This is a genomic window from Olivibacter sitiensis DSM 17696 (assembly GCF_000427965.1).
Lineage (GTDB): Bacteria > Bacteroidota > Bacteroidia > Sphingobacteriales > Sphingobacteriaceae > Olivibacter > Olivibacter sitiensis.
This window is the reverse complement of sequence record NZ_ATZA01000005.1, coordinates 1-57,671: the sequence shown is the minus strand read 5'-3', so window position 1 is coordinate 57,671 and position 57,671 is coordinate 1. Positions and strand designations below refer to the sequence as shown.

Genomic DNA, 57,671 nt, shown 5'->3' with positions numbered 1-57,671 from the left:
AAGAACAGTAACTACTTGGCCGAGGCAACCATAAATTATAACAAAACATTTCAAAACAGCGCCTTAAATGCCGTAATTGGGATGACCGGTCAGCGTTTTATTGACGATGACTTTTCTGCAGAGGCGCGTGGATTTCCTTCGGATGCGACAGGCACCAATAACCTGAACCTTGGCGATCCCACTACGCACATCACTGGCAGTGGCAAAAGCTCCAATAGCTTGTTGTCCTATCTGGGAAGAGTGAATTATACCTTGCATGACAAGTATTTGTTTACCACGGCTTTGCGTATAGATGGCTCGTCGCGTTTTGGAGCCAATAACAAGTTTGGATATTTTCCCTCTGTGGCATTGGGCTGGAAGATAAATGAGGAAGATTTCCTCAGTGGGGTGGAAACACTCAATTCCTTAAAGCTAAGAACCAGTTGGGGTAAAACCGGAAATCAGGAGATAGGCAACAATCAATCAATGTCTACTTTTGGGACGGGTCTGAAAACGGTTTTTGATGGCATACAGGTTTCTTCCACAGCACCGTCCCGCCTGGCCAATCCCGATCTGAAATGGGAAACGTCTGAACAAATTAATGCTGGCTTAGATTTCGGTATTTTGCACAATAGAATCTCGGGAACAATCGATTGGTACACCAAGAATACCCGCGATATGCTGCTGAGTCTACCCATTCCCCGCTCCACGGGTTTTTCGTCCATGATGACGAACATTGGTAGTATGCAGAACAGCGGATTCGAGTTGATGCTGGCTACCAATAACCTGACAGGAGCATTTAAATGGGATTCCAATATCAGCTTCAATACGTTGAAGAACAAGGTAACCAATCTGGGTGGCATTCCTAATATCATCACTGGTTCGGCAGGGTCAACAGGTCAGATCGCCATTATTGAAGAAGGTAGGCCCTTGCATTCCTTTTATGGGTACGAGATTATTGGCATATGGCAGCAAGGCGACGATTTTTCGGTGACAAACGATAACGTAAATCCAGGAGATATAAAATACTTGGATGTGAATGGAGACGGAGTGGTTAACGCCGAGGACCGGGTGATCCTGGGCGACTCATTCCCAGATTTTATCTGGTCATTTACCAATACTTTCAGCTATAAAAATATTGGCCTTTATATCTTTTTTGAAGGAGTGAACGGGGTAAGTATGTTGAACAATAATGCAGTAGACACCTACTTTCCGGCAAATTTGAAAAGAAACAGATTGGCCGAACCGCTATTAAACCGTTGGACGCCCGAAAACCCTTCTACCACATACCCTTCTTTTGTGACGCCAAATGTACAGGGGCAGAAAACCGTCAATTCCTATACTGTAGAAGATGCTTCCTATATCCGATTGAATACGGTGCGGCTTAGCTATCAGCTTCCTATGTCGGGACGAGCTATTAAATCGGCATCTGTTTATGTCTCTGGGCAAAATTTATTTACCATTACCGATTATACGGGCTACGACCCCGCCTTAAATCCAAATGGGAGCGCAAATTTTCGGATTGATTGGAATGCATACCCCTCTGCAAGAACATTTCTGTTAGGTATTAATATTGGTCTTTAATCAGTGATTATTATGAAATTATCAAAATATATCGGTTTTTTTAGTGTGGCAGGTCTGATGGCCTTGCAATCGTGTAGCGGTTTTCTGGACGAAGAAGTGTATTCGCAACTTGCTCCCGACAATTACCTGAACACAAGAGAGGGCATTGAATCCGTATTGGCAGATGCATATGCCAGAGCAGCAAATATGAATACCAATAATTCCATCTATGTGATTGCTCCACAAGAGTGGCCAACGGATATCCTCTATCAGTCAGGAGATAATGTTGAACGGGATGCGCGCAACTTTATTAATTTCACCTGGGATCCTACCATCGATTTCATAGGTAATAATTGGGACGCACCCTATCAAACCATTCGCAATACGAATATTTTGCTGGAAAATATCGACAATGTCAGCATTTCTGAAAGTGAAAAAGCAATCTATATCGCTGAGTTCAGGTTTTTAAGAGCTATTAGCTATCATAAGCTGTATTTTATGTTCGGCCCAGTTCCGCTACGTGTAAGCACTACTGGAGAATTGCAGTTGGCGAGGGCTTCGGACGAAGAGATGAGGACGTTTATTGAAACAGAGCTATTGGGTGCGGCGGCAGATCTGCCATCACCGGGAGAAGAGGCAGCTTATGGAAGAGCTCATAAAGCTGCTGCAATGGGTTATCTTTGTAAATTTTACCTGAATACCAGACAATGGCAAAAATGTGCCGACATAGCGGCAAATATAATGAGTCAGTTTAGCTACAGCCTATTCGCCAATTATGAAACGCTTTTTAGCGTAGCCAACGAGCGAAATGGAGAGTATATCTGGGTTCGGCCGGCTTTTGCAAGTAGCGACAGGGCCACCGCCAATAGCTGGATGAATACCGCATTTCCAGACAATTTTGCAGAAGCACCAAGCCTTGGCGTAAGGTACCTGCCTACTTATGTCAACTGGCCTAACGAGTTCAGGATATACGACAGCTTTTATAATTCGTTTGAAGAAGGAGATAAGCGAAGGAATTTATTGGTTACTTCTTATATCAATAGCTCGGGACAGACGGTGTCTCTCCTTGGCAATGACAATATCCGATCCTTTAAATACCTGCCAGACCCTGGGGCATTGGGAGCTTCCCATGGTAACGATATACCCGAAATACGGTATGCAGATATTCTCCTTTCTAGGGCAGAGGCGCTGAATGAGTTGAATGGGCCTACACAGGAAGCCCTCGACTTGATAAATCAAGTGAGAACTAGAGCAGCCTTAGATGGTATTGCGTTTGGAGCCTTTTCGGATAAAGCGGCTTTGCGAGATCACATCCTTGCAGAACGCGGGTGGGAGTTTTATTCGGAAGGACACCGAAGAATGGATTTGATCAGAATGGACAAGTTTATCTCAGGGGCAATAGCTAGAGGGAAAACGAGTGCCACGGCACATCATGTACTTTTCCCAATCCCACAAGCCGTGATGGACTCCGACCCACTTTTGGTACAAAACGAGGGCTATTGAGAAATGGCGTCAATGATAGTAAAAGACAACATACGACAAGCATTTTAGCATATGTTATACTTCAGGATATTTAAATTTATTGTAATGGGCGCATTCTTTTTCTCCTGCATGAACGGGCAGATAAAGGGACAAGATCTATCTACCGTGCCAGGTGTGATCATTGCGCATCAACCCGCATCTTCAAAACAATACATTGGCTCGCCCAGTATTGCGGTACTTCCCAACGGTGATTATGTCGTTTCGCACGATTTTTTCGGCCCGAATAGTTCGGAATTTGTCCAGGCCATTTCCAGGATATATCGCTCTTCAGACAAGGGAAAGAGCTGGCAGCAGATCAGTGAAATCCGAGGGGCATTTTGGTCTAGCTTATTTGTACATCGGGAAGTATTATACCTCTTGGGTCCCGATAGGCACCATGGGACCGTCCTCATCCGTAAATCGGAAGATGGTGGCGTGACTTGGTCCCAGCCTAGCAATAGGGAGAATGGACTGTTGCTAGCCGGTGAGTTCCATTGTGCTCCCATGCCGGTTATCGAACATAATGGACGTCTGTGGCGGGCCATGGAAACTGCCCATGGCCCCATACTGCAATGGGGCAAGCGCTATGGTGCCATGATGATGTCTGCTCCGGTCAATGCCGACCTCCTACAGGCCGATAGCTGGACAACGAGCAATTTCCTGCCATATGACTCCACCTATCTGGAAGGTCACTTTACCGGTTGGCTAGAGGGCAATGCCGTAGTAGCGCCTGACGGGAATATGGTAGATATATTGCGGGTAGATGATAGAACTACGATGGACGAAAAGGCAGCTATAGTGAAAATAAGTGCCGACGGCAAGATTGCCTCTTTCGATCCCACAACGGGCTTCGTGTCGTTTCCGGGAGGAAGCAAGAAATTTGCCATTCGCTTTGATGACAAAAGCAAGCGTTATTGGACCTTGAGCAACATTATCCCACAGGAATTTAGACAGCAATATCCAGGTAGAAACGCCGCCAGTTTCCGCAATACCTTGGCACTGATGAGTTCATCGGATTTGATGAATTGGCAGGTACACCATATTGTCTTGCAGCATCCCGATGTGCTGAATCACGGCTTTCAGTATGTAGACTGGCTGTTTGAAGACAATGATATGATAGTTGCCTGCAGAACGGCATATGATGACAAGGAAGGCGGAGCTCACAATAACCACGATGCCAATTTTTTGACTTTCCATCGTATCACGGACTTTCGGAAGCACCTGTTGTCCAATTTGAGCAAATAATTGGGAATTGGTGCAGGCAAAGAGTGAGGGAGTAGTATTGAGGCATTTAATCTCAGCTTAGGAGTGACGATGCTCAGAAATTAGTATATTGCTCCCTCATTATTAAACCTTTATTTTTGACAACCATGAGAATACGAATGTTTATTCGGCCTTTGATGGCATTAAGCCTTTTGCTTTCTTTTTTTTATTTCGGCCTTGCACAGTCGCGCCCGCCCCACCCCATTCAGGTGCTGGTTTCGCCAGATAAACCCGATTGGAACTACGCGATTGGCGAGGAAGCTAAGTTTACGGTGAGGGTTTTGCAACACCAGGTACCCATAAAGGACGTGGAAGTGACCTATAGTGTGGGACTGGAAAAGATGCCGCCAACGAACAAGGGTGAGCTAAAGCTGCAAAATGGTTTGGGAGAAATAAAAGGAACGTTGAAGCAAGCAGGATTTTTGCGCTGTGAGGTGAAGGTGAACGTGGATGGCTTGGAGTACCGTGGTTTGGCCACTGCCGCATACCTGCCCGAAACAATTAAACCCACCCAGACATTACCCGATGATTTTTGGGACTTTTGGAATAAAGCAAAGGCCGATGCTGCAAAAGTACCTTTAGATGCCAAGCTCATCCTTTTGCCCGAACGTTGCACCGAAAAGGTGGATGTATATCAGGTAAATCTGCAAAATTTTGAAGTCGGTGCGCGGCTATATGGTATTTTGGCCAAACCCAAGCAAGAGGGAAAATACCCTGCTGTACTGTCTGTGCCAGGGGCGGGCATACGACCATATGCGGGCATTGTCGACCTTGCCGAAAAGGGCATCATCACACTACAGATCGGTATTCACGGCATACCCGTGACCTATGAGACGACATTGTATGACGATCTTCGCGCGGGCGCATTGAAGGATTATCAATTTTTCAATATGGACGATCGCGATCAATACTACTACAAAAGAGTGTACTTGGGTTGTGTACGTGCCATCGACTATTTGTATTCCCTACCCGAATTTGATGGTAGCACCTTGGCGGTATGGGGAGGCAGTCAAGGGGGCGCACTGTCAATTGTTACGGCGGCACTCGATGAGCGGGTGAAATCCTTAGTCTCGCTATATCCCGCACTATGCGATTTGACCGGTTACCTCCACGGCCGGGCCGGCGGATGGCCCCACATGTTCAACGAATGGAATGCACCCTTTATGGCCAAGGAAGAAAAAATCAAGGTGTCGGCATATTACGATGTAGTCAATTTTGCACGCTTTGTCAAAGTACCGGGTTTTTATACTTGGGGATACAATGACGAAACCTGTCCGCCCACCTCGTACTACGCCGCCTATAATCAGATTAAGGCACCAAAGGAACTTTTTGTGGTGCAGGAAACGGGACACTGGACATTTCCCGAACAGCAGGCGAAAATAACGGAATGGTTGCTGGGACGGTTGGGTAAGTAAAGTATCATGAAAGGTCAAGTTAAGAGAGCTTTGTTGATAAAGATCAGCCATCTTTTCTCGTTGGGATTTATGACCTGTCTCACTGCTTGTAACCAACAGCATAAAATGAACATAAAATTGGAAGAAAGTCAGCTCACCACTGCCCGTCAAGGACATACCCTTCATCATGCTCAGGTCTTTTCAAAAGACGGTAAATGGATAGTCTACGATACGCGCAACGATGATACCCAGATAGGAAGCACTGGCAGGATCGAGATGATCAATATAGAGACAGGGGAATCGAAAGTACTGTATCAAACCAGCAACCAAAGCGAATATGGCCCCGGCGTAGGGGCCGCTACCTTCTCTCCCGTGGCAAACAGGGTGTTGTTTATCCAAGGCATTCGCAATTCCGATGAGCACAAGCCCTATGGCATGACTCGCCGAACAGGTGTAGCCATAGATATTGAGCGGCCAGAACAGCCTATATTTATGGATGCGCGCGATATTTTTCCCCCGTTTACGGCCGGAGCCCTTCGAGGGGGTACGCATGCCCACTCTTGGAGCGGAGATGGCGAGTGGATTTCCTTTACCTACAATGACTATATCATGGAACAATTAGCCAAAACGGATTCTTCTGTGCTGGATTTGAGGGTAGTGGGAGTGATGTGTCCTGGAAAAGTCGTGGTAAAAGATGACGGCTCATTGGAAAACAATCGCGGGGAAATGTTCAGTGCAGTGGTCACGGAAGTGACGGAGAGGCCCAGATGGGGAAGCGACGAGATTGAAAAGGCTTTTGATGAAGCATGGATAGGTAAGGATGGCTATATCAAGACAGGCGGGGCAAAGCAAAAGCGGGCTATTGCTTTTCAGGGCAATGTACGCGATAGCCTGGGTAATATAGTCACCGAAGTATTTGTGGTGAATATACCAAACGACATCACGCAGGCGGTAGTGGACAAACCGCTAGAAGGAACGGGAAAGAGCAGGCCAAACCCACCCCAAGGAACTGAACAAAGGCGGTTGACCTTTACCAGTTCTCGAAAGTATCCGGGTATACAGGGACCGAGGCATTGGCTCCGTACCTCTGCCGACGGCCAATCCGTTTTCTTTCTGATGAAAGACGATGAAGGCATCGTACAGGTATTCGCCGTACCCACTGTTGGAGGCCAAATAAGGCAGGTGACAAAGAACCCATTCGCCGTACAATCGGCATTCAGTATTAGTCCCGATGACCGTTTTGTTTCCTATGTGTCCGACAACAGTGTCTTTATAACAGAAATCGGATCGGGCGAGACCGAGCGGATAACCAGGAAATCAAGCGATGCAAATGCGCCTATTGGAGCAATAACATGGAGTTATGACGGTAGTTGCCTGGCTTACAATCGCTACGTTACCGATGGTGACGAGCGCTGGCTGCAGCTATTTGTATTGAAATAGGCAGCATTTGGAATGCAGACATTTCATATATTTACCGTATTAAACGTAACTGATTAAATAAACCTATATGAACAAGAAACTTGCGTTTTTTCTAGTCGCATTTTTTATAATGGGACAAACTTTTTGCGAGATACGGTTGCCCAAGATTTTCGGTACTGGCATGGTCTTGCAAAGGGACAAGGATATGAAGATCTGGGGTTGGGCCGCCAGAGGCGAAAGTGTAAGCATCCGTTTTCGTCAGCAGCAGCGACAGGTGACAGCAGATGAAAATGGTCTTTGGTATGTTGTTCTTAAACCAGAAAAGGCCGGAGGACCGGATATATTGACCGTAGAAGGCAAAAACAAAATCGTGCTGGAGGATGTGCTGGTGGGCGATGTATGGCTTTGTTCTGGGCAGTCCAACATGGAATGGACGGTGGGGCAGAGCGCAAATGCTACAGTGGAGATAGCTTCTGCCAATTTCCCAAATATCAGAAATTTTAAGGTTTCAAATGCTGTATCGGCAAATCCTTTGGACGATTTGATGGATGCAGGAGAATGGAAAGTCGCTAATAACCAGCATGTTGGTCAATTTACCGCAGTGGGATATTTCTTTGCGAGGGAATTATATAGGGAGCTACAGGTTCCAATTGGTATCGTCAATTCGTCTTGGGGTGGTACCGATATAGAAACATGGACTAGTCTGACAGCATTGCAACAGGCAGGTATTGTGGATGCCAAGTTCACTTCCAGCTTCTCTTTTGAAGAGAGGGTAAGCCAGATGAAAAAGATAAAGGAAAGCAATATAGAAACCATACAACAGCAACAAGGGGGTCTGCCCGATGCATCCGAACTAGCTCGGCTAAAGGGCGCAGATTATGATGACTCCACTTGGCCCGAAATGAAGGTACCCGGCCTGTGGCAAGGACCCCTAGGTACTTTGGATGGCATAGTGTGGATGCGCAAAACCCTACAGATTTCTTCTGAAGATGCGGGTCAGGAAGCACTTCTTCTTTTGGCCGCCATTGATGACATGGACGATACCTATGTAAACGGAGTGCGTGTAGGAGGAACGAAAAGCTATAATGAGCCTAGGGCATATAAAATCCCATCGGGAGTTTTGAAAGAGGGAACAAATGTGATTGCCGTGAGGATAGAGGATAGTTATGGTAATGGCGGAATATATGGACGGCCGGATGATGTAGGTCTGCATATCGGAGACAAGATCATTCCCCTAGCTTCCGAATGGAAGTATAAAGTGGAGCGTTTGTTTGATTCTAAGATCGATATAGGTCCCAATAGCTACCCGTCTTTATTGTATAATGCCATGATTTTCCCTCTCTTGCCAATGAGTATTAAAGGTTTTCTATGGTATCAGGGGGAGAACAATGCTCCCCGAGCCCATCAATATCAAACTGCTTTTCCATTGATGATTACCGACTGGCGAACGCATTTCGCCCAGGGCGCTTTGCCTTTCTATTTTGTTCAACTAGCCAGCTATCAGGCAGGAGGTGGGGTGAGCAACGAAGGGAGCCAATGGGCAGAACTTCGGGAAGCACAAACAAAAGCGTTGGATTTGTCCAATACAGGTATGGCCGTTACCATTGATATCGGTGAATCCAAGGATATACATCCCAAGAACAAGCAGGACGTTGGACTGCGATTGGCAAAATTGGCTTTGAAGAACACTTATGGAAAAAAAGTGGTAGACAAAGGCCCGATACTGGATAAGGTAAAGATTTCGGGAAATACCGTAACCTTAACCTTTAAAAATACCGACGGCGGGCTAAAAGTGAAAGGGCTTGAGTTGAATGGCTTTGAGCTGGCGGGCGCCAATCAAAAGTTTTATCCTGCAAAGGCTGTGATTTCCGGCAATAAGGTGGTGTTGACGGCTGCCGAGGTTAGTGTGCCGGTTTCAGTGCACTATGCTTGGGCAGACGATGCAGGAGCCGCCAATTTGTTCAACACTTCTGGCTTGCCAGCAGAACCTTTTCGTACGGACAACTGGCCAGAAATTACCAAAACAGAAAAATATACCATTAGATGAGCAAGAAAAAGCAATGCAGGGCCGAGAGGCGGATCATAAAGATAGAATGGTTTTTCTAGGGAAAGAGAAAAGTAAAATAAATTTGTTTTTCTCAAAGTAAAAGTCGAATTTTATCAGACCAATTGTATTTGTTAAACATTAAAACCTAATGTTATGGTCTCAAGAAATGCAGCCCAGGAAGACGCGCCTCGTCATCCGCTTTGGTTGGAAGCTATCAGGATAGTTTTGGCCATTGTTATTTTGTGGAAAGGGATAGAATTTGTTTCCAATATTAATGCTTTTAGTGTGGTCATGAGGGAAAGCTCGGTGGGTGTCGCTTTTATGTTAAGCCTGTTGGTTCACATGATCATCGTGGCCCATATTTTGGGAGCCATGGCACTTTTTACCGGAAAATATATTCGGGTTGCCTGTGCCGCTCAGATGCCTGTTATTCTTATGGCTTTATTGTTCAAGGATTTAACGGTTACGGTGCTCAATCCCTACGCTGCTTCGGGAGTTAGTCTAGCTATCCTCATCACACTGGTATTCGTGTTGGTGATGGATGTTTTCGGTAAATCGAAGAAGAAAAACGTACCAGCCTGATCGGTTTCGATATTTTAATCTTCTTAAATCTTTAAGAGGCTGTCTGCTACATTTGCTTACAACAAACATAGGAGACAGCCCCGTCTTTGTCTTTTTTGTTTCCGTCTATTTCTGGGCGATTTTAGTTATTTTGCTAAGGCAAGGGTAAGAATGCTGAGCCTTAATCCCTCTATTTTCAACAATGGTGCCGCACAAGCTTCTATGGTGGCACCTGTGGTCAGTACGTCATCTACGAGCAATACGTGCTTATGCTCCAATTGTAAGGGATAAGGTATTGTAAATGCCTCCTTCATATTCTCATAGCGCTCTATTCTGTTCTTACGGGTTTGAGAAGTAGTGTGTTTTGTCCGTATTAGGCAATCTTCCATAACAGGGACATTCCAAGCATGGGCAAGCCCCTGCGCAATACAAGAGCTTTGGTTATACCCTCGTTTCCGTTTTTTCTTACTATGTAGGGGTACTGGCAGTATGGCGTCGATACGAGCAAAATCGGTATTTTGTAGTATCTCGCCATATTTCTTTCCTAGTAAGATACCGATCTCTGGTTTGTTGTTGTATTTCAGTTCGTAGAGTATCCTTTCGACGGACGATTTTGGATTAAAATAGAGATAGGAAGCAGCCTGTACATCCTGCAATCGGCCCCAAAAGTGCTTGGCAGCTTCATTCTGCTCTGGGTGGAGATGGCAGTTGGTAACGGGCAATTTATACCAGCAAAAAGTACAAAGGTACTCTTCGTTAGCATATAAAGGCATCCCACAACCAATGCAGGTAGGCGGAAATAGCAAAGAAATAAAATCATGGAAAACCTGTCTCATTTCCATGTCTTTAATATGGATGGTTAATCTAAGTGTTTACTGTTTCTTGTGCTTCCTTTTCTTTCACGGCCAATTGGCCGCAGGCGGCGTCTATATCCTTTCCCCTACTTCTCCGCACATTGGTGATGACCCCTTGGCTACGCAAATATTCGGCAAACTGTTCTATTTTATCTCCTTCGGCATTTTGAAAATCGGCAAAAGCAATGGGGTTGTACTCAATGATGTTTACTTTGCAGGGAACATGCTTGCAAAATTTTGCCAGCTCCTTGGCATCGCTTAGCTCATCATTGAAATGGTGAAAGACAATGTATTCGTAGGTGACGGGATTTTTGGTCTTGGCAAAATAGTATTTTAAGGCTTCCGAGAGCGCCTTCAAACTGTTCTGTTCGTTGATAGGCATGATCTCATTGCGTTTCTCGTCATTTGCGGCATGTAAGGAAAGCGCTAGGTTAAACTTTACTTGGTCGTCGCCCAGTTTCTTGATCATTTTGGCAATACCCGCCGTAGAAACCGTAATGCGTTTGGAAGCCATATTGAGGCCGTCTGGTGAGGTGATGCGCTCTATGGAACGCAAGACATTGGCATAGTTAAGTAAAGGTTCTCCCATACCCATGTAAACAATATTGCTCAAGGCTTGCTGATAGCTTTCTTCGGCTTGTCGTGCTATCAATACCACTTGGTCATAGATCTCGTCCGCATGGAGGTTGCGTTTTCTTTCCATATAGCCCGTGGCGCAGAATTTGCAGGTGAGGCTGCAGCCAACCTGAGAACTCACGCAAGCAGTCATGCGCTCGGGAGTCGGAATCAACACGCCCTCAATGAGATGATTGTCTACCAAACGAAAAGTACTTTTTATGGTTTTGTCGGCACTGTGTTGCGACTTGTCTATTTTGACCGCATTGATAGTATACGTCTGGCTCAGCTTGTCACGCAAATTTTTGCTCAAATTACTCATCTGCTCAAAATCCGTGCAGGATTTCTGCCACAGCCATTCGTAAATCTGCTTGGCACGAAATCCCTGTTCGCCATTGGCCACAAGCTGCTCTTTTAGCTGTTCCAGAGACAGTGAACGTATGTCGATCTTATTTTTTTTCAACATTATCTTGCAAAGATACCTAAAAATGGTGAACTTTCGACCACCGAAAAATAAAAAATAAAGGCTTAATTGATTATATATCAAATAAATAGAAGCTAATCTTATTTAAAAGATATAGATTGCTGTCGTTTATAGGCCACTTTCAACTGAATATCTATCTCATTTTGGTGGAAAAAAAGAATTAAATGAGCATATACCATACCGCAGACTATATCTTTCCTGTACACAAGGACCCTGTCCGGAATGGAATAGTAGAAGTTGGCGAAGACGGGGAAATTTTAGGTTTGTATCACAGCTCGGATGAAATTCCCGCCGATGCCGTTGTCCAGAAGCATAAAGGGTTCATTACCCCGGGATTTGTGAATAGTCATTGCCATCTTGAACTTTCGCACCTGCTTGGGGCATTGCCTAGGCACACGGGACTTGTGAGGTTTTTGCAATCTGTCATGAAATTCCGCTACTATGAAGAAGATGATATAGTTGCGGCAATGGAACGAGCCGATGCGCAAATGTTGGAAAATGGCGTAGTGGCGGTGGGCGATATCTCCAATACGGCAATTTCTGCTCCCACAAAGAAAGACAGCGCTATCGCTTATCATACTTTTGTTGAACTGTTATGCTTTGAACCAGAGAAGGCCCGAGCTTATTTTGACAGGGCGCTGGAAACCTGCCAAGCCTTCGATCTTCCCTCAAGCATCACACCCCATGCACCCTATTCCGTCTGCAAGGAGATCTACCGATACCTCAAGCAGCTAGACCATCCCGAGCGCAATTTGCTGAGCATTCATAACCAGGAAACAGAGGAGGAGAACAAATTCTTTCGTTATAAAAATGGAGATTTCGTTGATTTCTATAGGGAGCTGGGGAGAGATATCAGCTTTTTTAAGGCACAAGGCAGGGATTCGCTGCAAAGCATGCTTCCGTTGATGCCTAGCAATCAACCCTGCATGTTGGTGCACAATACCTACACAACAATAAAGGATATCTATTTTGTGAATAGGCACGAGCAGCAGATTACCTGGTGCTTTTGCCCTAAGGCCAACTTGTACATAGAAAACCGCTTGCCCAAAATTCCTATGTTTTGGAAGATGGAACATGAGATCGTTTTGGGTACAGATAGCTTGGCCTCCAATGACAGGTTATGCATACTGTCCGAAATAAAAACAATACTGCAACACTTTGATGAAATTCCTTTTGAGAAGGTATTGCGTTGGGCCACGCTAAATGGCGCAAAGTACTTGCAGATGGACGAACAACTCGGCTCGCTAGAGATAGGTAAGACACCTGGGCTTAACCTAATAAGCCATGTGAAAGGGAAAACCCTGTCGGAAAAGTCAACGGTCAAAAAGTTGGCCTAGGTTGCTGCTGCTATATTTTTCCGTATTTGCATTATTTTTGAATACTTTTGTTCTTTATTAGCCAATTTGGCAGATGCATGCCCAACTGGATAGAACAACAATAAGATAGCAATGCCGCAAGCGTTAAAACATTTGGACATACTTGTTCACGGTAAAGTTCAAAAGGTATATTATAGGGCGTCTACAAAGGCAGTGGCCGATGTGATGAAGATAAGGGGCACCGTAAAGAACCTTCCCAATGGCTCGGTACAAATCGAGGCAGAGGGTAATCCGCTGGATTTGGAGAGCTTTTTGGAATGGTGCCATGAAGGTCCGGAAGATGCGCAGGTAACACAGGTAGAGGTCAAGGAAGGCGAGCTACGGCATCACAAAAATTTTGTCGTAGTTAAGCGATAAAGAATCTATGCAATTGCTTGTGTCGATTTCTTTCCACCCTTTTGCGGACGTTTTTTTTACTTTTTATTTTTAGTATAGCTTGTCTACATTAAGAAGATTTGCCGGACATACCCTGATATACGGGCTTAGTACCATAGTGGCCAGGATCATGAATTTCATCCTGACGCCGCTTCTGGCCAATAAGTATCCCCCCTCTACTTATGGCGTGTTTGGTTATCTCTATAGTTGGGCAGCCATGCTCAATGCTTTTTTGGCATTTGGCATGGAAACTACTTTCTTTCGCTATTTGCAAAAGAGAGCCGACGAGAAGGAGAAGGTGTATGCCAATACTTTTCTGATTACGCTGTTTACCTCAGCCCTTTTGCTGCTCACCTTGTTTGTTTCCTTCGATGCAGTGGCGGGCTATTTACAGCGACAGTTTGCAGATAAGGACCTAGCCTTTTATTTGAAGGTGTTCGTTTTCATCCTCATTGCAGATGCTTTGGCAGTCATTCCCTTTGCGCGTATCAGGGCAGAAGGGAGGCCCATACGGTTTGCTTGTATCAAACTCGCTAACATTGCCACTTTCGTGGGGCTTAATTTATTGTTCATCCTTGTTATTCCCTGGCTCATTGAACGAAATGGAATAGGAGCAGATTGGTTAGCGCGTTGGTATCGGCCTGGCTGGATTGGTTATGTATTTCTATCCAATCTAACCGCCAGTGTGATTACCCTACTGATGCTGATTCCGGAAATATTAAAACTACAGTTGAAGTGGGATGGAGCATTGGTGAAGGATATGTTGGGGTATAGCTTCCCTATCCTGATAGCTAATTTTTCCTTCATTGTCAACGAAAACCTGGATAAGTTGCTGCTCAAGGAGTTGCTGCCCCAAGAAACCAGCGCCCGCGACGTAGGTATATACACTATGTGCAGCAAGCTAGCGGTTTTTATGAGTATTGCCGTACAGGCATTTCGCTTAGGTGCAGAGCCGTTTTTTTTCAGTTATGCCAAGGAGAAGAACGCCGGATCGGTATATTCCGTTATCATGGACTACCTCATCATTGCCATGTCTGTCGCCATGGTGGGGCTGGTGGCTAACATAGAGATACTTAAATTTTTCACTAGAGGGGGCACGCTCGAAGCCAGAATGGAATACTGGTCGGGATTGCCCATAGTACCCATACTCATTATGGCTTATGTGTTTTTGGGGGTTTATATGAACCTATCCATTTGGTACAAACTTTCCGATCAGACCCGCTATGGAGTTTACATTTCCGGATTTGGGGCGATAGTGACCATCGTGCTGAACTTCGTGCTCATCCCACGATACGGATATATTGCCAGTGCCTGGATCACCTTGACGACTTATGGATCCATGATGGTGCTTTCGTATATATTGGGGCAGCGCCATTATCCCATACCCTATCACCTCAAAAAAAACATAACCTATTTGGCCATGGCGGCGGTCATCAGCTGGATGTCTTTTTCTGTATTTCATCGGGATCTTATTATAGGAAACGTTTTATTTATCTTATTTTTACTTTTCACATTCCTTATGGAACGAAAGCAGTTGGCCATATTGTTGGGCAAAAGAGATAGATAGCACGGCATATGCAATTAAACCTATTGCCAACAAAAGCGTTAAATAGGGGTTATAAAAATAATAAAGACAAATTACACATGAAAATAGCTCGTTGCCTGATTGTTCTCGTTTTTCTTGCGCTCGTAGCGCCTATCGCGTCGCTAGCGCAGGAGACCTTGCCAGACTCGGCGCTTTCTTCCAGTCTTTTGACCTCTGGTATCAGCGAGAGGAACGAGGGGAATGTGCAGCAAGCCGTAGCCGATTTGCAGAGGGCAGTAAAGGTAAACCCACAGAACGATCAAGCTTATTTCGAGCTTGCACGCCTTCAATTGGAAATGGGCTCTTCGGGCGAGGCTGCCATCAATGCAAAAAAGGCCGCCCAGCTAAATCCCGATAATGAGTGGTATTGGATACTACTTTCCGATGTCTATAAACAAATGGAAGATTTTGCTTCCCTGCCTCCCATATATGCCAAGTTGATAGCATTGAAACCTAAGCAGAGGGAATTTTATTTCGATAAGGCTTATTCAGAATTTTTGAGCAAGGACTATGAAGCGGCATTAAAGACCTACGCTTTGATTGAGAAAGAATTTGGCAGTAGTGACAATTTGATGTTGGCCCGCCACAATGTGTATATCGCGCAGGGTCAATCGCATATCGCCGTGGAGGAACTGAATAAGCTGATAAAGAACAAACCCAAGGACAATAAGGGATATATCTTACTCTCCAATCTTTACCTGAAGCTCGGGGATCCAAAGCAGGCCATGGCAGCTTTGGATAGGGCAGAAAAGAAAATTCCTAAGGATCCCTATATAGCCATTAGTCGCTCGGACGTTTACAATGCTCAGAACGAAGAGGGCAAAGCTTTGGACAATCTGAAAAAGGTTTTCATGACCAGCGACCTGAAAGTTGAAGACAAGGTGAATATTTTATCTCGGGTAATGGCTTCTCGGGATCTGAAAAGAGAGCAGTGGTCCAGCGTAGAGGAACTGGCCAATATACTCACAACAAAGTATCCGGAGGAAGCGGTCGTGCACGCCATATATGGGGACGTGCTTGTCCAAACCGGCAAGCAAGATCTCGCCCGTATGCAATATATACGCTCTACCCAGTTGGATGCCCATCAAAATAAGGTTTGGGAGCAGTTGCTACAGCTAGATTTGACAAACAATCACCTGAAAGATGCGGCAGTACATGCTGACACTGCGGTTAATTTATTTCCAGACAGTCCCATTACGCAGTTTTTTGCGGGACATGCTTTTTCCTTTAACAAGGAATTTGACAAAGCGAGAAGCAGTTTTGAGGCTGCCTTGAACCATGCAGACGAGCGTAACGAACCGTTTATGGCGCAGATATATGGCAGCCTGGGAGATACTTATAATGCTTTGCATATGTACAGGGAATCAGATCTCGCCTATAACGAATCCTTAGCCCTGGAGCCAGATAACGTCGGCGTACTGAACAACTATGCCTATTACCTTTCCTTGCGCAAGGAAAACTTGGATCAGGCGGCCCAGATGTCCAGTAGGGCCAATATGCTGGAGCCCAACAATGCAACCTTTGAAGATACCTATGCCTGGGTGCTGTTTCAGCAAGGCAAGTACCAGGAAGCACTGGTATGGATTGAAAAGGCTATTGGCAATAGCGACAGCAGTTCTGTCGCTTTATTAGAACACTATGGCGATATTTTGGCCAAGTTGGGCAAAGAAAAAGAGGCAATGAAACAGTGGGAATCTGCCTTGAAAATAGCTGGAGACGATACCGCTAGCGCACAGACATTAAAGAAGAAAATAGACCTCCAGGCTTATGTTGAATAAGAAAGCGTTATACATTTGTCTGGCACTGTTCGTGCTTTTTGGCGCATGTAAAACGAAAAAAAAGATTGCCACCAAAGAAATAGATAAGAGAGAGGCGGTAAACGTGTCCAATAAGGCCCGTGTTATTGGAGAGTTACGGAACAAGCAAGTAAGCTTTGACAGTTTCTCTGCAAGGGCAAAGACAAATCTCATCATCAATGACGATAAGCAGGATGTGACGCTAAACCTCCGTATCAAGGACAAACAGGCCATTTGGGTTTCAGTAACAGCTATTTTGGGTTTGGAGGTAGCCAGGGTACTCATTACGCCAGATAGCTTTAAGGTGGTCAATAGGATAAATAATGAATATATAGAAAAGCCATTTAGCGAGTTGTACAGGTTTTCCAGTGTTCCCCTGAGCTTTGTCGATTTGCAATCGCTACTAGTGGGGCGTGGCATCTCCGCTGTCTTGGGAGAAGATGTAGCCTTAAGGCAAACAGATAGCACCTATATCTTCAGTGGCAAAACGGCCAATATGGATTTTGCTCTGCAAACCGCTACAGATTTCAGCTCCCTGATCAATCAAATAAACAATACAACCGGTCGGCAGAGCCTGGTGATAAACTATGGCGACTACGCACTTTTTAAGCAGCGGAATCTGCCGCAAAACGTGAAACTTAGGTCGGAAGCGGACAATCTCAAATTATTCGTCCATATGCAATATGATAAAATAGAAATTGATAATCCAATACAAATACCATTCAGTATACCAAATAGATATAGGAAGATTGATTAATTTTGTTGAATATTTGGAATATGTCAGGCGCTCGGCAATAAAAGGTTGCGATTTTCGATGTATATAAAGTAATTGAATAATTAAAATAATGATACTAAATCAGGGTATGTGGAAAAGCTTAGTAATAAGTGTTCTTTTTTTGCTTATAGCAGCGATGAAACCTGTATCTGCACAGTCCAGTGCAGAGCTGCAAAAGAGAAGGGAAGCGCTCACGCGCGAAATAGAGCTACTGAACAAGAGCTTGAAAACCACCTCTTCTGACAAGTCCCTGTCCTTAAAGCAGGTCAATGCCCTTAATGCGCAGATTAGGTTGAGGCAGCAAAAGATCAATACCATCAACAGCCAGATTAATTTGATTAACAATCAGATTAACAAAAACAGCAAAACCATCAAAGAATTGCAGGACCAGCTCGTTCAGCTCAAGAAAGACTACGCCAGCATGGTACAATTTGCCTACCGCAATTCCAATGCCTATAACAAACTGATGTTTGTCTTTGCTTCGCAGGATTTCAATCAAGCCTACAAGCGGTTGAAATACCTACAGCAGTTCAGCGAGTCTCGTAAAAAGCAGGCGGAAGAAATCGAGAAAACGCAAAAGGACCTTCAGCAGAAGCTTGCGGAGCTTCACAACAACAAAAAAGAACAGGCCGCCTTACTGACCGACCAGGAAAAAGAAAAGCTGGACCTCGACAAACAAAAAGGGGTGAAATCTAAAGCGCTCAATGACCTGAGCCAGAAGGAAAAGCAATATAAACAGGAGCTGAGCAAAAAACAACAAGAAGACGCCAGGCTGGCAAGAGCAATTCAGGCAGCAATCAAGAGAGAGATAGATGCCGAAAGAAAACGAGAAGAAGCTAGGCGGCTGGCTGCGGCAAAAAGCAGCGGGGAAAAGCCGTCGGCGAGCGAAGCCGCGTCTGCAAGAAAGATGAGCGATAGCGAAGCCTTGCTTGCCAATCCAGAATCGGCAAAACTTGCAGCAGATTTTGTCTCCAACAAAGGGAAATTGCCCTGGCCTGTTGCTCAAAGCTCTATACTACAAGGCTTTGGGCAATATACCTATGGCGCTAATGTAAAGGTAAATAGCGACGGTATAAAACTGAGGACTCCTGCAGGGGCAAGTGTTCGCGCTGTTTTTGATGGCGTGGTCTTTACGGTGGTCCAGATACAGAATAGGTATGCGGTGGCCATCAAGCATGGTAATTATATCTCGGTATATAATAACCTTAAGAGTGTATCCGTTACAAAAAATCAAAAAGTTGCTACCAAAGAGGCCATAGGAACCGTAGCGATAGATGCGGTGGAAGGAACGTCAGATCTGGAGTTTCAAATATTGCAAAATGCCACTCCAATAAATCCTAGCCCTTGGCTTGCACGGAATTAATTAATTATTTCTATATTTGTAAAACGGGGTTGTTTCTATTGTTCTCAATCCTCAGGTAAAAAGAAATTAATTTAAAAAATATATCATGGTAAGTTCAGTATTGCTTGCGGCAATCGGTGGTCAGGAGATAATTCTTATTGTAGTTGCCCTTTTATTGCTATTTGGTGGCAAGAAGATTCCCGAATTGATGCGTGGACTCGGCAGAGGTGTTAGGGAGTTCAAGGAAGGTCAGGCCGGCGAGCCCAAGGAAGATGCGCGTAAGGATGAATTGAAAAAAGAAGAGCATTCATAAAGATAACCGATGCTGCGCAACGCAATAGAAATATAAAAAACTAGAAACGGAATGGGTTTATATTTAAAGCCATTCCGTTTTTTCGTTTATTGTTCTCTCCATACTAATTGGCCCTTTTTGCGCGTTACTATTAACGAGTAGAGCAAATGCCGCTGAAAAATGGAAATGTTATTTACATGAAAGAACATCGAATGAGTCATCAACTAATAACCTTTCATTTGTCATTATGAAATTGAAAAAATATGTAGCGCTTGCTATGGGGATAGCATTGTGCGGCTCTTTTTGCCGGGTGCAAGGAGAAATACTAGGTTTTGACAAGGTGGAGACCAAAGAAGATACATTGGCTGAGAGAAATCTCTTAAAGACACATTCTCCTCATGTCATAAACTATAAATCAAGGCTGGACTCGCTTCAAAAGCAGGTGCAGCTGACGCACAATCCCTTTGTGCAGTCTTTCATTGATGTGTATACGAGCCCTCGCTACAGAAACCACCTTGCCAAGGTATCTGGTTTAGCTAACTATTACTTCCCTTTGTTTGAGAAGGTGTTTGCAGAGCTCAATTTCCCCGATGAGATCAAGTATCTCTCCGTGGTAGAGTCGGCGCTCAATCCGCAAGCAGTATCACGGGTGGGGGCAACAGGTCCATGGCAGTTTATGTTTGCCACAGCCAAGGTGTACAACCTGCAAATGGACAATTATATAGACGAGCGCAAGGACCCAGTAGCGGCCACCTATGCCGCTGCTGCATATATGCAGGAAGCCTACAACGAGTTTGGCGATTGGCTGCTGGCCATAGCCTCATACAATTGCGGGAAAGGAAATGTATACCGTGCCATACAGCGATCGGGCTTGGAAAAACCCGATTTTTGGGATATAAGGCAGTACCTACCTGGCGAAACCCGAAATTACGTTCCCTCCTTTATCGCCATGACTTATGCCATGAACCACTTGGAAGAGCTCGGCATTGAGCCTTTGGACCCCGGGTTTGGCCCTTCACCCGAAATTATTTCAGTACAAAGGCAGATCTCGCTATCGAGCATCGCACGTGCTATTCAGGTGGATGTGGATTTGCTGGCCAATATGAACCCCTCCTATAAGAGGAAAATAGTAAACGGGAGTGTGGAAAGCCCAAAGAGACTCATTGTCCCTGCGGTGGACAAATCTGCATATGCCGATCTTTACGCCGTGCTGAATAGCGATGAGCCGTCTGCCAAGGAGACGATGGAATTCCAATTGGCATCTACTGCCGAGAATAAGAGAGTGTACCACAAGGTGAAAAAAGGAGAGAGCCTTGCGAAAATAGCCAACCTCTATCAGGTGGAGGTGCAAGACCTGAAGGTATGGAATAGCCTGAAAAACAACACCGTATTGCCAGGCCAAAGTATTGCCGTCAATCAAGTGCAGGAAGCACCGCTTACTTCGAAGAAAGGATCGGCAAATTCAATGTTGAGCTACAAGGTAAAGAAGGGTGATACGCTTTCGGGCATAGCCAGTAAACACAAAGGGCTTACAGTAAACAAGCTGAAAGCCCTCAATAACCTTAAAGGAAATGCAATAAGTGAAGGGATGAGCCTAAAGCTCAATTGAGCAACCCCTTTCTGATAAATATAAACTACGGCGAGAAAGGCAAGAAGATAATGGATTCGGTTTATTAGTTCAAATAGGCCGCATCCTCTCCATCTATCTCCTCGAAATGCACGCTCACCTGCTCGTTCAATACAGTACTTAACTGTAATCCGGTAAAATCTGTGACAATGGGAAATTTGCGGTGGCTCCTGTCAATTAGTACTGCTGTGCGCATTTTCTTCAACGGGATGTCAAGGAACATACCTAGGCCGTAGGCCAAAGCCCTTCCACTGTTTAATACGTCGTCTATCAATATAACAGCCTTATTAGTAGCTTGCTCTACGGGGATATCTGCTCTGCCATCTAGTACTGAACCCTGCTTGTCGATATCTAAGCTTATTAGCAGAATAGACTTGTCGCAGATGAGTGATAGCTCGTTCGCTAATCTTTGTGCAAAGATATAGCCCCTTTCGGCCAGTCCCGCCAGCACCAACTCCTCATCTTCAAAACAGTCTTCCAGTATTTGGTAGGCAATTCTACGAATACGTTCCTGTATATTTATTTTGTCTAAGATTAATATGTTGTTTCTTGCTTCCATGTACTTGCTCTCAACAGTGGATATAAAAGTAAGTATTATTTGCAGATATGGTACTGTTTAAATCAAAAAGGCCAGACCATGAAAAGCATCGGCCTGACCCTATTATTATTGTTGTTTGGATAAAATCAATTCAATTTGATGGCGGTACTGTCGTCTTCTTCCTCTATTTGTGCATCCGCTTTTAGCATCCTTCCTCCATTGAAGTAGTACCTTCTCCAGTAGGCTTCTTCCAAATTGCTGATCATGACACCACGGCTGGTAGAGGCATGGGCAAATTTGTTTTCACCGATATAGACACCTACATGGGTGATATTTTTGCTCCTGATTTTGAAGAACACCAAGTCGCCAGGCTTCAAATCTGACTTTGAAACGGGGTTCACTTGCGTATATATGTTCCTGGAGTTGTTGCCAATAGAAGTGTTAAAGACTTTTTCATATAGTTCATAAGCAAAACGGGAGCAATCTATCCCTGTTTTTGTTTTTCCCCCAAGTCTATAAGGGGTGCCAATCCAATCGTAAACAAACTGATATAGCTTGGTACTAGTAGTGGCAGAGATCGCTACGCCCATGATTTGTGAAAAGTATTCTTTGGCTAGGTTCTCTGAATCATCGGGGTTTTCGACCTTTACCTCAGAGGTCTGCGCTTGTACCGCATTTGATAGCAAGTTTCCCGTGATGAAACATAGGACAAGAAAAGCTTTTTTCATCAATAGTCTTCTTTAATATTTGTTTGTTTCGTTCGCTACAACGAACTTGTAATCCCTCAGTCAAATTTCGACCGAAGCAAATCTATATTAATTCTTGCGTGATGTCAACAAAAAAGAACACTTTTATTTTTGAAGTCGAAAACTGTATGCAAAAAACTACATCTTTACGGTTGATGGGAGACGATAGGCGCCTCAACAGATCAAAATTTCGTGTCATATGGTATAATTGCATATCAACACAATTTTATCTAAGTTTGCGTACTGATAATTTAAGATACATCATTGACGTATGGGTTCAATAGCAATAACAAAGGAAACATATTTGGAGTGGTATAAGTCGATGCTACTTATGCGCAGATTTGAGGAAAAAACAGGCCAGTTATATGGTCAACAAAAAATCAGGGGCTTTTGTCATTTGTATATAGGACAAGAAGCTGTTGTGGCAGGCGCCATGTCTGTTTTGCGCAAAGAGGATTCGATGATTACGGCCTATCGCGACCATGCACATGCCTTGGCAAAGGGGATGAGTCCCAATGCGGCGATGGCAGAGATGTTTGGAAAGGTAACCGGCTGTTCAAAAGGCAAGGGAGGTTCCATGCACTTTTTCGACAGGGAGAACAACTTCGCTGGTGGCCACGGCATCGTAGGCGGACAGATCCCTTTGGGAGCGGGTATTGCATTTGCTGAGAAGTATAAAGGTACGGATAATGTTTGTGTATGTTATATGGGTGATGGAGCCGTTCGTCAAGGAAGTTTAAATGAGGCCTTCAATATGGCGATGCTTTGGAAGCTTCCGGTAGTGTTCGTGTGCGAAAACAATGGCTATGCCATGGGAACATCGGTAAAACGTACCACCAATATGGTGGATATCTACAAAATGGGTTTGGGCTTTGATATGCCTAGCGCTCCCGTAGATGGCATGGACGTAGTAGCAGTGCACAATGCCATGGACGAAGCTGTAGAACGCGCCCGCAAAGGCGAAGGACCTACCTTCTTGGAGATACGTACTTACCGGTATAAAGGGCACTCCATGTCTGACCCTGCAAAATACCGTACTAAAGAAGAATTGGAGAAATATAAAGAAAGGGATCCTTTAGCCCATGTGAAGCATGCTATCATCGACAACAACTATGCGGACGACAAATGGTTCGAAAGCGTTGAAGAAGAGGTGAAAAACGCGATTTCAGAATGTGTTAAGTTTGCCGAGGAGTCTGACTATCCACAGGCACATGAGCTGTTTGAGGATGTGTATGTGCAGGAAGACTACCCATTCATCCAAGATTAGTTAATTTTATTTCGATACATATATATATTTAATAAAGAACAAAGAAGATCACTATGGCTGAAGTAGTTCGAATGCCCAAGATGAGCGATACCATGACCGAAGGTGTTATCGCCAAATGGCATAAAAAAGTTGGCGATAAAGTAAGCTCGGGAGACCTGATAGCGGAAGTGGAGACAGACAAGGCCACCATGGACTTTGAGAGCTACCAAGAAGGAACTTTGCTATATATAGGCCCCAAAGAGGGAGAAGCTGTTCCTATCAATGCGGTAATAGCTGTACTGGGAGAAGAAGGAGAAGATTACAAGGCACTGCTGGAAGGCGATAGTGGCACAGCCAAAGAGGGAGAAACAAGCGAAGAGGCAAGTCCTGAAACCGAGCAGGCAAGTGAAGAAGAAAATGGAGATGAAGAAGAAGTAACTCCCGAGTCATTGGGCGCTACCGTCATCACCATGCCTCTGCTGAGCGATACAATGACCGAGGGTACCATTGCTCAATGGAACTTCAAGGTAGGAGACAAAATAAAAAGCGATGACGTCATTGCTGATGTAGAGACAGACAAGGCTACAATGGAAGTCACCGCCTATGCCGAAGGTACACTGTTATATATAGGTATCGAAAAAGGCGAATCGGCCAAGGTGAACGACATCATCGCTATCGTAGGCAAAGAGGGAACCGATATTACACCTTTGCTGAAGAAGAAGCCTGCTAAGTCAGAAGGCAAAAAAGAAGAAGGGAAGAAAGAAGATGCACCTGCTCCCGTAGAGGAAAAAGCAGCTCCCTCTTCCACAGCCGACAGCGATTCCAGGATTAAGGCATCGCCCCTTGCACGCTCTATTGCCAAAGAAAAGGGTATAGACTTAAGCCAGTTGAAAGGATCTGCCGAAAATGGCCGTATCATCAAAAAAGATGTCGAGTCTTTCAAGCCAACCCCCAAGGCGGCCGAAAAGCCAGCTGCAGATGCGGCGAAGCCAGCAGGAGAAAGCAAGACCATCAGCATACCACAGTTCATAGGCGAGGAAAAATACGAGGAGAAGCCTATTACGCAGATGCGCAAAACCATCGCCAAGCGCTTGTCGGAAAGCTTGTTTACCGCACCCCATTTTTATCTTACCATACAAGTTGACATGGACAGCGCTATATCGGCCCGCACCAAGATCAACGAGGTGGCGCCCATAAAAGTGTCGTTCAATGACATCGTTGTCAAAGCTGTGGCAGTAGCCCTTAAACAGCATCCGAACGTGAATTCCTCATGGCTTGGAGACAAGATACGCTACAATGAGCATGTAAACGTAGGTGTCGCCATCGCGGTAGAAGATGGTTTGTTGGTTCCCGTCGTTCGTTTTGCCGATGGAAAGACCTTGTCCCACATCTCGGCAGAAGTGAAAGATTTTGCACAAAAGGCAAAAGCTAAGAAACTGCAGCCGAAAGATTGGGAAGGCTCTACCTTTACCGTGTCAAACTTGGGTATGTTTGGTATAGACCAATTTACGGCTATCATCAACCCGCCAGATGCCTGTATTTTGGCAGTTGGAGGAATACAGCAGGTACCAGTAGTAAAGAATGGTGCCGTCGTTCCCGGCAATATCATGAAATTGACATTGAGCTGTGACCACCGCGTAGTGGACGGAGCTACAGGAGCTGCTTTCCTGCAAACCGTGAAATCATTGCTCGAAGAGCCAGTGCGTTTGCTGGTTTAGTAGAATATTATGGGCTTGTCTAAAGAGTATCCGAAATCAGCATTAAGCTGAGCGAAGTCGAAACATTCCTCGACCTGGCCTTGGCTGATGGTTGTGATCTTTTTAGACGGCCCTCTTAACAAAATTTTTACCCCTTCTCCGCGATTTCTTCAAGGCAATTCGCTTACTTTGGAGTACTCTTTATCTAAAATTTATTTTTTAACCAAAAATAGTGTTTTAAAAGCTCATTAAAATGAAATTTAAAATAGTTGTATTCTTGTGCTCATTTCTTTCCCTTCTTTCTGCCACCGCACAGGTGGGTAATAAAAAGGACGTAGAAAGACCAAAATTGGTAATCGGTCTTGTTGTAGATCAGATGCGCTGGGACTACTTGTACCGTTATTACGACCGCTACACAGATGGTGGATTCAAAAGGATGCTCAATGAGGGGTTTTCGGCAGAAAACACCTATATCAATTACGTCCCAACCGTGACGGCTATCGGGCACAGCACAATATATACAGGCAGCGTCCCAGCCTTGCATGGTATTGCGGGAAATGATTTCTATTTAAAAGAGAATGGACAGAGCGTCTATTGTACGGAAGACAACACGGTGCAAGGCGTGAACAACTCCAATAATGCAGGCAAGATGTCTCCTCGTAACCTCTTGACTTCAACCATAACGGATGAGCTGAAATTGGCAACAAATTTCAGGTCGAAAGTGATAGGCATCTCTCTCAAAGACCGTGGCGCCATTCTGCCCGCAGGGCACTTTGCAGACGCCGCATATTGGTATGATGAAACAGGAGAGTGGATAAGCAGCACCTTTTATATGCAGGATCTGCCCAAGTGGGTAAAGGACTTCAATGCCAAAAAACTCGCCCAGAAATATCTTAAGCAAAATTGGAATAGCTTATATCCTTTGGAAACATACGTACAAAGTGCTCCTGAGGATGTTTACGAAGGTAGGTTCAAGGGTGAGGATAATACTTCCTTCCCTATTAATACTGCCAAACTCTCTGAAACCGTCGGTATGGGGCTTTTGAGAAGCACTCCCTTTGGCAATACATTTACCCTGGATATGGCAAGAGCAGCTATTGAAAACGAAAATCTAGGAAGCAATCCAGCGGGTGTTACTGATTTTCTTGCCGTCAGCTTGAGCTCCACAGATTATGTGGGCCATCAGTTTGCCGTTAATAGTGCCAAGGTAGAAGATACTTATCTTCGATTGGACCAAGACCTGGCGTCTTTCTTTCAATACTTGGACAAGCAGTTCGGAAAGGGCAATTATACGGTATTCCTATCTGCTGATCATGGCGCAGCCCATAACCCTCAGTTTTTTATGGATCACAAAGGAGACGGCGGTTATTTCAACTCGAATGCCGTACTCACGGATCTCAACGGACTATTGGAGAAAGAGTTTGGGCACGCCAAACTGGCCTATAGCCTCAGGAATTACCAGCTTCATCTAGACCATGCCCTAATTAAGGAAAAGCAGTTGGATGAAGAAGCAATCAAGAAGAGCGCCATCAAACACCTGCGCAGATTGGATGGCGTAGCATTTGTAGCGGACATGGACGATGTCGCTTCTGCGAGTATACCATCCCTATTAAAAGAGCGAATCATTAACGGCTATAATTATAAAAGAAGCGGTGACATTCAAGTCATCACCGAGGCTCAGTGGTTTAGCGGATCGCCTAGGGCAACTGGTACTTCACACGGCACCTGGAACCCCTACGACTCTCATATTCCTTTGGTTTTCATGGGCTGGGGTATCAAACATGGCGCGACCAATCGAGCCACGCATATGACCGATATTGCTCCCACTATTGCGGCGCTGCTGCATATTGAGGAGCCCAATGGCAATATTGGCCAGGCTATAACGGAGATAACAGATAAAAAGAATTAACTACCTCTTAAAGCAAACAGCCTCACAATATCCATTGTGGGGCTGTTTCTTCTGCCGATGTCGTCACACCATGTCATAAGGGAAAAGCAGGAACCGGCACTGATTATTGAAGATGCCGACACCATCGCTGTAGAATATCTTGGACAACTTCTGGAGTGGTCACCTACCGTCATATGCGCTTCTCAAGCATATGAAGACATTGTGAACAAAGGCATAAAAGTAGACGTCGTGTTTGGAGATGCGTCTTTTTTGGATCTTCAAGAACACACAAAGCTGCTGCCCTATCATGAGAAGACGGAACATTTCATAAGCATGGCCATCCAATGGCTTCACGAAAACAGCTACGCCGCGGCCAATATCATAAGTAGCTCGATGGATGCATCAGGCCTTGTTGCATATAGTCGCTTGCTAACAGCGACGCTCCTTTGCGGCAACACAAAAACATATGTCGCTGCAAAGGGCTTTGCCAAATGGTTTCCAGAAGGCGATGTTATTCACTTGAGTGCATTTCAACAGAGTAAAATACTGGTCAATCAGTATGCTCTGAACCTGCCTTGTAAATGGGTTGTACCAGCCGATGGTCTTTATACTTTCAGTTATGATGAAGGTAGCCTTTTAATAAAGGAAGAAATAGAATGATGTCCGCCTTGTTATCAACGGTTTCTGCCGTTTTCTAGTTTTGGGATTCTCGTGGGTGTATCTTCTCCATTGATCAGCCCCCTTGCGCCTAGTTCTATGGCCCTTATGGTGCTAATAATATTGTTTATGTCTAATGTTTCTAGCTCGTCTTTTACCGTATGGTAATATTCGTCTTTGTCTATTTGTACGGTGGAAAATGAGTGTGCAGGAACACCCTGAGCGGCCAGTGTGGCATTGTCGCTCCTATAGAACAGGTTTTGCTCCGGATAAGGGTCTGCATGAAACGAAAAACCCGTGCCTTCCACCCTTTTTTGCATCAGCGTGCCCAGATTGGACCGCTCAAATCCCGTGATGTAAACCGTGTTTGGCCCGAACTTGGAGTCTTTGCCAATCATTTCGATATTCACCATGGCAATGACCGAGTCTGGATCGAGCTGCTTGGAGAAGTATTGTGAGCCGAAGCCGCCAGATTCTTCTGCCGTGAATGCGGCAAAAATCAAGCTGCGCTCGTTGTTTTTCTGTTTTGCGTAAGCTTTTGCTAGGCTGATGACGGCAGTGACGCCCGATGCATCGTCATCAGCGCCATTGGCAATAGAATCTTGGCCGACAGGTTTCACGATACCTAAATGGTCATAATGAGCTGAAAAAACGATAAATTCATTCGGTTTCGATTTGCCGGGTAAGACACCTACTACGTTAAATAGCGGTAGTTCCTCCTGCCCCTGCGAAAAGTTTACCCTAAAGGACTTTATATCCTCGCCACCCAATACGAACGCCAGGGTAGGGCTGCTTTTGCCTTTGCCTTCTGGTTCCAATTTCGGTCGGCTGAGGTAGCTCCTAAGGCGTTTAAATTGCTCTGCCAGGCTTTCATCCACCTTGATAAGGTAGTCGTTTTCTGATTGGGAAAGCTTACGGTATGTTGCAAGCAGGTCTTCACCGGCATTTACGGCGATTATGTTGATTTCGGGATTGTCGTTCCAATTTATGCCCGGTTTAGTGGAGCTCATCACCAGTCGGCCTTCGGCTATATCCTCACCATTGATCTGTACCTCCAAAGAGGTGAGTGTTGTCCTGCATACGCCAAAGGTCTGTAGAAAGGAGGTGTCATTTGACAAAAAAGATAATCTGGCCGATTTGAATTCCGAGGCGATAAAATCTGCCGCTTTTTGAATGCCCGGAGAGAAAATGGCTCGCCCTTCCATGTCGTCAGCAGCCAAGGTAGAAATGATTCTGTTCACATCGGCTGGCTGCACGGACGACTGCAGTGCCGCCCGATGGGCAGAACAGGCAGAAAGAAAAATCAAGGATATCGTAAAAAGTAATATATTTCTCATAATCTATTCCTTTGAGCGTAACGTTTTGTCCTGCAATTATAGCATTCAAAGCTACGGAATATTTGCGAATAAATGTATTCATGCCCATTAAGGCCCCAGTTTGGTTGATACTTATTTGCCATTTGTCCTTTTCTGGGAAACATATCGTTGTTGCATATGAATTCCATTTTGCATATGTTTGATTTTATAATAAAATAAATCAGATAATGAAAGAAATCTCTGTAGAAGAACTGAAGGAAAAAATAGACAATAAGGAAGATTTTCAGCTAATAGACGTAAGGGAAGAGTTCGAGTTCGAGACTTCCAACCTAGACGGGGAAAACATTCCTTTGGCCAATGTGCTCCTGGAAACGGATAAAATAAGCAAGGATAAGCCAGTTGTCGTCCACTGCAGAAGTGGAAAGAGAAGTGCACAAGCTATACTGTTGCTGGAACAGCAAGGATTTGAAAACTTGTACAACCTGCAAGGTGGGATTTTGGCATGGAGAGACACGTTCGATCCGGAATTGCCCGTTTACTAAGAGCATATCCATTAGTTCGTATATGTATGGGCAGGAAAATGATTTACAACGTTGCGCTCAGTCTGGGGATATTCGTGCTGGCCTATTGTGTTATTGCCTCTTTTAATGAGAGGCAGTTTGCCATTACGGGCGTTTCCATTTTGGGAATTGCCTTGTTGATCTACCTCAAAATAAAGCTACTAAAGGCCGTTAGGAGCGGGGAGAAGTAGCTTTTTGTATGGCTTTTCATGCACGATGTTCCTTTTTTGACACATTTTTATAATTATCTGGGACAATAAAAAGGGCTGTTTCCGCTTCTTACAAAGCGCGTAATCAAACATTTTGTTTTGCCTTTTATGCATAAGGTGCTTTTATATAGCGTGTTATGTGGTTTTGCGAGGTGGGTACGCAAAATAATTTAACAAAAAATAACAATAATTTTTTTTTGGAATAGTGTTTGATAGTATTGCACCGATAAAACAAATGTTTAATTTTGTATTTAATTATACAATTAAAACTGTTTAACCTTTAAAAGAAAGAAAAAAAAGTATGAACTATTCTACAATCAAAAAAGCGGTCGCTTGCTCTTTGGTGGCTTCACTAGGAGTAGCTGGTGCAGTAAATGCACAGGACGCTAAAGTATTTGGCGGAAGGAGCCAGTACAGAACTTGGTCTATAGGAATCAATGGTGGTATTACTTCACCTAATGTACTCGTTGGCGGATCTAACGCTTTTGGCAATAAAGTTGGCTTCTTCGAAGCCCCTGTTAGGGAATATTACGGAATCAATATCCGTAAGCAATTCTCCAGCTGGTTCGGTCTGCAAGTAGACGCTAACCGTGGTCGTATCTTTACGCACAACTCGGAGCCTTTTGCAACGGTTAATGCTTGGGATGGTAATACCTATCAGTCTGCTGAAACTAGCGTTCAATACGCTGTTAGCTTGAACGGTGTATTCCAATTGGCTACTATTGACTTCTTGAGAAGGGAAAATGCCGTTAATTTCTACGCTACAGCAGGTTATGGCCTTATCGCTTTCAATCCTGTAATGTATGCTAACAATGACGGTACTGGCGCTTCTTGGGACAATAAAGGTAACTGGGGCGAAAGTGCTACAGATAGAGAGTTGCAAGGAGATAGGGATTTCAAACGCGAAGCTTACATTCCTGTAGGTTTAGGCTTGAAATTCAAATTATCTGACCGTGTAGCTCTTGATTTGGGTTACACCATGAACTTCGTTGATACCAAGACTTTGTTTGGTCCTGTTGCCAACAGAACTGCTAATGACAAATTCTCTTATACTCATGCAGGACTTGAATTCTCTTTGGGTAAGAAAGAAAAACAAGATCTTACTTGGGCTAACCCAGTTGCTACTCTTTACGATGAGTTGAAAGACCCAGCATTGAGAGGCGAAGTAGAAGCCTTGAAGCAACGTGTAGGTGCATTGGAAGCTACTGTTGATGCTTTGAGCAAGGATTCTGACGGTGACGGTGTATCTGACAAGTTTGACAAGTGCCCTAACACGCCTGCTGGAACTCAAGTAGACGGATCTGGATGCCCAATCAACTTCCCTGAGCCTCCAAAAGCAGAAGTTTCTTTGGGATCTTACTCAAACATCCAATTTGAATTTGATAGCTCAGTATTGAAGACTAGCTCTTACGCTGTCTTGGATCAAGTAGCTTCAGATTTGAAAGCTAGCGGTGCTACTATCACTCTAGAAGGTAACGCTTCATCAGAAGGTCCCGCAGAGTACAACAAGCAATTGTCTATTGACCGTGCTAACTCTGTGAAGAACTACTTGGTAAACGCTGGTGTAGCTGCTTCACAATTGCAAGTTGTTGGTAATGGCGAAGACAAGCCTGTTGCATCTAACGCTACAGAAGCTGGACGTATCTTGAACCGTAACGTTCAATTTGTAAAATAATCCATGTAATTCTGTATACATAAGCAGAATACAACAAGAAAGCCTCCCGTTGCAAAATGGGAGGCTTTTTGTTTTTTCTCTGTTTGGATATCTGCGCAAGTTATCCTAATTTCGTTTCGATGTCGACAAAGAAAAAAGCACAAGTGGAGAAGCGGGAGAAAACATTTAATATGAAGGTGATGTACGCTATCAATGTTATCGCCATTGTTGTTTTTGTCTTGGGAGTGACGTATAAAATAATCCAATATATGTTTTTCAAGTAGAAATTTCATGAAAGAAATCTTCAATACAAATGAGGCTCCTGCACCTATAGGGCCATACAATCAGGCAGTAAAGGCAGGCAATACACTTTATGTGTCTGGGCAAATTCCCCTATCTGCTGAAACCGGAGAGCTTGTGAAGGGCTCCATAGCTGATGAGACGCATAAAGTACTTGGAAATATCAAAGCCATACTTCATGGAGCGGGTTATGATTTTGAAGATGTAGTGAAGGCGACGATCTTCCTAACGGATATGGCCGATTTTGGAGAGGTAAATGCAGTATATGGGGAATATTTTACTGAAAATGCCCCTGCGCGCGAATGTGTGGCAGTGGCTGGGCTTCCCAAAGGTGTAAGGGTAGAAATTTCTGTCATAGCCTATAAGTAGCTGTTCAATGTGGTAAGTTACGACTTAAATACACCGATAACCTATTTAAAAGGCGTTGGCCAATTTAAAGCGGAATTGATCAACAAGGAGCTGGGTGTCTTTACTTTTGAAGATTTACTGCATTATTACCCTTTTCGCTATGTCGATAAGACCAGATTTTATAAGATCAGTGAACTGACCGCCGACATGGCCGCCGCACAAGTGCTGGGACGCTTAGTGAGCTTGGAAGTGGTGGGAGAAAAGCGGTCGAGGCGCCTCGTGGGCAAGTTCAGGGACGATACTGGTTTGATAGAGCTGGTGTGGTTTCAGGCCATTAAGTGGATGCAAGACCACCTGGAGATAGGCAAGGCATATGTTGTCTATGGAAAGCCTACGCTATTTGGCGGTGCCATCAATATCACTCATCCGGAGATAGAAAGTTATGGGCGGCAGCAGATGAGCGTGACAGGCAATCAGAGCTTGCAGCCTGTTTATAGCAGCACCGAAAAACTCAAAAAGCATTTCTTGGATAGCAAGGGTATTCAGCGGCTTCAGGAAACCCTTCTCTCCGTAATAGGCAATGTTATAGAAGAAAGCTTGCCTCACGCCATATTGGCACAGCATAAATTACTGCCCCTAGCAACAGCACTTCGCTTTATTCATTTTCCTGCCAGTGCTCAAGACCTGCATGAAGCAGAGAGGCGCCTGAAATTTGAGGAGCTGTTTTTCATTCAGCTCAAGTTGCTAAGGAGCAAGCATATCCAGAAAACCAAGTTCAAGGGACATGTATTTGCAGAGGTGGGCAGCAAGTTCAACACCTTTTATCAAGATAGAATACCCTTTCCACTTACCAATGCACAGAAGAGGGTAATGAAGGAAATCCGCATGGACACCCGCAGCGGTGCGCAGATGAATCGATTGGTGCAGGGCGACGTAGGTAGCGGCAAAACGGTGGTAGCCCTCATGAGCATGCTCCTGGCCAATGACAATGGTTGCCAGGCCTGTTTAATGGCGCCGACGGAAATATTGGCACAGCAACATTTCAATAGCTTGAAGAGCCTGTTGGGAGATGAAATCGCCTCCATTCGCTTGCTTACCGGCTCCACGGGGAAGAAAGAAAGAAAAATTATTCATCAGCAATTGGCAGAAGGATCGTTGGATATATTGGTAGGAACCCACGCGCTGCTAGAGGAGGGGGTGCGGTTCCGTCAATTGGGCTTAGCGGTCATAGACGAGCAGCATCGCTTTGGGGTGGAGCAAAGAGCTAAGCTGTGGCGTAAGAATGCCATTCCTCCCCACATGTTGGTAATGACCGCTACGCCCATACCGCGCACGCTGGCTATGAGCCTATACGGAGATCTGGACATTTCAGTCATCGACGAATTGCCGGCAGGCAGAAAACCCATTCAGACCATGCATCTTTTTGAGAGAAGCCGCTTGCAGATGTTCGGTTTCTTGCGCAAGGAGATAGCCTTGGGCAGGCAGGTATATATAGTATATCCCTTGATCAAGGAGAGTGAAAAAATGGACCTAATGAATCTGGAAACGGGCATAGAGCACCTCGTGCGTGAATTTCCGCTTCCCGACTATCGGATCAGCATTGTGCATGGCAAAATGCCCGCTAAGGATAAAGACTTTGAAATGCAGCGCTTCGTGAAGGGAGAAACGCAGATCATGGTTGCCACCACCGTGATAGAGGTAGGAGTCAATGTTCCAAATGCATCGGTTATGGTCATTGAGAATGCCGAACGCTTTGGGCTGTCGCAGCTCCATCAGCTACGAGGCAGGGTGGGGCGTGGGGCCGAGCAGTCTTATTGCCTGCTGATGTCGGGAAACAAGTTGAGCAAGGAAAGCAAGTTGAGATTGGAGACGATGGTACGAACCAACGACGGCTTCGAAATTGCCGAAACGGACCTTAAAATAAGGGGACCGGGAGATATAGCCGGAACACAGCAGAGCGGCGTGCTAGACCTGAAACTGGCCAATCTGGCAACGGACCAGCCGTTGCTATTGGAAGCGAGGGAGGCCGTGATTCGCCTGTTTGAGGAAGATCCCGAGCTGCTGAGCCCCGCCAATCAAGTGCTGAGAAAGTTCTTTGGCAGAAATGGAAATGGAATAAGTTGGGATAAGATTTCATAAAGTTGGAGGGAAAGGTGAGCTTTTTTCTCCAAATTTTGAATAGTGGGCAAATACCCTTATCTTTGTAGCGAAAACCTTATAATTCAAATGACAATGTAATACTACTCTATTTTCAGCGCAAGAGACAAGGCAGAGAGTAAAGCTTATTTCTTGTTTTGTAGTAGAGACGTCAAACATTGTTCCGCACATTTCTCAACGATTACCTTTCGATAATAGATGGCAGAGATTTTAGGACCTTGGTCTCTTTCTTGCAAAGAACACTTATTGATTTACGAACAAAAAAGCTATTAGACGATATTATGGCTATTCAAAAATATTACGATACAAGTTTAAGGCCGGAACGAGCGGTTTTGGTGGGAGTTATTACGCCGGGCGAGACGGAAGAGCAAGCCAAGGAGTACCTGGACGAGCTGTCGTTTCTGGTGATGACCGCAGGAGGCGAAACACTGAAGGTCTTCACGCAAAAGATGCAAAGGCCGGAGAGGGCCACCTTTGTAGGAACCGGAAAGCTGGAGGAGATCAAGGCATATGTGACGGCGGAAGAGGCTGATATGGTCGTGTTTGACGATGAGCTCTCACCTTCGCAATTGCGCAATATTGAACGAGAGCTGCAGGTAAAAATCCTGGACAGGAGCAACCTCATATTGGACATCTTTGCCAGCAGGGCGCAGACGGCACAGGCTAAGACGCAGGTAGAACTGGCACAGTTGCAGTACCTCTTGCCGAGGCTTACCAGAATGTGGACGCACTTGGAAAGGCAAAAAGGAGGTATCGGTATGCGTGGTCCGGGAGAAACCCAGATCGAAAGTGACCGCCGGATTATCTTGACCAAGATTTCCTTGCTGAAGGACAAACTCAAGCAAATAGACAAGCAAAACGAAACCCAACGCAAGAACAGGGGCGAACTTATCCGCGTGGCGCTGGTGGGCTATACCAATGTGGGCAAATCGACGATCATGAACATGCTCTCGAAATCGGAAGTTTTTGCCGAGAATAAGCTTTTTGCTACGTTGGACACCACGGTGAGAAAGGTGGTGATAAACAACCTGCCGTTTTTGCTATCGGACACCGTCGGCTTTATTAGAAAGCTACCGCACCATTTGGTGGAATGTTTCAAGTCTACCTTGGACGAGGCTAGGGAAGCGGATATATTGCTTCACGTTGTGGATATATCTCACCCTTCTTTTGAAGATCATATGCATACCGTAAATGAAACCCTAAAAGATATTGGCGTCATAGATAAGCCCGTCATTACCGTATTCAACAAAGTGGATGCCTATAAGCCGCGCACAGAGACCGATGAATTGCCTATGCACCATGGCGCGGACGGCGCGGCGGAAGCTGAGCAGGGGGTATTGACGATAGATGACTTCAAAAATAGCTGGATGGCCAAGCATAGCAGCCCCGCCGTTTTCATCTCTGCCTTGAATAAGGAAAATATTGATGAGTTCAGGGAATTGCTTTACGAGAAGGTCTATGCCATGCATACCATACGTTACCCCTACAACAATTTATTATATTGACGGCCTTGCCGCATGATATGGATATAATTTGTTAACTTTAAAAAAGCAATGCGCGACAACACAATACTAAAAATCGAAAGCCATGGCAAGTGAAAGTAAAAGACAGCAACGTTTTGCGGGAATTATACAGCAAGATTTGGCAGACATATTCCAGAGAGAGGGTCAAAATTGGTTTCCCGGGTCGTTTATTACCGTCACCAAGGTACGAATGACACCGGATTTGGCCATTGCTCGCATATACCTTAGTTTTCTAGAGAGCAAAACTAGCGATGAACTCATCAAGAATATCCGTATACACAGCAATGAGATACGTTATAAGCTTGGCGCCAAGATTAAGAATCAAGCACGCATCGTCCCATCATTGGAGTTTTTTGTGGACGATACCAACGAATACGTTTCACGTATGGATAGGCTTTTTGAGCAGATCAGCAAAGAGAGTAGGCAAGACGACTGATGTTGGCGTATGTTTTTTCAGCTCGATCCTGATGATATCTCGTTCCCCAATCCGTCGCTGGCAGACAGCGACGGATTGTTGGCCATCGGGGGCGATTTGCGAATAGAGCGATTGCTCTTGGCCTACGAGTTGGGGATTTTCCCGTGGTATGGCGAAGATACGCCTATTTTGTGGTATAGCCCTCATGAGCGGTTTGTGTTGTACCCCGATGAGTTGCGCCTGAGCAAAACCATGCGCAAGCTGATGCGAGAGGCTACCTATGTCCTTACCTACGACAGGACGTTTGCCGAGGTGATAGAGGCCTGTGCATACATCAAGCGCCAGGGGCAGGACGGCACCTGGATCACGGATGACATGATGGATGCTTATAAGCTATTGCATCGCAATGGTCACGCACATTCAGTAGAAGTTTGGAATAAAGAAGGAAACTTGGTAGGAGGGTTATATGGTGTGTCTTGCGGCATAGCCGGACAGGTATTTTGTGGAGAGAGCATGTTCTCGTTGGAAAGCAATACTTCCAAATTGGCGCTTGTGGCCTTGTGCCAGTCGGGAAACTATTCCCTTATAGATTGTCAGATAGAGAGCAGCCACTTAAGCAGTATGGGAGCCAGGTTGATAACGCGCAAGGAATACATGCGCTTTTTTCGCACAATTGATGTGGACAGCGATTTAAATGCCGATTAAAAGCACGTTATGGAATTCCTTTACTATTTCGATCTCCTTGGCACTTTTGTATTCGCTATATCGGGAGCATTGGCCGCTAGGGACAAAAATATCGATCTGTTCGGCGGGGGATTTACAGGTTTCGTAACAGCTATCGGTGGAGGCAGTATTAGGGATATTTTCCTCAATACACGTCCTATATGGGTAGATGACAGCAATTACCTGACAAGTATTTTGATGGGCGTGTTCATTGCGGCCGCTTTTGGGAAAAAGATAGCCAAGCTTAGAAGAACCCTATTTCTTTTTGACACCATAGGCATTAGTTTCTTCACCATTGTGGGGCTTCAAAAAGCCTTGGTATATGACAGTAGCCAGCTCGCGGCCATCTTTCTGGGCATGTTCTCTGCGGTGATGGGAGGTGTGATACGCGATACCTTGATGAACGAGACACCCCTCATATTCCGCAAGGAAATATATGCTACTGCCTGCCTTGCCGGGGCGCTCCTGTTCATTTTTTTGTACAACTATGGGATAGACAGCAGTTGGAGTGCCTTCCTCGGCGCTGCACTCATTTTTACTATCAGGATAGTGTCCGTTCGCTATAAGCTGTCCTTACCTATTATAGGTGGCTAGAAGATCAAAAAGCGCTTTTTATTAGCGCTTTTTGATCTTCGTGTTCGGGAATTTCATCTTATAGTCCACTTTCACTTGCCCCTTGGAAATGGCATCCAGTTTGGACTTTATCAGGGCCTTGCGCAGCACGCCAATTCTATCCGTGAAGAGTTTGCCTTCTATATGGTCATATTCATGCTGGATGACTCTTGCTGCCACGCCAGAGTAGCTTTCTTCGTGCAAGGTCCAGTTTTCGTCATAGTAACGGATATGGATGGTTTCGTGTCGTTCAATATCTTCGCGTATGTCCGGTATGCTGAGACAGCCTTCGTTGAAGGCCCATTTCTCGCCTTCTTCGTCAACGATTTGGGCATTGATAAACACTTTCTTGAATCCTTTCAGATCGGGTTCATCATCATCGGCAAACGGATCGGCATCAATGACAAACAGGCGTATGGACAGCCCCACTTGAGGAGCAGCAATACCCACACCATGGGCGCCATACATGGTTTCAAACATGTTTTCTACCAGTTCGCCTAAATTGGGGTAGTCCTGATCGATTTCTTCGGCTTTCCTTTTCAGTACGGGATCGCCATATGCAATAATAGGTAATTTCATCTATTTTATTTTCTGTCGTCGGATTGTCGTACGCTAGGCCGATGTCTTCCGATGCCACAAATTTACGGTTTTTAATGTAAATAGCGATGGTACTATGCTTGAGGTACAAAGCTGAGTGTCGTGAGCCGTTCTGGATGCAAAACCTCATTGGCCACCCGCAATACCTGCTCTGCCGATACCGCTTCGATATTTTCCAGTACCTCTTCCAGGCTGTTTACCCGCCCGTAATCGAGGATATTTTTGGCAATAGCGATGAGTACGCCTATGCGGTTTTCCTCACCCAAGGCGATCTGCCCCATAAACTTACGCTTCGCTTGGTGAAGCTGTATCTTGCCCAATTTCTGTTGGCAGAGCAGCTGAAGTTCTTTTTGGATGAGTTTTTCGCATTTTTTGGCTTTTTCCATATCCGTTCCATAATAGATGGTAAAGAGACCGGTATCTGAAAAAGGTACGTAGCTCGACTCAATGGTATAGGCGATGCCGTACTTTTCCCTTATCTGCAGGTTGAGCTTGGAGCTCATGCCCATACCTCCCAAATAATTGTTGAGGAGCATCAGCGCGTACTTATCCGGATGGTGGAGGTCATAGGCTATGGACCCGAGGACACTGTGGAATTGGCTAATGGGCTTGGCCTGCTCCTGCCTTTTCGGCTCATGGGTAAACAGCAGCTGTTTTTTCTTTTGAGCGGGTTTTTCGGGCAATAATCCAAAATACTTTTGTGCCCAATGATGGATTTTCTTTGGGTCATAATTGCCCGTGATGGCCACCACGATTTCTTCTGGCACATAGTGCTGATGCATAAAATGCAAAACATCCGGGCGCCGCATCCTGCCCAAGGATTCTTCATTTCCCAAAATATTATGCCCCAGGGGATGTTCCGCAAAGATGATATCTTCGAAATCATCGGCAATGGCTTCCTCTGGACTATCTATATAGGAAGCAATCTCATCCAAAATGACGCCCCTTTCCTTTTCTATTTCCTGATCGGGGAATACCGAATGAAAGAGGATATCCTCGAAGAGGTCCAAGGTACGTGGCAGGTGCTCTTTGAGAAATGAAGCATGGATGCATGTATACTCTTTGGTGGTGTAGGCATTGAGATCGGCGCCTACCAATTCCAGTCTGTTTAGAATCTGATTGGTAGATCTTTTTTCCGTTTTTTTGAACAACAAATGTTCAATGAAATGCGCCAGCCCATACTGACTTGGCGTTTCATCCCTCGATCCGGCATTGACTACCACACAGGCATGTGCGATGGGACTGTTTGCAGGCAAGAACATAACGCGTATGCCATTCTTAAGCGTAAATTGCTGGTACTCCATGTTGGAAGGCAAAAGTAAGAAACATTGAACAAAAAAAAGGATGTCCTGGTTATATCAAGACATCCTCTCCTATTTTTATGAGCTTGAAAAGCGACTACAAGCCTCCGGGTCTTCCGCCAGGACCGGCGCCGCCAGGTCTAGGGAAGCCCATCTGCCGCTCGTTGGGGTCGCCGGCGCCAGAGACGCCGCCAAACTTCTGGAACCTGTAGGTGAAGGACAGCATGAAGTAGCGACCAAGACGGTTGTTCCGTACGTCTACGATGCTGTTTTCGGTAATGGTACGCCCTACGCTCACCTGTTGATTCAGCAAGTCAAATGCCGAAAGGCGCAACATACCGTTCTTTGCCTTGAAAAATTGCTTTTCTAAAAACGTATTCAGAATGGTCGGATTGGCATTGACTGTATTGCCATAACCAATATTCTTTGTTGCACTAAGGTCGAGCCCCCATACCCACGTAGGAATGAAAGTGATGTTGTTATTCAAGGTAGCAGCCCAAGTCTGGATATTGGTGCTAGTTTGATTACCCGTCGTATTGCTAATGGTATTAAAAGTATAATTAACGCCCGGACGTATTTCGAGCCAGGTTTGTGGGTTTATTTGCAAATCTATCCCTTGGTTCAAGACCCAGTTCTTGGCTATGTTTTCCACTCCTTCGGTGTAGGTGACGTTGTTTACATAGTTGGCTCCCCCACGGAAAGATAGCACATAAGCCCTGTTTTTGTAAGGTCTGGAATAATTGTAAAATCCCCTTACATCATAATAGCCATTGGCATTCAAATAGCTGGTTTGTTGCACGGTGCCATAGCGTTCATCCATGATGACCGATCTGTCTGCCACAATCCGGTCTTCTGAAAGATTGGCCATCAGCATGGCAAAGAATACGTTGCCGGTGGCAAAGTCGAAATTGCGGTAGCGAAGTCTCAACGAGTGGTTGAACTGTGCATTTAGTTCGGGATTACCCGTTATCGTGTTTTGCGGGTTGGACATGTCCACTACAGGCTGTATTTGCGAGAAGCTAGGTTCAGATGCGCTACCGTTATACTCTGCCGTGAATACCTTCGTTCTCGAGGCCTTGTACTCGTAGCGGAATACAGGGACAAAGTAGAAACCGGTACGCTTGGTATCTATATTGTTATCTAGGTAAAGACTGTTTCCGGTAAGGCGGGTAGGCAAAACAGCTCCTCCTAATTGAAGCGTGGTTTTTTCCGTGCGGTATCTATAGGTAAGTCCTACCTTGTGCGTGGCAAAGGTATAATCGAAATCTGTGCTCAGCTGGGGAGAATAGTCTATGCTTCCTGTAGTGCTCAGTGTATCAGCCCTTCTTAGGTTGTCATAATTGGCAAAATTATAGTCATAGGTGAATTCCAGGTTGCTGGTTCCAGATAAAGGCTCTATATAAGAGAGCGAAGCCCCTCCATTGAGGCCTTTGTTGTCAAGGTCTATCAACTGGCGGGTATAGGTATCCACGACATCGTCATCGCTATAATTGAGCGTATTGATAATCCTATCCTGATCCTGTTTTGTCTTGGAAGAGTTCAAAGAGAAATTGATAAATGCATTTCTGCCCTTGTCATCTATACGGAAGTTGTACAGTCCGCTCAGGCCATAGCTGGGCACCCTAGAACCGTCATCGTTTATATTGTAGATGACCTGCCTTTCCCCATTGGTCGTTTGGTCGTTTGTCTGGTCCAATATGGTGGTGCTATTGCCCAAGCTAAATGTCGGAGACAATTTCAGGAAGCTCTTTTGGCTCATCTTGTATTCCAGGTTCCAATCAAAACGGTGGTTGTTGCTGATGGCATTGGTCACACCATTGATATAGTTCACTATCTGACTACTTGGATAGTTGTACGTCGCATCGGTGATGTTGGTAGTGGTATTGTCACTATGGTTGTAGCTATAGTTGCCATAGGTAGTGATTTTGTCATTGATATCACTTCTTACGTTCAGGCCAATGGAATAGGATTTGGTCAATCCATTGGAACCTCCTCCAAAGCCACCGGCTCCACCAGCTCCTCCGGCTCCCCCCATACCGCCTGGCATCCTTCTGGCACCAGCTCCTCGGGTATTGAAGTTGAATGCCTGGTTGTTGTTGTTGTTCATATCGCCCACGATGGTGGCCTCGCTTTTGTTGTTGCTTGCCCTGAACATACCTCCGGCTTGGTAGCGGTCCTCGGTACCTCCTCCGGCACCCACGCGGCCCAGATAGCCCTTGTTCTTGTCTTCTGGAATGACAATGTTCAATATTTTCTCAGGATCTCCGGTACGGTTCCCTGTCAGGTTTGCCTGATCGCCATAGTCATCTATAATCTGCAATTTCTCGATGATGTCGGCTGGGAGGTTCTGCGTGGCGGTCTTTATGTCCCCGCCAAAAAAGTCCTTGCCATTGATGCGTACCCTGGAAACAGTCTCACCCTGTGCGGTGATGTTGCCGTCTTTATCTACCTGTACGCCATCTAGCTTTTTCACCAGTTCTTCTGCCAAGGCGTTGTCCCTCACCCTGTAATCTTTGGCATTGTACTCTACCGTGTCGCCTTTCATGGTGACCAAGGTACCGCCCGTGACGCTCACTTCTTGTAGCATCTGGCTGGAATACTTCATGGTAATAGGGGCTATCACGAGGCTGGATCTATCGGCAGCAATGGTGAAGCTGCGGGTGAGGGCCTCGAATCCGATACTTGTGATGGTGAGCGTGAAAGAAGAAGCTTTCACACTTGGGAACGCAAATTTGCCATCGAGGTCCGTAATAGCCTGTAAGGTATCTTTGTCCGATGTCAGGCGGACGGAAGCACTGATGACACTGAGCCCTGTGCTATCTTGCACGGTACCACTCACTGGCTTGCCAGTTTGCGCCTTGGTATTTGGTGTCAAAAATATTGCAAATAAAAGTGACAGAAAAACGGCTTTTTGCCATGTCGATTTAGTCCAGAAGGAATTCATTTGTTTGAAAAATATATTGTTTTTGTTTTAGTATTATTCTGTAGTTAAGGGGAGCACTATCCATTTCCCGGGCTCTTGCCTGGCCTCTCTTCTCATAGGTCCCTGGCCCATATTGCCGTAATAGGGGTAGCCGTAGCCTCCATACATGCGACGGCGCATACTATTACCATAAGGGGACATGTTGCTGTTGTCGCTCACCATCCTGACGATGATGCCATTTATCTTGATATTCATGGCCAATGGTGCCTTCTCGTCGGCCATATAGAGCCTGTCCAAGGGGATTTGCGCTTCAAAGCAAAGGGCGTCGCTTGCGCTGTCTACGGCGGCTTTTGCATGAATGCCAAAATTGTTTTGCAAAGAAATTGCCCCGTCTACGATATCCTTGAAGCCTGATATATAGATAGCCTTCACGGTAGAGAGAATGCCTGCCCGAATATCTTCGGGTTTCTCGTCGTCAGGCAGTGCCATCAAGCTACGCAAGGCTTCCCTGTCGGGAATGGGGAATGTGATGGTAGGGCCGTCTTTTTTCTTTCCATCCACATTTACCGTGAAATTGAATCCCTGCCTTAAGGCCTGCATCTGGGCATCGGGATCGCTTGTTTTCATCGCTATATAGAGGTTGGTACCGTCATTGGCCAGATCAAATTGCAAATGCTGCTTTTCATAACTGAACCGCAGCGAGTCGCCCCATTCCTCCAAATTGCCGTCTATGGATACGGGCATCAGGTATAAAAGTGATTCCGCTTCCCTGTCTGGCAATGGTTTTTCCTTTTTCTTTTTTTGCGCAAAGGCATTGCCAGCATTAAGCAGGACAAACGACATTGCACAAACAAAAAAATAAAAATGTAGCGATTTATTCATCTAACATTAAATTCTAATCTTCACTTTGACTGATGAGTATATAGGCTGTTTAACCGCAACAAGATTATTACAAATAGAAAGCCTAATTGCGTTAAACCTCAATGTCTTGAGTCAAATAATTTGCAATGATAGTAAATGGGAATGTTAATTAGGCTTAATGCAGCGCAATAATGATTCTAAATTTCCGAAAAGGACCTTAGAAAGGTCAGACTTGCATTTTAGTTTCACATTGCCTAAGTTTGTTAGATGCTTTTATCTTCTTTTCAGAACCAATTGATTGAAGCTGGCTGCGATGAGGCAGGAAGGGGCTGCTTGGCAGGTCCCGTATTTGCTGCTGCGGTAGTCTTTGGTCCCGAGTTTAGGCATGAAATACTCAACGATTCGAAGAAACTGAATGCCGCCCAACGCTATGTCTTGAGAGAGATTATCGAACAGGAGGCCATCGCTTTTGCCGTGGCCCAGGTAGAAGCAGAGGAGATAGACCGCATCAACATCCTGAACGCTTCTTTTCTGGCCATGCATCGTGCCCTCGATAAACTGACTACCCGGGCGGAGTTTGTTTTGATAGATGGCAACCGTTTCCGCCCATACCAAAACCTTCCTTTTGAATGTATCGTAAAGGGCGATGGGAAATACCTGAGCATAGCGGCCGCCTCTATCTTGGCCAAGACCTATAGGGATGACTATATGGACAGGCTGGCCCTAGACTTTCCGCAATACGACTGGCTGTGCAACAAAGGCTATCCTACGGTGAAGCACCGCAAGGCCATATTGGAATATGGCATCAGTCCGCATCATAGGAAGAGTTTCCGCGTAAGCGATCCACAGTTGATGCTGGCGCTGTAGGCCTAGTGCTATTATCATTAAAATATGTATTTTTGGCCTCGATGAAACCTTTCATGATCGACGCCTAAGGTAAATGGTGATGAAAATGCAGGTTCCATGGGGCTGCTTTAAAACAAATTATTTTTGAATGAAAAATACCGCACTGACTGACACCCACATAAAGCTGGGTGCGAAAATGGTTCCTTTTGCAGGCTTCAACATGCCTGTACAATACACGGGTATCAATGATGAACATGCTGCCGTACGCAATAGCGTAGGTGTCTTTGATGTGAGCCACATGGGCGAATTTATACTCAAGGGCCCTCATGCCATAGACCTGGTACAGAAGATTAGTTCGAACGATGCTTCCAGATTGTATAAGGGCAAGATCCAATATGCCTGTATTCCCAATGAGACAGGCGGTATTGTAGACGATTTTCTGGTGTACAAATTGGGTGAGGAGACGCTGCTCCTTGTAGTAAACGCCTCCAATATCGAAAAAGACTGGAATTGGATATCTAGCCACAACACCTTTGGTGTGGAGATGAAGGACATTTCGGAGCAGACCTCCTTGTTTGCCGTACAAGGCCCCAAGGCTGCCGAAGCGCTGCAGTCGCTCACGGATATGGACCTGGGCAAGATGGCTTACTATACCTTTGAGAAGGGCGTCTTTGCCGGCGTAGACAATGTGCTGGTATCTGCCACAGGCTATACGGGTGCCGGCGGCTTTGAGATCTACGTGGCCAATGAAAATGCCCAAACCGTATGGGATGCCATCATGGAAGCGGGCAAGCCCTTTGGCATCAAGCCCATTGGCTTGGGCGCACGCGATACACTTAGACTGGAAATGGGCTTTTGCCTCTATGGCAACGATATAGACGATACCACAAGCCCATTGGAAGCGGGATTGGGATGGGTGACCAAGTTTACGAAGGACTTTGTAAACTCGGAGAACCTGAAAAAGCAAAAAGAGCAGGGTGTGGAGCGCAAGCTCGTGGGCTTTGAGATGATAGATCGCGGCATCCCACGCCATGGATACAAGATTGTAGATGCCGAAGGCAACGAGATAGGTGTGGTAACCTCCGGAACACAGTCGCCCACCTTGCAGAAGTCAATTGGGCTAGGCTATGTAAAAACGGCCTTTGCCAAGGAAGGAACCGAAATCTATATCGACATCAGGAACAAGCCGGTGAAGGCCAGTGTGAGCAAGCCCCCTTTTGTGAAATAGAAGAAAATAGCCTTATTTATTATTGTTATGCCTCTTATCTCCGTTTGCTTGAGCCCGGCGCTTTTGCCCTTATATGACCTGCAGGCGAGTATTGTCGTTGCAATAGACATCTTCAGGGCCACGACATCCATTTGCTACGGTATAGCCAACGGAGCCAGGGCCATCATTCCGGTGATGGATGTTTCCGAATGCCTTTCTTATGAGGGCAGGGGTTATTTGTTGGCTGCCGAACGCCGGGGCAAGGTGGTGGAGGGCTTTCATGCGGGCAACTCTCCCTTTTCTTATACCCGGGAGCAAGTTTTGGGAAAGACCATCGTCCTCACCACTACCAATGGTACCAAAGCCATACAAATGGCTCTTGGAGCCAAGCAGATCTTGGCGGGCTCCTTTCTCCACATTACCGCTTTGGCGCGGTACCTTGCTACTCGGGAGGAAAACGTAGTTTTGGTATGTGCCGGGTGGGAAGATCATGTCAACCTGGAAGATACCGTATTTGCCGGTGCGCTGATTGCCAAGCTGGGGCATAGCTACGCCCTTGAGGATGATGCAGCGCAAATAGCCCTGCAATTGTACCATGACTATAAAGACGACCTGTACCAACGCCTGTCTGACAGCACGCACGGACAGCGTATGCAAAGGTTAGGCTTGGATGCCGATATTCGGTTTTGCCTGCAACAAGATACCATCACCGCTATTCCGGTGATGGATGGTGACCGCCTAGTTGAATTGAAAGCCTAGGTTATGTACCTGAACAACTATTTGCTCAGGTACATGGATTTTTCGGCATATAGCTGCCTGAAATAAGGGTCGTTCAGATCTTTGATAAAGCGAATGGCCTCGCCGGTAGAGCGCATCTCGGGGCCCAACTGCTTGTCCACGTCCGGGAACTTATCAAAGGAGAATACAGGTTCCTTGATGGCATAACCCTTCAGTTTTCTTTCTATCTTGAAATCTTTCAGTTTTTTGTCTCCCAGCATCACCTTGGTGGCGATGTTGATATAAGGTACATCGTATGCTTTGGCAATGAAAGGAACGGTACGCGAGGCACGCGGATTGGCCTCTATCACGTAGACCTTCTCATCCTTGATGGCAAACTGAATGTTGAGCAGTCCCAGCACGTTAAGTGCCTTGGCAATTTTGATGGTGTATTCTGCCATCGTATCCTGCACTTTTTGCGAAAGACTGAATGGCGGTAGCACGGCGCTGGAGTCACCCGAATGGATGCCTGCGGGCTCTATGTGCTCCATCATGCCGATGATGTGCACCTCGTTGCCATCGCATATAGAGTCAGATTCGGCCTCTTCGGCACGATCTAGGAAATGGTCTATGAGCACCCTATTGCCGGGCAGGTTTTTGTTGATCTTGATAACGGCCTTCTCGAGCTCTTCATCGTTGATGACAATGCTCATATGCTGTCCGCCAAGTACGTAACTGGGGCGCACCAAAACGGGAAAGCCAACTTCCTTGGCTACCTTGATAGCTTCTTCCGCATTCTCAGCTACACCATATTTTGGGTATGGGATATCGAGTTCTTTCAACAGGTCGGAAAAGCGGCCCCTATCTTCGGCCAGGTCCATGTTTTCAAAGCTGGTACCAATTATCTTGACACCTGTTTCCTTAAGTTGCTCAGCCATTTTCAAGGCCGTTTGCCCGCCTAATTGCACGATGACGCCCTCTGGTTTTTCCAGGTCAATGATCTCGCGGACATGTTCCCAGAATACGGGTTCAAAATACAGCTTGTCTGCCATGTTGAAGTCGGTGGATACCGTTTCGGGGTTGCAGTTTACCATGATGGCCTCATATCCCGCTTCTTTGGAAGCCAGCAGGCCGTGCACGCAGGAGTAGTCGAACTCGATGCCTTGGCCTATGCGGTTGGGGCCTGAACCCAACACGATGATTTTCTTCTTATCGCTAGGAGTGGATTCGTTTTCGTGCTCAAAGGTAGAATAGTAATAAGGCGTTTTGGCCTCAAATTCGGCAGCGCAGGTATCCACCATTTTGTACACTCGCTTGATGCCCAGCTCGCGACGGCGGTGGTATACGTCGTCTTCGGTCACATTGCCCAAAAGCCAGGCGATCTGGCCATCGGAAAATCCCTTTTGCTTCAGGGTGATAAAAAAATCCTTGGGTATATTGTCCAGTTGATAGCGCCTCAGTTCGCCCTCCAGCTCCACCAGTTCCTGTATCTGCACCAAGAACCATTTATCTATGAGGGTGGCCTTGCGGATGGACTCCAAAGGCACGCCCATCTCAAAGGCGTCCTTGATGTAGAAGAGGCGTCCACTGCTAGGATGTTCCAGCCCATGCATGATCTCCTCTATGTTGCGCACCTGTTTGCCGTCGGCGCCAAGGCCCAGACGGTTTGTCTCCAAGCTCTGGCAGGCTTTCTGCAAAGCCTCGATAAAGGTACGGCCAATGGCCATCACCTCGCCCACGGATTTCATCTGAAGCCCTAGCTCGCGATTGGCCCCTTTGAACTTGGCAAAGTTCCAGCGAGGCGATTTCACGATGACATAGTCTAGCGTAGGCTCAAAATAGGCCGATGTGGTCTTGGTGATCTGGTTGTCCAGTTCGTCCAAGTTATAGCCAATGGCCAGCTTGGCGGCAATCTTGGCTATGGGATAGCCAGTAGCCTTAGAGGCCAGTGCGGATGAACGGCTCACACGCGGATTGATCTCGATGGCGATGATGTCCTCGTTTTCCGGATTGACGGAAAACTGCACGTTGCAGCCTCCTGCAAAGTTGCCTATGGCGCGCATCATCTTTATGGCCTGATTGCGCATGTCTTGGTAGCACTTGTCGCTCAAAGTCATGGCCGGGGCTACCGTTATCGAGTCGCCCGTATGGATGCCCATAGGGTCGAAGTTTTCTATAGAGCAGATGATGATGACGTTGTCATTGCTGTCGCGCAGCAGCTCCAGCTCGTATTCTTTCCATCCCAATACGGCTTGCTCTACCAGCACCTCATGCGTGGGCGATGCTTGCAGGCCACGGCTCAGGGCCGCTTCAAATTCTTCTTTCTTGTGCACAAAGCCACCCCCTGTGCCCCCTAGTGTATAGCTAGGACGTATCACCAGCGGGAATCCTATTTCCTGTGCAGCTTCCTTGCCTTCCAGGAAGGAGTTGGCAATATGTGATCTGGCCACGCCCACGCCGATATCTACCATCAGCTGGCGGAAAGCCTCGCGGTTTTCGGTTTTTTCAATGGCCGCTACGTCCACACCGATGACCTTCACACCGTATTTCTCCCAGATGCCCCTTTCGGATGCTTGGATACACAGGTTCAGCGCCGTTTGCCCGCCCATGGTAGGCAGTACGGCATCTATCTTCCTTTCCTGTAGGATTTGCTCAATGCTTTCTACGGTCAATGGCAGGAGGTAAACGTGGTCGGCAATGACCTTGTCGGTCATGATAGTTGCCGGATTGGAATTGATGATGGAAACCTCAATTCCCTCTTCCTTTAGGGAAAGAGCGGCTTGGGAACCAGAGTAGTCAAATTCACACGCTTGTCCGATGATGATGGGCCCCGATCCGATGATGAGTACGGAACCAATGGAGGTGTTTTTTGGCATTTTTTGTCTAAAAAATTTTCAATATACGCTTTGGATGCCACAGTGCAGAAAAGCCTGTTGTTTAGTGTCCGTCTATAACGTCGCCTGGCTTCGTTGCGCTTACTCAAAAAATGCTCATTTACCGTCAGTAAACTGCGCTTTTTCTCGCTTCGCGCGCCTAGCCAAACACCATTCTAGCCTGGCCACTAGACTTTATGGACGAACTCTATTTAGATAGGGAGTTCCGACTGCTTTATCGGAGTGCAAAGGTAATCAATTTTTGGTATTCGCTAAGGGCAAAGTGTAATTTATTTGACGGGGATTTTTTTATTTGGTAGCTGATGGTAGGTGGATGTTCTCTGCGGCGCTGTTTTATCTCACCTGCACTAACAATAAATAAAAAAGGTGTGCCGACCTTCCTATGGGTAGACACACCTTGAAAAGCGGAACTTCTGGAACAAGTTAAAATATGTCCCAGAAGAGTTTTGTTGTGACTAGATCGCCTCCTATGGCACTAGCGGCAGCAGCGAGATTGTCGCCGTTCAAGCCCTGCTCGTTAAGCGGATAAATAAGGCGAACTGGAATGGACAAGCCCGAGGGAGCGAAGTCTTCACCATCTGCCGATACGGTAGGTGGGTACAATACGGGATAGTCCAATCTACGCCATTCTATCCAAGCGTCATAACCCCGATTGTATAGCGCATACCATTTCTGCATACCTATTTTCTGCTTGTAGTCGCCTTGTGCAGAGGTATAGGCCACGGTAGGCTGCGCCAGGTATGATGCTGTCGCTGCTTCGCTGCCTCCCCAATAGCTAATGGAAGCCCGTATGCCATTTTCATAGTACGAAGCGGCAGAAGCTCCCACATTGCCCCAGCGTTCGGCAGCTTCGGCTAGGTTGAACTGAAATTCCGAGTAGTCTGCAAACACGCCTTCCAATAGGGGGTCGGATATGGTCGTTGACATCGTGGAAAAATTGCCGTATACATTGGTGAAGCCGTAATCTCCACCCCTATAAGTACCCCCAACGGTGGTAAAGTAGGCGCTGCGACGAGGGTCGCTAAGCTCGTTCATGGGGTCCACGATGATGCTGGTTACCACAAAATCCTGCCTGCTGGTAAACAGCGGGTTTGCCACGCCAGAAATGGGATTGTTATTGGGGTTTGCTGCCATGTATTGAAAAACAGCATTATCCGCATTTGACTCGAACCCTTTGTCATAGGCCTCGCCCACATACTGCCTGGCCAGGTTTTCATCCGAGTCGGCTACTACCATGGCAAGTTTCACTTTCAGGGTATTTGCAAATTTCACCCATTGGCCCATGTTTCCGCCATAGATGGGATCTGCCGAGCCGAAGCTTTCGCCTTGCGTATCTAGTTGGCCTATGGCTGTGTTCAGCCTGCTTAGCAAGTCTAGATAAATACTATGAGCATCATCAAAGACAGGCAATACATTGTCTGGATTCATGGCCTCTGTATAGGGCACATTCCCAAAGGTGTTTACCAGTATGCTCCATGCATAGACTGATAATATTTCGATCTGGGCCAGCTCATTTTGTTTTACCACTGGGTCTAGCAGTTCGTCTGCCTCGGTAATCTTCCTAGACTCTGCAAAATCTGCCAATATATCTTTGTAGACTATTTGCCAAAAGTTCTGCGGTAGGGTGCTTTGATCTAAGTTGTACCTGGGCATATCGAGGTATTCGGTCATGGTCCAGTACTGCACGTAAAACCGAAACGGATTAGTACCTGTCGCGGGTGTGGTAATTACGTCTACCAGATTCTTTGTTGCTCCGGTGAACAAAGTATATGCAGGCACGGTACTCGCGTTTTTGGTGTCAAGATTCCATTCTTCTGCACTTTTCACGCAGGCTCCGGTCATTAGCGATAGCAAAGCCAAACCGGCTATCGTATATTGTTTTATGATCTTTTTCATATTGCGCTTTCTTTAAATCCTTCGTGTCTTTTCTAAATTAAAACCTGAACTTAACATTAAACCCAAAGTTCCTTATAGATGGATAGGCTCCACTTTGGTAACCCATGATATTGCCCGAGCTCAGTGTTTGCTCTGGATCGGCATAAGGAAGGTTTTTGTGGATTATCCAAAGGTTTCGTCCCACAAGAGCCACGTCTATGCCTTTTACTGGGCCAAGGTCATTGATCCACGATGCCGGTAAGCTATAGTTTAGGTTTACTTCCCTAAGTTTCACATAGCTGGCGTCGTAAACGTGGTACGCCCTTGGAGCCCGTGCCGAAGACAGCGGGTAGTTGGAATAGCGATCGGCCAGGACATGGATGTTGTTTGGAGAGCCATCTTCCAATACCCCAGGAACCACGATACCGCCACCACTGTTCAGAGGATCGCGCTTGGGATTTCCCAAATCGTTCAGCCCCGCCGTTTCTGGCCACAAGCCAGTGGCATAGCCGTACCAGGAATCGAGCGAGAAGATGCTTCCGCCTTTACGGACATCTATCAGGAAGGAAAGCCCCAGCCCTTTGTACTTGAAGCTGTTGGTAATACCTCCCAACCAATCGGGATTGGGATCGCCTATTACCTGGGTGCTTGAGCTCACAAGGAAATATCCATCGCTTCCTACCAGGGGTTGGCCATTGTCATTGTATACGTAATTCGTTCCCATCAATATGCCATATGGTTGTCCTATCTGGGCATTGGCGGTAACGCCACCTGTCAAGGAAGCAAGTTGCAGATTGTCAACGCCTTCATATAGAGAAATTACCATGCTCCTGTTGCGGCTGAAATTGAGATTGATATTCCAGGAAAAATCGGCATTGCGGATAGGCGTACCATAGGCAGATAGCTCAAATCCCTTGTTTTCCACTTCACCCGAGTTTACATATTTCTGTAGGTATCCGGTAGCGGTAGTAACCGATACGGGCATAATCTGGTCGTAACTGTTGGATTTGTACCAAGAAAAATCCAATCCTAACCGATCGCCAAAGAAAGACGCCTCCAAGCCGGCTTCTATACTCTTTGTTTGCTCAGGCAGCAAATATTCGTTGTTTTTTGTGTTTGGAACGGAGAAAATAGGGTTGGAACCATAAGACGCTACGGTTGTATAGACATCAAACATGGACAGTTCTGGCGCATCGTTGCCCACTTCGGCGTAGTTCACGCGCAGCTTGGCAGAGTTCAACCAAGTTTGGTCTTGCAATAAGTTGGATAGCAGAAAGCTACCAGCGATAGAGGGGTAGTAGTATGTGTTGTTGTCGTCTGGCAAAGTAGAAGACTTATCCCTTCTTAAGCTGGCATCCAAGAACAAGAGCTCCTTGTAGCCGAAATTGACATTTGCAAACAGGCCATCTACACCTCTCTTGGCGTAGTATTCCGTAGGCGGAAGGATGGAGTTTAATGAATTTGAAAGGGAATATAGCTCTGGAACTACCAGTCCCCCATTTGTGCTTGCCCGGATGCTGCTAGTGGTGTTCCGTCTTAGGTTAGCTCCCAGTAAGCCGTTAAATGTCAGATCGGAAGAAATGTCCTTTTTGAAGTTGAGCATCAGGTCGTAGTTTGTCTCCGTATAGTCCCTATTGAAACGGGCGTAAGAAGCAACCCCCACACTTCCCACCGCTTGGCGTTCCTCTTGGAAGTCAAAAGTGCCGTCATAGGTGATGCGGCCCAAGACGTTTAGCCAGTCAAACACATCGTAGGAAAGCGACATGTTTCCAAAATAATGGTCCCTGGTGTCGTTTGCATAATTTTGATAGCGCACCCAATATGGATTGTTGAAGTAAATTCCATCACCATCCTCAATGGATTTTCTGTTCCAGGTGACGTTTTGCTCTTGGTTAAAGTAGGCCTGCTTCAATTCTTGCACATCTGTGTTTGTTTGCCACCATTGGCGGAACTGCTGATTGATATTAACACCGCTATAGCCCGTTCCGTAACGACCTATCACATCCTGCTGTGAGTAGTTTGCCGATGCACTGGCGGTCAGTTTGGAAGTCAGGTCCAAAGACCCGGCAACGGTAAACTGATTCTTGACCAACTTACTGTTGGGCAAGGTGCCTTTATCGTCGTTGCGCGCATAGCCCAATTTGAAGGTAGAGGTTTCTCCCCCACCGTCAACGGTGATGCTTTGGATGGCATTGATGCCCGTTTCAAAAAAAAGAAGTGGGGTCGTTTTGTGCGGCCACCCAAGGCGTAGCCTGCCCAAAATAAGGCGAATTGGGATCGAAGGCGTTCCATTGATAGACCAGCTTATTTGGGTCAAACTTGGTTCCCATGGAGGCATCGGAGGTGAATGAGGTGACCCAGTCCAGTACCCCGTCTCCATCAATATCTGCCGTCCACATGGAGCCCTCGCCCGTATAGCCTGCGCCGTATTCTTTTTGGTAGGTAAGATAGGTGCTCTTGTCTATTTTTCCTACCGTCAGGCCCGTGTTTACCTGTACGTTGAGGCTGTTCTTTTTTCCCTTCTTGGTAGTAATCATGATGACGCCATTTGCTGCACGGGAGCCATATAGGGCGGTAGCTGCAGCTCCTTTCAATACGTTGACCGAAAGGATGTCGTCTGGGTTGATGTCGGCGGCGGCATTACCATAGTCATATCCGGTACCTCCGCTCTGCTGCCCAGAGGTATTGATATTTGCATTGCTGATGGGGACACCATCAATGACAAACAGTGCCTGGTTATTGCCCGTAAATGACTTGAAACCACGGACCACTACGTTTGTAGATCCGCCTATCGTACTGTTGCTGTTCACGTAAAGCCCGGCTACCTTGCCCGAAAGTCCCGAGACAAAATTGTTGTTCCGTGCCTGCACGATCTCTTCTCCACTTACTTGTTGTGCGGCATAGGCTAGTTCGTTTTTCTTTCTTTCTATTCCCAGGGCTGTCACCACTACTTCGTCCAAAGCCGTATTGTCTGGGCTTAACGTCACGTCGAGGACGTTGCCGCTTATGGTTACCGACAGTTTTTCGTAGCCAATCATGGAAAATTCCAGTTGCTGGGTGTCCATTGGTACTTCTATGCTAAAAAGACCATTCGCATCTGTCTTAGTACCTAGAGTCGTGCCCCTTACTAGGACAGATACTCCGGGTATAGGCGCATTGTCTTCTGCACTGTTTACCTTGCCTGTTATCCGCTTTTGTTGAGACATGCCATAAAATGGCAACAGCATGTAAAACACTACATGTACACATAATAATAGAATTCTTTTCATGTTACATTTTGTTTTTTAGATAATTTGAATAAATTGAGATTATTATACCCTTTTTTGTTGATTGTGGTGTGTTGATTAAAAAGGATAAAAAATTATATGTGACAAATATATGTTATTTTGTTCTGTTTTTAATTGTTTTTATATAAATAATATATAATTTGATTAGTTTTTATATAATACAAAATTTATTTTGACTATTTTTTTATATTTTAGTTAAATTATAATGATTGTATTTTTTTTAATTATAGATTTTTATTTTTCTCTGTTTTTCATGAAGTTAATAGGTGATTTTTCGGCTGTTTTTCGATTGAATGGGCTGTCCTTTCGAGAAAAACAAGCCTATGTTGCACACATCCTGCATATTTTATGTCACTTATGTTTACCATTGTCGATTATTTGGCTGCCGCACACTTTAGGCATCTCTAGCACTGCCTGCCGGGCCGTGCAACCTTCGGAGTAACCTTTAGTCCGATAGGTATTCGGTATTAATGGCCTATAGGGTCGTTTTTGGCTGTTTTTGCCGTACTATGACGGGATGGGCGCCGAATGGGACATGAATAGAACTCGAATGGAGATGGGATTATGGGCGAAGGGCGGGAGGTATAAGGTGAGTTATAGGTTGTAAGTTTTAAGCCCAAAAAAAGCCTTTCTGCGCCAAATAGGTTCTTTTGCGCCATCTGCGACAAGGCTTCCATGCTCGCTGCCGACCTTTGTACTGTTGTTCAAAAAACCATATCATGGCACAACAGGAAAGTATCATCAAGTTGAAAGGGAAAATCGGGGATTTGACCTTTTACAAGACCAAGGAGGGCTATCAGGCCCGGCAAGCTACGGGCGTGAGCGCAGCGCGTATAGCCACGGATCCCAAGTTTCAGCGTACGCGCGAGAACAATGCCGAGTTTGCGGCAGGGGGTGCGGCGGCCAAGAGCCTGCGTGACGTGCTGCGTCCCATGATTCTGCTCACCTATGACGCACGCATGCCCAGCAGGCTTTTCAGCCGCATCATGCGCGTCATCAAGGCCGATACGGAGCACGACCGCGGCGAGCGCCGGGTGCTGCCGCAAAACCTGGGCCTGCTGCGCAACTTCGGCTTCAACGTGGCGGCCGAGCTCAACAACACGCTCTTCGTGAAGCCCACGCTGGCCGTAGACCGCGCCACGGGCAGCGTGCAGGTAGGCGTGGCCGCCCTGCTGCCCGGCACGGCCATTGCCGCGCCCGAAGGCAGCACGCACTTCCAGCTCAACCTGGGGGTGGCCACGGTAGACTTTGCCGGCCTGGCAGATGCCAGCCTGTCCATGGCCAGCAGCGAGGAGGCTCCCTTGGGCAATGTGCCCTTTGCCGGCGCGCAGCTGCAGGCATCGGTGCCAGCGGGCACTACCTTGCCCATCTTCGTGCTCTTCGGTATCACCTTCTACCAAGAGGTGAACGGCAAGTACTACCCGCTCAACAACGGCGCCTTCAACGCCATTTCCATCATCGAAATCGACGTGGCCTAATGGAGCTCCACCTGAAGAGAAGGTATCATGAGCGGGGCACCAATGGTACCATCAGCTATCAGAACCAGCTTATCTGCGAGTGCATCGAGCTGCCATGGCGTAACAACAAGCGGCTGGTGAGCTGCATTCCCGAGGGGCGCTACCGCCTCATCAAGCGCATGCACCAGCGCTGGGGCCTGCAGCTGGCCGTGGTGAACGTGCCAGGCCGGGAGGCCATCCTCATCCATCCGGCAAACAATGCGCTGAGCGAGCTGCAGGGCTGCATTGCGCCCGTGGCCAAATGCATCGCCCCGGGCGTGGGCAATTACAGCCGCGTGGCGCTGGAGCGCATCAAGGACCTTGCCTATCCCGCGCTGGATGCCGGCGAGGAGGTGTGGCTGGTGATTAGGAGTTGTCAGTTGTGAGTTGTGAGTTGTGAGTTGTCAGTTGTGCGATTTAAGTAGTAAATCTTCTGGCCGCTGTGGCGGCGGGGATTTTTAAAACTTATTACTTATTACTTATCACGTAAAACTTCAAAGATGAGTATCAAGGAAAAGGCCGTGTCTCCCAGGGTGGGAGATGCGGCCACACCTGCCCAGGTGCCGAATGGGCAAAAGGAAGTGCCTTGGTGGACCAAGGTGAAGCAGGGGCTGCAGGTGGCCAGTGAGTTGGTCATTGCCACGCCGCTGGGCCTGCCGGCCAAGGTGGTGCAGGTGGCGCGCTACCTGAGCCTGGCGCTGGGTATCATAGAGAGCCTGGAGCACTCGGCCAAGGCAGAGGCCAGCGAGGAGGACGGCCATGCGCCATGAGCTGAAGCTGGGCACGGCCGCAGGCACCCTGCTCAGTACCCTGCCGCACATCGGAGCCGATGAGCTACTGAAAACGGCCCTCTTGGCAGCCCTGGGTGCCACGGTGAGCTTTGTGGTGAGCGCCTTGCTACGCTGGCTCCGCAAAGGTTGAAAAAGCCGCTTCCCATTATTGGGAGGCGGCTTTTTGCACTGCATAAATAAAACTACTCGCCCGCAAGCTCAGAGGCGTGTTGGATGAGCGCCGTAGATAGCCAAACACCTTTTTCGCTCAATTCCAACAAGGCATTTTTCACGGAAGGAATAAGCCTATTTTGTTTTGCTTTTAGTAAAACGCCTATCGTTCCAGTCAAGGTAAGGCCTAATTCTTGCGCATAGCGCCTACCAAGACTCTCATCTAGAATAACTAGATCAGCATGGAGCTCCCTAGCCAATACAATGACCTCGGCTTCTCCGCTATCTAGATCGAAGAAGTAGGATAGCGCTTCTGGATTGGCCAATTTTTGAATCGTTATCCATGATTGCTTGGAGAGGTCTACGTAATATTCCCAATCTCTACCTCTTTCTATCTCTAGATATACGGCATATGGTACGATGACGTTGCCATATAAATCCTTTAACAGATGCAAGCGGCCTAATTTCAACAAGGATAATAGGGGAGTAGTATTGGAAACAACCTTACGCATTGCCTAGGTCGCTTAATAAATCTTCTTCTGTATCGGGCTGCAAATAGGATACATGGTATTTGCCCAAAAGATCCAAAAAGGCTACCCGATCCATATTGAGCAAACGTGCAGCCACGCCAGAAGATATTTTCCCCAATTCGTACAGCTTCACTATGGACAATACTTTCATTTCCTTCTCAAACTCGCTATTGTCCATTTTTAATGACAGAGCCAGAGAGGTAGGGTATGATATGGCTATTTGTGCTTCCATCGCTTTTGATATTAAGTGCCTTAGGCAAAGATAACCAAACTTCTGCTTAAACACAAAGCGTTGTCTTTAACAGGGATGCAAGAATCCGTTAAGCCCCAATTTGTTTGTCTTGTCTCCCTGAACATAGTTGAAGGTCTATCAACAACAGCTCACAACAAGGCCTTCATGAGTTCCTCCACCTCCAGGCCCATGTACTCGGCAAACTCCCTGATGGTGACGGGCTGGTGCTTTTGCTTGCCCAGCACAAAGTGAATGTCCTTCAGCAGCCTCAGTGCCTGCCGGTGGCTCTTGCCGGTGATGAGGCTGATGTCACTGGCATAGATGATTAGTCTTTGTTTTTTCATTACTCTGATTTATTTCCTCCGATAGGAATGCGCAAGATCTTGCGCACCTACAATACAATATCCTATTTTTCCTCCCATAGGACCCTGCTAATGAGACAGGTTTTCAACTTGCTGTTCGGCCGAAGCTTCAAGCTTCTGTCTATTGTCCGGTCCAAGTTAGTCC

Annotated in this window: 51 protein-coding genes (1 of these 51 running past the window's edge); 35 read left to right on the top strand and 16 right to left on the bottom strand. The window is 46.2% G+C overall.

Features of this window, described 5'->3' with window-relative positions; translation table 11 throughout:
* The 7 genes from A37S_RS0104445 to A37S_RS23585 all read left to right on the top strand — a co-directional run.
* Positions 1 to 1,563: the 3' portion of a SusC/RagA family TonB-linked outer membrane protein gene (locus A37S_RS0104445; RefSeq protein ID WP_211229719.1), read on the top strand. It extends 1,446 nt beyond the left edge of the window; the window shows 1,563 of its 3,009 coding nt (coding positions 1,447–3,009); its start codon lies off the left edge, out of view; its stop codon occupies positions 1,561 to 1,563.
* 12 nt (positions 1,564 to 1,575) lie between these two features.
* Positions 1,576 to 3,045: a RagB/SusD family nutrient uptake outer membrane protein gene (locus A37S_RS0104440; protein WP_028295935.1), complete on the top strand. Its 1,470-nt coding sequence runs from the start codon at positions 1,576 to 1,578 to the stop codon at positions 3,043 to 3,045.
* Between the two features lie 84 nt (positions 3,046 to 3,129).
* Positions 3,130 to 4,308 carry a sialidase family protein gene (locus A37S_RS23590; protein WP_245586305.1) on the top strand — a complete coding sequence of 393 codons (1,179 nt, stop codon included), beginning with the start codon at positions 3,130 to 3,132 and terminating at the stop codon, positions 4,306 to 4,308.
* Positions 4,309 to 4,433: 125 nt separating this feature from the next.
* Complete coding sequence (locus A37S_RS0104430) at positions 4,434 to 5,741, top strand: acetylxylan esterase (RefSeq protein WP_084163747.1); 1,308 nt, start codon at positions 4,434 to 4,436, stop codon at positions 5,739 to 5,741.
* Between the two features lie 105 nt (positions 5,742 to 5,846).
* A complete protein-coding gene (locus A37S_RS0104425; RefSeq protein ID WP_169719436.1) occupies positions 5,847 to 7,160 on the top strand; it encodes a DUF3748 domain-containing protein in 1,314 nt (437 codons plus the stop codon).
* Positions 7,161 to 7,227: 67 nt separating this feature from the next.
* Positions 7,228 to 9,186 (top strand): sialate O-acetylesterase, encoded by a 1,959-nt coding sequence (locus tag A37S_RS0104420; RefSeq protein ID WP_028295932.1) that lies wholly within the window; start codon positions 7,228 to 7,230, stop codon positions 9,184 to 9,186.
* A gap of 153 nt (positions 9,187 to 9,339) precedes the next feature.
* Positions 9,340 to 9,768 carry a DoxX family membrane protein gene (locus tag A37S_RS23585; protein WP_051292715.1) on the top strand — a complete coding sequence of 143 codons (429 nt, stop codon included), beginning with the start codon at positions 9,340 to 9,342 and terminating at the stop codon, positions 9,766 to 9,768.
* Between the two features lie 125 nt (positions 9,769 to 9,893).
* Here the strand turns inward: A37S_RS23585 and A37S_RS0104410 are convergent, their stop codons facing one another.
* Together A37S_RS0104410 and rlmN are read right to left on the bottom strand one after the other, a co-directional pair.
* Positions 9,894 to 10,583, bottom strand: coding sequence for a ComF family protein (locus tag A37S_RS0104410; RefSeq protein WP_051292722.1), 690 nt, complete (start codon positions 10,581 to 10,583; stop codon positions 9,894 to 9,896).
* A gap of 28 nt (positions 10,584 to 10,611) precedes the next feature.
* Positions 10,612 to 11,682, bottom strand: coding sequence for a dual-specificity RNA methyltransferase RlmN (rlmN, locus tag A37S_RS0104405; RefSeq protein ID WP_211229718.1), 1,071 nt, complete (start codon positions 11,680 to 11,682; stop codon positions 10,612 to 10,614).
* A gap of 182 nt (positions 11,683 to 11,864) precedes the next feature.
* Here rlmN and A37S_RS0104400 point away from each other — a divergent pair, with 182 nt between their 5' ends.
* The 8 genes from A37S_RS0104400 (at position 11,865) to A37S_RS23575 (ending at position 20,850) form a co-directional block, all read left to right on the top strand.
* Positions 11,865 to 13,037 (top strand): amidohydrolase family protein, encoded by a 1,173-nt coding sequence (locus tag A37S_RS0104400; RefSeq protein ID WP_028295929.1) that lies wholly within the window; start codon positions 11,865 to 11,867, stop codon positions 13,035 to 13,037.
* Positions 13,038 to 13,148: 111 nt separating this feature from the next.
* Positions 13,149 to 13,433: an acylphosphatase gene (locus tag A37S_RS0104395; RefSeq protein WP_028295928.1), complete on the top strand. Its 285-nt coding sequence runs from the start codon at positions 13,149 to 13,151 to the stop codon at positions 13,431 to 13,433.
* A 79-nt stretch (positions 13,434 to 13,512) separates the two neighbouring features.
* On the top strand, positions 13,513 to 15,018 hold the full coding sequence (locus A37S_RS0104390; protein WP_084163746.1) for a lipopolysaccharide biosynthesis protein: 1,506 nt from the start codon (positions 13,513 to 13,515) through the stop codon (positions 15,016 to 15,018).
* Between the two features lie 77 nt (positions 15,019 to 15,095).
* Positions 15,096 to 16,814 (top strand): tetratricopeptide repeat protein, encoded by a 1,719-nt coding sequence (locus A37S_RS0104385; RefSeq protein WP_169719435.1) that lies wholly within the window; start codon positions 15,096 to 15,098, stop codon positions 16,812 to 16,814.
* The gene (gene lolB1, locus A37S_RS26105) at positions 16,804 to 17,589 is read left to right on the top strand and encodes a lipoprotein insertase outer membrane protein LolB1 (protein ID WP_051292714.1); all 786 of its coding nucleotides are present in this window, start codon (positions 16,804 to 16,806) and stop codon (positions 17,587 to 17,589) included. Before A37S_RS0104385 ends, lolB1 begins: the two co-directional genes overlap by 11 nt.
* 154 nt (positions 17,590 to 17,743) lie before the next feature.
* On the top strand, positions 17,744 to 18,970 hold the full coding sequence (locus A37S_RS0104375) for a murein hydrolase activator EnvC family protein (RefSeq protein ID WP_051292713.1): 1,227 nt from the start codon (positions 17,744 to 17,746) through the stop codon (positions 18,968 to 18,970).
* Between the two features lie 85 nt (positions 18,971 to 19,055).
* Positions 19,056 to 19,262, top strand: coding sequence for a Sec-independent protein translocase subunit TatA/TatB (locus A37S_RS0104370; RefSeq protein ID WP_028295924.1), 207 nt, complete (start codon positions 19,056 to 19,058; stop codon positions 19,260 to 19,262).
* A gap of 226 nt (positions 19,263 to 19,488) precedes the next feature.
* The gene (locus A37S_RS23575) at positions 19,489 to 20,850 is read left to right on the top strand and encodes a lytic transglycosylase domain-containing protein (protein WP_084163745.1); all 1,362 of its coding nucleotides are present in this window, start codon (positions 19,489 to 19,491) and stop codon (positions 20,848 to 20,850) included.
* A gap of 64 nt (positions 20,851 to 20,914) precedes the next feature.
* Here the strand turns inward: A37S_RS23575 and A37S_RS0104360 are convergent, their stop codons facing one another.
* Positions 20,915 to 21,427, bottom strand: coding sequence for a phosphoribosyltransferase family protein (locus tag A37S_RS0104360; RefSeq protein WP_028295923.1), 513 nt, complete (start codon positions 21,425 to 21,427; stop codon positions 20,915 to 20,917).
* Positions 21,428 to 21,552: 125 nt separating this feature from the next.
* Positions 21,553 to 22,134 (bottom strand): C40 family peptidase, encoded by a 582-nt coding sequence (locus A37S_RS23570; protein ID WP_051292712.1) that lies wholly within the window; start codon positions 22,132 to 22,134, stop codon positions 21,553 to 21,555.
* 289 nt (positions 22,135 to 22,423) lie between these two features.
* On the opposite strand from A37S_RS23570, the gene pdhA reads away from it, so the two are divergent.
* From pdhA to A37S_RS26100, 4 genes are all read left to right on the top strand, one after another.
* Positions 22,424 to 23,419, top strand: a complete 996-nt coding sequence (pdhA, locus tag A37S_RS0104350; RefSeq protein ID WP_028295922.1) for a pyruvate dehydrogenase (acetyl-transferring) E1 component subunit alpha — start codon at positions 22,424 to 22,426, stop codon at positions 23,417 to 23,419.
* Between the two features lie 53 nt (positions 23,420 to 23,472).
* Positions 23,473 to 25,116 (top strand): pyruvate dehydrogenase complex dihydrolipoamide acetyltransferase, encoded by a 1,644-nt coding sequence (locus A37S_RS0104345; protein WP_028295921.1) that lies wholly within the window; start codon positions 23,473 to 23,475, stop codon positions 25,114 to 25,116.
* 232 nt (positions 25,117 to 25,348) lie between these two features.
* Entirely contained in the window at positions 25,349 to 27,004 is a 1,656-nt protein-coding gene (gene pafA, locus A37S_RS0104340; protein ID WP_028295920.1) for an alkaline phosphatase PafA, read from the top strand.
* A gap of 57 nt (positions 27,005 to 27,061) precedes the next feature.
* Complete coding sequence (locus tag A37S_RS26100) at positions 27,062 to 27,643, top strand: hypothetical protein (protein ID WP_051292711.1); 582 nt, start codon at positions 27,062 to 27,064, stop codon at positions 27,641 to 27,643.
* Positions 27,644 to 27,657: 14 nt separating this feature from the next.
* On the opposite strand, the gene A37S_RS0104330 is transcribed toward A37S_RS26100, so the two are convergent.
* Positions 27,658 to 28,977, bottom strand: a complete 1,320-nt coding sequence (locus A37S_RS0104330) for a M20/M25/M40 family metallo-hydrolase (RefSeq protein WP_036601250.1) — start codon at positions 28,975 to 28,977, stop codon at positions 27,658 to 27,660.
* A gap of 206 nt (positions 28,978 to 29,183) precedes the next feature.
* Between A37S_RS0104330 and A37S_RS0104325 the strand changes: the two genes are divergently transcribed.
* The 10 genes from A37S_RS0104325 to A37S_RS0104280 all read left to right on the top strand — a co-directional run bounded on the left by A37S_RS0104325 (position 29,184) and on the right by A37S_RS0104280 (position 37,439).
* A complete protein-coding gene (locus A37S_RS0104325) occupies positions 29,184 to 29,498 on the top strand; it encodes a rhodanese-like domain-containing protein (protein WP_028295918.1) in 315 nt (104 codons plus the stop codon).
* Positions 29,499 to 29,536: 38 nt separating this feature from the next.
* A complete protein-coding gene (locus A37S_RS0104320; RefSeq protein ID WP_157278403.1) occupies positions 29,537 to 29,707 on the top strand; it encodes a DUF6358 family protein in 171 nt (56 codons plus the stop codon).
* A gap of 319 nt (positions 29,708 to 30,026) precedes the next feature.
* Positions 30,027 to 31,400: an OmpA family protein gene (locus A37S_RS0104315; protein WP_028295916.1), complete on the top strand. Its 1,374-nt coding sequence runs from the start codon at positions 30,027 to 30,029 to the stop codon at positions 31,398 to 31,400.
* Between the two features lie 119 nt (positions 31,401 to 31,519).
* Entirely contained in the window at positions 31,520 to 31,663 is a 144-nt protein-coding gene (locus A37S_RS27415; RefSeq protein ID WP_169719434.1) for a DUF6728 family protein, read from the top strand.
* Between the two features lie 7 nt (positions 31,664 to 31,670).
* Positions 31,671 to 32,048, top strand: a complete 378-nt coding sequence (locus tag A37S_RS0104305) for a RidA family protein (RefSeq protein ID WP_028295915.1) — start codon at positions 31,671 to 31,673, stop codon at positions 32,046 to 32,048.
* A 9-nt stretch (positions 32,049 to 32,057) separates the two neighbouring features.
* Entirely contained in the window at positions 32,058 to 34,166 is a 2,109-nt protein-coding gene (gene recG / locus A37S_RS0104300; RefSeq protein WP_028295914.1) for an ATP-dependent DNA helicase RecG, read from the top strand.
* A 299-nt stretch (positions 34,167 to 34,465) separates the two neighbouring features.
* A complete protein-coding gene (gene hflX / locus A37S_RS0104295) occupies positions 34,466 to 35,689 on the top strand; it encodes a GTPase HflX (protein ID WP_028295913.1) in 1,224 nt (407 codons plus the stop codon).
* 82 nt (positions 35,690 to 35,771) lie between these two features.
* Complete coding sequence (gene rbfA, locus A37S_RS0104290) at positions 35,772 to 36,143, top strand: 30S ribosome-binding factor RbfA (RefSeq protein ID WP_028295912.1); 372 nt, start codon at positions 35,772 to 35,774, stop codon at positions 36,141 to 36,143.
* A gap of 9 nt (positions 36,144 to 36,152) precedes the next feature.
* Complete coding sequence (gene aat, locus A37S_RS0104285; protein WP_028295911.1) at positions 36,153 to 36,827, top strand: leucyl/phenylalanyl-tRNA--protein transferase; 675 nt, start codon at positions 36,153 to 36,155, stop codon at positions 36,825 to 36,827.
* A gap of 9 nt (positions 36,828 to 36,836) precedes the next feature.
* Positions 36,837 to 37,439, top strand: coding sequence for a trimeric intracellular cation channel family protein (locus A37S_RS0104280; protein WP_028295910.1), 603 nt, complete (start codon positions 36,837 to 36,839; stop codon positions 37,437 to 37,439).
* Between the two features lie 21 nt (positions 37,440 to 37,460).
* Here A37S_RS0104280 and def read toward each other — a convergent pair whose 3' ends face one another.
* From def to A37S_RS0104260, 4 genes are all read right to left on the bottom strand, one after another.
* Positions 37,461 to 38,036 carry a peptide deformylase gene (def, locus tag A37S_RS0104275; RefSeq protein ID WP_028295909.1) on the bottom strand — a complete coding sequence of 192 codons (576 nt, stop codon included), beginning with the start codon at positions 38,034 to 38,036 and terminating at the stop codon, positions 37,461 to 37,463.
* Positions 38,037 to 38,128: 92 nt separating this feature from the next.
* The gene (locus tag A37S_RS0104270) at positions 38,129 to 39,358 is read right to left on the bottom strand and encodes a M16 family metallopeptidase (protein WP_028295908.1); all 1,230 of its coding nucleotides are present in this window, start codon (positions 39,356 to 39,358) and stop codon (positions 38,129 to 38,131) included.
* A 94-nt stretch (positions 39,359 to 39,452) separates the two neighbouring features.
* The gene (locus tag A37S_RS23560) at positions 39,453 to 42,230 is read right to left on the bottom strand and encodes a TonB-dependent receptor (RefSeq protein ID WP_169719433.1); all 2,778 of its coding nucleotides are present in this window, start codon (positions 42,228 to 42,230) and stop codon (positions 39,453 to 39,455) included.
* 102 nt (positions 42,231 to 42,332) lie between these two features.
* Complete coding sequence (locus A37S_RS0104260; protein WP_028295907.1) at positions 42,333 to 43,121, bottom strand: hypothetical protein; 789 nt, start codon at positions 43,119 to 43,121, stop codon at positions 42,333 to 42,335.
* A 285-nt stretch (positions 43,122 to 43,406) separates the two neighbouring features.
* Between A37S_RS0104260 and A37S_RS0104255 the strand changes: the two genes are divergently transcribed.
* The 3 genes from A37S_RS0104255 to A37S_RS0104245 all read left to right on the top strand — a co-directional run bounded on the left by A37S_RS0104255 (position 43,407) and on the right by A37S_RS0104245 (position 45,951).
* Positions 43,407 to 44,006 (top strand): ribonuclease HII, encoded by a 600-nt coding sequence (locus tag A37S_RS0104255; RefSeq protein ID WP_028295906.1) that lies wholly within the window; start codon positions 43,407 to 43,409, stop codon positions 44,004 to 44,006.
* Positions 44,007 to 44,133: 127 nt separating this feature from the next.
* Complete coding sequence (gcvT, locus tag A37S_RS0104250; protein WP_028295905.1) at positions 44,134 to 45,213, top strand: glycine cleavage system aminomethyltransferase GcvT; 1,080 nt, start codon at positions 44,134 to 44,136, stop codon at positions 45,211 to 45,213.
* Positions 45,214 to 45,240: 27 nt separating this feature from the next.
* Entirely contained in the window at positions 45,241 to 45,951 is a 711-nt protein-coding gene (locus A37S_RS0104245; RefSeq protein ID WP_028295904.1) for a 2-phosphosulfolactate phosphatase, read from the top strand.
* Positions 45,952 to 45,968: 17 nt separating this feature from the next.
* Here the strand turns inward: A37S_RS0104245 and carB are convergent, their stop codons facing one another.
* The 4 genes from carB to A37S_RS27930 form a co-directional block, all read right to left on the bottom strand.
* Complete coding sequence (carB, locus tag A37S_RS0104240) at positions 45,969 to 48,785, bottom strand: carbamoyl-phosphate synthase large subunit (RefSeq protein WP_028295903.1); 2,817 nt, start codon at positions 48,783 to 48,785, stop codon at positions 45,969 to 45,971.
* Between the two features lie 441 nt (positions 48,786 to 49,226).
* Complete coding sequence (locus tag A37S_RS0104235; protein ID WP_028295902.1) at positions 49,227 to 50,699, bottom strand: SusD/RagB family nutrient-binding outer membrane lipoprotein; 1,473 nt, start codon at positions 50,697 to 50,699, stop codon at positions 49,227 to 49,229.
* Positions 50,700 to 50,736: 37 nt separating this feature from the next.
* Positions 50,737 to 52,938, bottom strand: coding sequence for a SusC/RagA family TonB-linked outer membrane protein (locus A37S_RS23555; RefSeq protein WP_245586304.1), 2,202 nt, complete (start codon positions 52,936 to 52,938; stop codon positions 50,737 to 50,739).
* On the bottom strand, positions 52,883 to 53,947 hold the full coding sequence (locus A37S_RS27930; RefSeq protein WP_245586303.1) for a carboxypeptidase-like regulatory domain-containing protein: 1,065 nt from the start codon (positions 53,945 to 53,947) through the stop codon (positions 52,883 to 52,885). Before A37S_RS27930 ends, A37S_RS23555 begins: the two co-directional genes overlap by 56 nt.
* 737 nt (positions 53,948 to 54,684) lie before the next feature.
* Here A37S_RS27930 and A37S_RS0104220 point away from each other — a divergent pair.
* From A37S_RS0104220 to A37S_RS0104210, 3 genes are all read left to right on the top strand, one after another.
* On the top strand, positions 54,685 to 55,443 hold the full coding sequence (locus tag A37S_RS0104220; protein WP_028295901.1) for a hypothetical protein: 759 nt from the start codon (positions 54,685 to 54,687) through the stop codon (positions 55,441 to 55,443).
* Complete coding sequence (locus tag A37S_RS0104215) at positions 55,443 to 55,847, top strand: DUF5675 family protein (protein ID WP_028295900.1); 405 nt, start codon at positions 55,443 to 55,445, stop codon at positions 55,845 to 55,847. Before A37S_RS0104220 ends, A37S_RS0104215 begins: the two co-directional genes overlap by 1 nt.
* Before the next feature lie 114 nt (positions 55,848 to 55,961).
* On the top strand, positions 55,962 to 56,231 hold the full coding sequence (locus tag A37S_RS0104210; protein ID WP_028295899.1) for a hypothetical protein: 270 nt from the start codon (positions 55,962 to 55,964) through the stop codon (positions 56,229 to 56,231).
* A gap of 203 nt (positions 56,232 to 56,434) precedes the next feature.
* On the opposite strand, the gene A37S_RS0104200 is transcribed toward A37S_RS0104210, so the two are convergent.
* From A37S_RS0104200 to A37S_RS0104190, 3 genes are all read right to left on the bottom strand, one after another.
* On the bottom strand, positions 56,435 to 56,914 hold the full coding sequence (locus A37S_RS0104200; protein WP_028295898.1) for a PIN domain-containing protein: 480 nt from the start codon (positions 56,912 to 56,914) through the stop codon (positions 56,435 to 56,437).
* Complete coding sequence (locus tag A37S_RS0104195) at positions 56,907 to 57,164, bottom strand: UPF0175 family protein (RefSeq protein WP_028295897.1); 258 nt, start codon at positions 57,162 to 57,164, stop codon at positions 56,907 to 56,909. The genes A37S_RS0104200 and A37S_RS0104195 overlap by 8 nt, the downstream gene beginning before the upstream one ends.
* A 149-nt stretch (positions 57,165 to 57,313) precedes the next feature.
* Positions 57,314 to 57,508, bottom strand: a complete 195-nt coding sequence (locus tag A37S_RS0104190) for a hypothetical protein (RefSeq protein WP_028295896.1) — start codon at positions 57,506 to 57,508, stop codon at positions 57,314 to 57,316.
* Positions 57,509 to 57,671 lie beyond the last annotated feature (163 nt).

Bases quoted from the DNA above. Each gene is read 5' to 3' on its own strand.
- A37S_RS0104440 (WP_028295935.1), top strand. From the start codon at position 1,576: ATGAAATTATCAAAATATATCGGTTTTTTTAGTGTGGCAGGTCTGATG.
- A37S_RS23590 (WP_245586305.1), top strand. From the start codon at position 3,130: ATGGGCGCATTCTTTTTCTCCTGCATGAACGGGCAGATAAAGGGACAA.
- A37S_RS0104430 (WP_084163747.1), top strand. From the start codon at position 4,434: ATGAGAATACGAATGTTTATTCGGCCTTTGATGGCATTAAGCCTTTTG.
- A37S_RS0104425 (WP_169719436.1), top strand. From the start codon at position 5,847: ATGAACATAAAATTGGAAGAAAGTCAGCTCACCACTGCCCGTCAAGGA.
- A37S_RS0104420 (WP_028295932.1), top strand. From the start codon at position 7,228: ATGAACAAGAAACTTGCGTTTTTTCTAGTCGCATTTTTTATAATGGGA.
- A37S_RS23585 (WP_051292715.1), top strand. From the start codon at position 9,340: ATGGTCTCAAGAAATGCAGCCCAGGAAGACGCGCCTCGTCATCCGCTT.
- A37S_RS0104410 (WP_051292722.1), bottom strand. From the start codon at position 10,583: ATGAGACAGGTTTTCCATGATTTTATTTCTTTGCTATTTCCGCCTACC.
- rlmN (WP_211229718.1), bottom strand. From the start codon at position 11,682: ATGTTGAAAAAAAATAAGATCGACATACGTTCACTGTCTCTGGAACAG.
- A37S_RS0104400 (WP_028295929.1), top strand. From the start codon at position 11,865: ATGAGCATATACCATACCGCAGACTATATCTTTCCTGTACACAAGGAC.
- A37S_RS0104395 (WP_028295928.1), top strand. From the start codon at position 13,149: ATGCCGCAAGCGTTAAAACATTTGGACATACTTGTTCACGGTAAAGTT.
- A37S_RS0104385 (WP_169719435.1), top strand. From the start codon at position 15,096: ATGAAAATAGCTCGTTGCCTGATTGTTCTCGTTTTTCTTGCGCTCGTA.
- lolB1 (WP_051292714.1), top strand. From the start codon at position 16,804: ATGTTGAATAAGAAAGCGTTATACATTTGTCTGGCACTGTTCGTGCTT.
- A37S_RS0104375 (WP_051292713.1), top strand. From the start codon at position 17,744: ATGAAACCTGTATCTGCACAGTCCAGTGCAGAGCTGCAAAAGAGAAGG.
- A37S_RS0104370 (WP_028295924.1), top strand. From the start codon at position 19,056: ATGGTAAGTTCAGTATTGCTTGCGGCAATCGGTGGTCAGGAGATAATT.
- A37S_RS23575 (WP_084163745.1), top strand. From the start codon at position 19,489: ATGAAATTGAAAAAATATGTAGCGCTTGCTATGGGGATAGCATTGTGC.
- A37S_RS0104360 (WP_028295923.1), bottom strand. From the start codon at position 21,427: ATGGAAGCAAGAAACAACATATTAATCTTAGACAAAATAAATATACAG.
- A37S_RS23570 (WP_051292712.1), bottom strand. From the start codon at position 22,134: ATGAAAAAAGCTTTTCTTGTCCTATGTTTCATCACGGGAAACTTGCTA.
- pdhA (WP_028295922.1), top strand. From the start codon at position 22,424: ATGGGTTCAATAGCAATAACAAAGGAAACATATTTGGAGTGGTATAAG.
- A37S_RS0104345 (WP_028295921.1), top strand. From the start codon at position 23,473: ATGGCTGAAGTAGTTCGAATGCCCAAGATGAGCGATACCATGACCGAA.
- pafA (WP_028295920.1), top strand. From the start codon at position 25,349: ATGAAATTTAAAATAGTTGTATTCTTGTGCTCATTTCTTTCCCTTCTT.
- A37S_RS26100 (WP_051292711.1), top strand. From the start codon at position 27,062: ATGTCGTCACACCATGTCATAAGGGAAAAGCAGGAACCGGCACTGATT.
- A37S_RS0104330 (WP_036601250.1), bottom strand. From the start codon at position 28,977: ATGAGAAATATATTACTTTTTACGATATCCTTGATTTTTCTTTCTGCC.
- A37S_RS0104325 (WP_028295918.1), top strand. From the start codon at position 29,184: ATGAAAGAAATCTCTGTAGAAGAACTGAAGGAAAAAATAGACAATAAG.
- A37S_RS0104320 (WP_157278403.1), top strand. From the start codon at position 29,537: ATGATTTACAACGTTGCGCTCAGTCTGGGGATATTCGTGCTGGCCTAT.
- A37S_RS0104315 (WP_028295916.1), top strand. From the start codon at position 30,027: ATGAACTATTCTACAATCAAAAAAGCGGTCGCTTGCTCTTTGGTGGCT.
- A37S_RS27415 (WP_169719434.1), top strand. From the start codon at position 31,520: ATGTCGACAAAGAAAAAAGCACAAGTGGAGAAGCGGGAGAAAACATTT.
- A37S_RS0104305 (WP_028295915.1), top strand. From the start codon at position 31,671: ATGAAAGAAATCTTCAATACAAATGAGGCTCCTGCACCTATAGGGCCA.
- hflX (WP_028295913.1), top strand. From the start codon at position 34,466: ATGGCTATTCAAAAATATTACGATACAAGTTTAAGGCCGGAACGAGCG.
- rbfA (WP_028295912.1), top strand. From the start codon at position 35,772: ATGGCAAGTGAAAGTAAAAGACAGCAACGTTTTGCGGGAATTATACAG.
- aat (WP_028295911.1), top strand. From the start codon at position 36,153: ATGTTTTTTCAGCTCGATCCTGATGATATCTCGTTCCCCAATCCGTCG.
- A37S_RS0104280 (WP_028295910.1), top strand. From the start codon at position 36,837: ATGGAATTCCTTTACTATTTCGATCTCCTTGGCACTTTTGTATTCGCT.
- def (WP_028295909.1), bottom strand. From the start codon at position 38,036: ATGAAATTACCTATTATTGCATATGGCGATCCCGTACTGAAAAGGAAA.
- A37S_RS0104270 (WP_028295908.1), bottom strand. From the start codon at position 39,358: ATGGAGTACCAGCAATTTACGCTTAAGAATGGCATACGCGTTATGTTC.
- A37S_RS0104260 (WP_028295907.1), bottom strand. From the start codon at position 43,121: ATGTCGTTTGTCCTGCTTAATGCTGGCAATGCCTTTGCGCAAAAAAAG.
- A37S_RS0104255 (WP_028295906.1), top strand. From the start codon at position 43,407: ATGCTTTTATCTTCTTTTCAGAACCAATTGATTGAAGCTGGCTGCGAT.
- gcvT (WP_028295905.1), top strand. From the start codon at position 44,134: ATGAAAAATACCGCACTGACTGACACCCACATAAAGCTGGGTGCGAAA.
- A37S_RS0104245 (WP_028295904.1), top strand. From the start codon at position 45,241: ATGCCTCTTATCTCCGTTTGCTTGAGCCCGGCGCTTTTGCCCTTATAT.
- carB (WP_028295903.1), bottom strand. From the start codon at position 48,785: ATGCCAAAAAACACCTCCATTGGTTCCGTACTCATCATCGGATCGGGG.
- A37S_RS0104235 (WP_028295902.1), bottom strand. From the start codon at position 50,699: ATGAAAAAGATCATAAAACAATATACGATAGCCGGTTTGGCTTTGCTA.
- A37S_RS27930 (WP_245586303.1), bottom strand. From the start codon at position 53,947: ATGAAAAGAATTCTATTATTATGTGTACATGTAGTGTTTTACATGCTG.
- A37S_RS0104220 (WP_028295901.1), top strand. From the start codon at position 54,685: ATGGCACAACAGGAAAGTATCATCAAGTTGAAAGGGAAAATCGGGGAT.
- A37S_RS0104215 (WP_028295900.1), top strand. From the start codon at position 55,443: ATGGAGCTCCACCTGAAGAGAAGGTATCATGAGCGGGGCACCAATGGT.
- A37S_RS0104210 (WP_028295899.1), top strand. From the start codon at position 55,962: ATGAGTATCAAGGAAAAGGCCGTGTCTCCCAGGGTGGGAGATGCGGCC.
- A37S_RS0104200 (WP_028295898.1), bottom strand. From the start codon at position 56,914: ATGCGTAAGGTTGTTTCCAATACTACTCCCCTATTATCCTTGTTGAAA.
- A37S_RS0104195 (WP_028295897.1), bottom strand. From the start codon at position 57,164: ATGGAAGCACAAATAGCCATATCATACCCTACCTCTCTGGCTCTGTCA.
- A37S_RS0104190 (WP_028295896.1), bottom strand. From the start codon at position 57,508: ATGAAAAAACAAAGACTAATCATCTATGCCAGTGACATCAGCCTCATC.